This is a genomic window from Terrimonas pollutisoli, from assembly GCF_029360765.1.
Lineage (GTDB): Bacteria > Bacteroidota > Bacteroidia > Chitinophagales > Chitinophagaceae > Terrimonas_B > Terrimonas_B pollutisoli.
Window position 1 is genome coordinate 1 of sequence record NZ_JARKNA010000026.1, and the last position, 57671, is coordinate 57671.

Here is a 57671-nt window from a genome sequence, read left to right on the forward strand (position 1 = left end):
AGGCGCTATTCCTTAGAAAAATACACGCAGTGACCTTTAAAGGATTCCTGCTCAAACTGGTAATGTTTATTCTGGCTTTTACACTGAATAAGCTTACCAATTAACTAGCAACTTGAATTAATTAATAAAATAAGAAAGACAAACGGGATCAGAATTACAAGAATGATCAATCCTGTCATGGAAGCAGATTTTGGTGAAGTATGGTATAAAAGCTCACTTGTTCAGGAGATCGCAGACGGCAGTAATTTTTTTATCTAAAAAACTTGTATATGGCTGCAACCTGCGGACTCCTGAACGGACTCGTTAAACTTTCAACTTTAAATATACCGGACAATGATCAGAATGTTTTACATCCGGGTAAATTTCCGCATCCTGCAAATTCTTTTTTAGCGGATCTGTAACATTAATGTAATCTATCCGCCAGCCCTTATTATTAAGCCGGACTGTCGGGAACCGCTGGCTCCACCAGCTATAGCGGTGTGGCTCGGGATGAAATTCCCGGAAAGTATCAATCCAGCCATTGTTAAAAAACTTTGTCATCCATTCTCTTTCTTCCGGCAAAAAACCAGATGATTTCTTATTTCCTTTGGGGTCATGTATATCAATTTCTTTATGCGCAATATTGTAATCTCCGCACACAATCAATTTGGGATATTTATTTTTTAGATGGTTGAGATATACGTAGAACTCATCAAGCCAGACATATTTAAAACTTTGCCTTTCGTCACCACTGGTCCCGGAAGGAAAATAGGCATTGATCAGACGAATGTCGCCAAAATCCAATTGTATCACTCTTCCTTCGTCATCGCTTACCGTATGGCCTGTACCATATTCAATTCCGGTGGGTTTTATTTTTGTAAACACAGCTACACCGCTGTATCCTTTTTTCTGTGCACTGAACCAATAATCCTCGTAGCCTAACGAATTAAAAATAGCATGATCTACATTTTCCTTGGCGGCCTTGGTTTCCTGGATACAAATAATATCAGCCGGATCAGTCTTTAACCAATCGACAAAGCCTTTATTGATAGCTGCCCTGATTCCATTCAAATTATAACTAATGATGCGCATGAAGCTGATATGTTTTAATTGTTTCAAAGTACAGTATATTTTACTGCATATCAAAATTGCGCAATCTTGTTAAAGTAGTAGTCACTGTGTTGAAATGTTTTATTTTTAATCACACAAAGAGATGAATAATGGAGAAAGTAAAAAGAATTATTCCAGCGAAAGAACATGTCTACCTGGAAGGTCCTAAAAGCCGTGGCTATGAATTATTATTTGCCTTCAAAGTTTTCAAACAATTTATAAAAGGTTTTCGGACGTTACATTTTGTCGGGCCCTGTATTACGGTATTCGGATCGGCCCGTTTTAAAGAGGATCACCCGTACTACCAGCAGGCAGTTGAGTTGGGAAAAAGGATTGCTCAATTGGGTTTTACTACCATGACCGGCGGCGGTCCGGGTATCATGGAAGCCGCTAACCGGGGAGCTTTTGAAAATGGCGGACAGTCAGTCGGGTGCAACATACAATTACCATTTGAGCAACAGAGTAATCCTTATCTGCATAAATCGGTAACCTTTGAGCATTTCTTTATCCGAAAAGTATTGCTGATAAAATACTCGTATGCCTTTATCATTATGCCCGGTGGGTTTGGAACCATGGATGAATTTTTTGAAACGCTTACGTTGGTACAAACAAAGACATTGACACAGTTTCCCATTGTATTATTTGGTAAAGAGTATTATAAAGAGATGATGGAAGCGATGAACGAGATGGCGGCAAAAGGTACCATTTCAAAAGAGGATATGAGCCTGGTATTAATCACCGATGACTTTGAGGAGGCCATGGATCATATCCGGCATTATATCACTACCAATTATAAGGTGATGCGAAGAAAGCGGACATGGGCATTATTAGAGAAGAGATAAGAACGATATTTTCACTTAAATTTTTGTTGCATCAATGGCAAATATTAATACCATCATTTTTGACCTCGGTGGAGTACTGATAGACTGGAATCCGCGATATGTTTTTGATGAAAACTATTTTGAGTCCGGGGAAAAGCGGGATTATTTTTTTAAAAATATTTGTACCAATGACTGGAATGAGGAACAGGATGCAGGTCGTTCAATCGTTGATGCTACACAAATGCTGGTGCAGCAATTCCCTGAATGGGAGTCTTCTATCCGTGATTATTATGGCCGCTGGACAGACATGCTGAAATCGCCTATTCCTGATACGGTAGAGATATTCCGGCAATTAAAAGAAAGCGGAAAGTATAAGATCTATGCATTGACGAACTGGCAAGCCGGGCTTTTTGATATTGCCCTGGTACGGTATAGCTTTCTTCATTGGTTTGATGGCCGGGTAGTGAGTGGAGAAGAGAAGACCAGGAAACCATTTCCTGAATTTTACCAGCGGTTACTGGACCGCTACAATGTCAATCCTTCCAACGCCTTGTTTATTGATGATAACCTGAGAAATGTAAAAGCTGCAGAGGAAATGGGAATAGCAAGTATACATTTTCATTCACCGCATCAGCTATCGAAGCGACTAAAAGAATCAAATATTTTGTGAGTAGCAAGATTGTTACATAAGAAAAAGCGGGGCAATTGTCCCGCTTTTTCTTATTCTAATATTGGCCGTAACCATCTTTCCATTTCTTCGGTCGATAATCCTTTTCTTTTAACATAATCCTCAAACTGGTCACGTTGAATTTTTCCTACGCCGAAATACTGGCTTTGTGGATGACTGAAATACCAGCCACAAACTGAAGCTGCAGGATACATAGCTAATGATTCGGTCAGATGAATACCGGTAGCCTCTTCGCCGCCCAGCAACTGGAAGAGCTTGTATTTTTCGGTATGATCCGGGCAGGCAGGATAACCGGGTGCGGGACGTATACCAACATATTCCTCTTTTATCAATTGCTCATTGGTAAGACTTTCTTCGTTTTGATATCCCCAATATTCTTTTCTCACTCTTTCATGCAACAGTTCGGCAAATGCTTCAGCAAACCGATCCGTCAACGCCTGCATCATGATCTTGTTATAATCATCATGTGCGGCTTCAAACTTTTTAATATGCGGTTCAATTCCCTGCATAGTAACTGAAAAAGCGCCAATATGATCTTTCTTTCCTGTTTCTCGTGGTGCAATAAAATCGGATAAAGACAAATTGGGTTGATTCGCTGCTTTTTTAATCTGCTGACGTAATGACTCCAATTTCATTTCTGACTTTTCACTTTTGACCTCGATAGTGTCCGGTGCTGTTGCATTCGCTTCCCAAAACCCAACCACTCCCTTTGGTATCAACCATTTTTCAGCCACAATCTTATCCAATAAAAGATTGGCGTCATTATACAATTTGGTAGCCTCTTTACCTACCACTTCATCGCTTAATATTTGTGGAAATTTTCCATGCATTTCCCAGGCAATGAAAAAAGGTTGCCAGTCAATATATTTCCTGATTTCACCTAAGTCGTAGCCATCAAAAATTTTTGTGCCAATGAAAGTTGGTGTCGGTGGCGTGTAATCCGACCAATCGATTTTTGCCGGGTTAGCCTGGGCGTTTGAAAAAGTTAAGTATTCCTTGGTCGATTTTTTATTGGCAAAATCTGTTTGTAGTTTGTTATACTCAGAGCTGATATTGGTTAAAAATGCAGCTTTTTGATCATTACTTAATAATGAACCCGCCACCGTTACACTTCGCGAAGCATCGAGCACATGCACTACGCCATTATCATATTGCGGGGCAATTTTTACGGCCGTATGCATCCTTGATGTAGTAGCCCCGCCAATCAATAAAGGCTGTTTCATTCCCCTGCGCTTCATTTCATGGGCCACGTGCACCATTTCATCTAACGAAGGAGTGATCAGCCCGCTTAAACCAATAATATCTGCATTTTCTTTAATGGCTGTATCTAAAATCTTGTCGGTGGGAACCATTACACCCAGGTCAATTACATCGTAGCCATTGCAACCTAATACGACGCCGACAATATTTTTACCGATATCATGCACATCGCCCTTGACAGTTGCCAGTAAAATTTTAGCGGCACCTGCGCCTTCTTCGTTAACAGTGCCTGCAGCAATATGGGCCTGGCGGCGTTCCTCTTTTTCTGCCTCAATATACGGAGTGAGGATGGCTACACTTTTTTTCATCACCCTTGCACTCTTTACTACCTGCGGCAAAAACATTTTACCGGCGCCAAACAAATCGCCCACTACATTCATTCCGTTCATTAGGGGCCCTTCAATAACGTCAAGTGGTTTGGGATATTTCTGTCTTGCTTCTTCTGTATCAATATCGATATAGTCGGTAATGCCATTGACCAATGAATGCTTCAATCGTTCTTCCACCGCGGTTGTTCTCCAGGTTTCGTCTTTGACTGTCTCTTTTCCTTTAGCCTTTACCGTTTCTGCAAAAGCAATCAGTTTCTCCGTTGCTTCATTATTGTCATTATTTCTGTTGAGGATCACATCTTCGCATAGTTCCCTGAGTTGCGGTTCTATTTCATCATATACCACCAATTGTCCCGCATTTACAATACCCATATCCATACCTGCTTTGATGGCATGCAACAGGAACACGGAATGCATCGCTTCCCGCACATGATCATTGCCGCGGAAAGAGAATGAAAGATTGCTGACACCACCACTTACTTTTGTCAGCGGCATCAGTTTTTTTATTTCTCTTGTTGCTTCAATGAAATCAACGCCGTAATTGTTATGTTCTTCAAGGCCTGTTGCAATGGCAAAGATGTTAGGGTCGAAAATGATATCCTGCGGATCATATCCTACCTGCTCTGTCAATATTTTGTAGGCCCGGTGGCAAATTTGTACTTTCCGGTCTTTTGTATCGGCTTGCCCCTGTTCATCAAACGCCATCACGATTACGGATGCACCATAGCTTTGACAAATGATAGCTTGCTGAATAAATTTCTCCTCCCCCTCTTTCATGGAGATGGAATTCACAATACATTTTCCCTGTACGCATTTCAGCCCTGCTTCGATGATTTCGAATTTGGAACTATCAAGCATGATGGGGATCTTGGCAATATCCGGTTCGCTTTGAACGAGGTTAATAAAAGTGGTCATTGCCTGTACACCATCCAGCAACGCATCGTCCATGTTTACATCCAACACCTGTGCACCGTTCTCCACCTGTTGGCGGGCAACACTCAATGCCTCTTCGTATTTATTTTCCCTGATTAGGCGGGCAAATTTTTTGGAGCCTGTTACATTGGTTCGTTCACCGACGTTGACAAAATTGGTTTCCGGCCTTACCACCAGTGGCTCCAGTCCTGAAAGGCGTAAATAGGGTTTTATGATTGTTTTTTCTGACATAATATTTTTTTGACGGCATGTAGAAGCTGGAAAGTTGAAACTATACCAGCTCTTTCTCCACTACCGGTAACACCCTTGGCTGTAAATTTTTTACATGTTCCCCAATATGACGGATATGATCCGGCGTAGTACCGCAGCAACCGCCAACTATATTCACAAAACCTTCCTTTGCCCAGTCTTCGAGGAAATGTGCTGTTTGCTCCGGTTGTTCATCATACTCTCCCATTGCATTGGGTAAGCCGGCATTGGGATAAGCAGACACATAGCAGGAAGCGATTTGCGATAACTCTTCAATGTGCGGACGCATTTCTTTAGCACCCAGCGCACAGTTCAGTCCAACGCTCAATGGCCTGGCGTGCATGATAGAGGTGTAAAATGCTTCCAACGTCTGGCCACTCAGCGTTCTGCCGGATGCATCGGTGATGGTACCGCTGATCATCACGGGCAGCTCAGGTTTTTTAGTATCCCTGAAATATTTTTTGATAGCGAAGATGGCGGCCTTTGCATTCAACGTATCAAAAATGGTTTCGATCAGCAATGCATCCACACCTCCTTCATCTAAGCCCCTCACCTGCTCGTAATAAGAGTCCACCACTTCATCGAAGGTAACGGCACGATAGCCGGGATTATTTACATCCGGCGACAGCGATAATGTTTTATTCAGTGGCCCGATAGCCCCTGCTACAAAACGTGGCTTTGAAAGGTCTTTGGCGGTATATTCATCCGCAGCCTTCCTGGCAATTTTTGCCCCTTCCACATTCATTTCAAAAGCGTAAGGCTCCAGTTCAAAATCTGCCTGTGCAATGCGGGTGGCAGCAAACGTATTGGTTTCAATAATATCGGCGCCGGCATCAAGATATTGCTTGTGAATGTCTTCAATGATCTGCGGCTGAGTAAGGTTCAAAATATCACTGTTGTTCTTTACATCCAGGTGCCAGTCTTTGAAACGATCACCCCGATAAGTGGCTTCTGTGGGCCTATGTTTTTGAATCATAGTGCCCATCGCTCCGTCAATGATGAGGATGCGTTTTTCCAATTCTTGTCTGATGCTCATACAAACTGTTTTTAGTTCCGGGCATCCCCGGATTTGATAGAATTGCCTGTTCCCTGCTCATCAGCGATCCGCTGCGGACGCAACAAATGCCTCGTAGCATTACCAGCGCTGGCCAATCAATAATTTTTTTGAACTGCTAAAACGTTGGGAAACTAAAAAGGGAGAGTTTCTTGGCGTTTATTAGTTCAGTTGTTTATACAGGCCGTACAATAAACAAATCCACCTGTGCGGTGCAAATCTACTACACTATCACTAATAAAAAAAACGCCGGTTAAGGACATGACAAACATGTAGGAGGAGCACGAATTCCTTTAGTGGTTTACATATTTTTCAACTGGCATCCTGTTTTGAAGGCTTCTCCCTAAGGTGAGTTCATCAGCATATTCCAATTCGCCACCAAAAGCGATTCCCCTGGCAATGGTGGTGATACGAACAGAAAATGGTTGCAGCTTTTTTTGAATATAATAAATGGTCGTATCGCCCTGGATATTAGGATTGAGAGCAAAAATGAGTTCTTCGGTTTTTTCCTTTTGCACCCGGTTAACAAGGGTTTCGATATGCAGTTGGTCAGGGCCAATACCATCCAACGGCGATATGACGCCACCCAATACATGATAGGTACCATTAAATTGTTGGGTACTTTCAATCGCAATTACATCGCGGATAGACTCAACTACGCAGATAATTTCCTGTTTGCGCATCGAGTTGGCGCAAATAGAGCAGATGTCCCCATCAGCCACATTGAAACAACGGTTACAAAATTTTATTTCGCTGCGCATTTTGGCAATAGTTTCACCAAAATGTTCTACATCATTGACGGTTTGTTTGAGCAGGTGCAATACCAAACGCAAAGCGGTTTTCTTTCCAATTCCGGGAAGTTTGGCAAACTCATTAACGGCATTTTCCAATAACGAAGACGAAAATTGCATGGCTCAAAATTACAAGAATCAATGAACAGAATGGCTTACCCGCCGATTGATTTGTTTATTTAAAATCTTCGATTAGGACTGGTTGTGTTTGGCCTGTTACCACCCGGTTGGTTGCGGTTTGGATTAGGTGATTGCGGTGAACGTGGCTCAGCCGGCGGTGCCGTTACATTGATATCAAACGAATTATCTAAACCGGGTCGCACATTGATGACACGGGAGACTGGCTTTACCAATTCAGGTTGTTTTCTTTCGCCAAAAAACTTACCGGCATCCCATACTCCATTTTTATTATCATCATTTAAAATGCGCAGGCTATACTCACCGGGCACAAAAATGCTTTGACTAAATGTTGCCGAAGCCAGGGGAAATGATTTTTTAATAGCACCACTTTGCACAAATAAGAGTACGGGATTTTTGGAAAGATCCAGGTTGCGCAGGCGCAAGGTCAGTTTGCCATAATCCCTGTTTTGTTTTGTCTTGAAATCGATGGTATCCGCTTTCAACAATTGTTGACCGAGTGTATCAGTTGCAAAATCTTTTTCCAGTATCAAATGATAAGAAACATTCTCCGTCCAGTTATAATTCAGCTTGACCACCTTCATAGTGCTATCTTTTTCCCAGCTGTAATCCGTTATGGGAGTGTAAGAGCTATCTCTTGTAAAATGAACTTTTGTTGAATCAAAAATTTTTAACGGAGTTTCAAATGTAAAGATGAATTTTTCCAGCAGATCCTGCGCGGGGCCAGCCAGGTTGGTGGAAAATTTCAAACGTTTTTCGGTTGATTTTTTTCCTCCTGATCCAACGGGAGGTGATTTTGTCTTTTCCGTTTCTTTTCCGGCATAGGCGTATAATGTAACGGGCCTGGCGCTTTCACCTGTAATGACGGCTGAATCAGCAAAGGCAAATAATTGTGCAGGGTTCAGATATCTATAGCTACCACCTTCATCATTCAACGCATACACATAAAAAGTGTCGGGTGGAAGATTTTTAAAACGAAAGTTACCGCGGTTGTCCAACCGTGTAATATATCTTGGTTTTTCTTTTATCACTGCTGAATCGATATTGCTGGTATGCAACATTACTGTCAGTGTCGTATCCACTTCCCCGGTTTCGGCCATTACCACATTGCCCGCAAGCGCTAATGAATCAAAGTAAGACCCGGTCGAAAAAATATAGGTGAAGTTTTTCAATACATTGGATTCATTCACGTCTTTAATGGTATTACCGAAATTGATGGAATAGGTAGTGTTGGGTTGAAGGGTATCCCGCAGTTTTACTGTAACAGTATTCAACTTACGGGTAACTGTTGGTGTATTACCGGGAATGGGAGAGACAATCAGTTCCTGCTGGTAATTATCTGCATTGACATATTCATCAAAAACAAGGGTAATCTTATTGTCAGAAAAATTGAGGCTTGAATCCAGCGGATCAGCCCTTCGTAAAACAGGAGGGAGGCTGTCTCTTGGTCCGCCTTCGGGCGGAATGATAGTAGCACAGCCTGTCTGAACCAGGATTTGTGGGATGAAAAGGATTGACAGGATAAAAGGAAAAAATATTTTTATCAGAATTGGCTTCTTCATAAATCAGTTTGCAAACTTAAGCGGTTTGGAATCAAACATATCCTCAAAATCCGTTAAATCCGGCAGAACTATGATTTGCCCCGGGTTAGAAGGATGAAGAGAGCAAAAAACTTCCTAACAATCCATTAAATCTATTAATCTTGGTTCTCTTGTTCTTCTTCTATCTCATGCAGGGCAATAGCCAGGTTATTTGTTTTAACAAAATTGCACCAGTGGCAATCCTCTTTGCCACAGCCAGTGTAAAAATCGTGGGCCTGTATTTTTTGCCAGGTTGAACTGATTTGCGCGGTGACAGTGGTGATATCCGCAGGAGTGATCACCAGTTTTTCTTTGCGGTAGTTTTTCTTTTTATCCGGTTCGATAAAATCAAATTCAGTGCTGATCACTTTCCAATCCTTTCCCGAATAATTGTCGACCAGGATCTTGTAAAAAACGGCTTGCCGCCAGTAGTCACCACCATTGGGTTCTTTATCATGCGGTCCTTTTAATTTTGGAATGGCTTTTTCGGGATCGCCGGTTTTATAGTCAACCACAACCACTTGCTTGCCATCAAACTCCAGCTTATCCAGTTTCCCTTTCAGCGGCACGTCCCTCACTACTACATTCCGGATATTTCTTTCGATCGCTACGATCTTATTAAATTGATGGATGTATTTATCGTAGTAGTTGGTCAACACCTCATGGCCATATTCCAACCGCCTGGCAAACTGTTCGGCTGTAAAACTTTCGCGGTGACGATGCATGTACCATTCGAAGTCATTGATAAACTCCAGCCTGGAGGGAAATTGCTCTTTGCCGCTTTCCTGCATTTTACGAAACAATTGCTCCAGCGCATAGTGTACCGAAGAGCCAAATTCAGTCGCTTCATTTTTAGGAGAAGGAATACGGACAAGATTTTTAAAATAAAACTCCAGCGGACATTTTAAATAATTGTTGAGCGCCGTAACGTTCATCGAGAATTTTTCCAACAATCGTTCTATGAACTCTTTTTCCAACCTTTCAATTTCCGGTGACGTTTCTTTGAATTGCAGGGAGGAGAAAGTGAAAATATCTTCATCGTTTAAGGTTACCGGTTGTGTTTTCAATTCGGGATGAAGATCCTGGATTTCAGCAATAAACATCGACGGTTCCAACTCTTTACCATCGTTTTTGTATTTGCTGAAAGAGATAAATAGATGTTGTTCTGCTCTTGTTAGTGCTACGTAAAAGAGGCGACGCAATTCTTCCTCGTCCTTGCTCTGTGGCTGGGAGCTAAACATGGTATCAGGTAAGCTATAGCCGCCACCAGGTTTGCGTTTCTTTTCCCATGATGAGGCGTTACAGCCTGCAAAGAATACATATTCAAACTCGAGACCTTTCGATCCGTGTGCTGTTAACAGGTTAACGCCTTTATCACTACCGCTCACCTGAGTTAACGGTAAAGCGATATTTTCTTTTTCCATCAGGTCGATGATATTGACCAATTGTTGCAGGCTGAGCAGCGGTTGGCGATGTGTTTCTTCTTTTACAAAATCAAATAAAGCGGTAATGACCTGCATTAACCATAGTTTATCCCCGCTTTGCATAATATGAGCCAGCACACCGGCCTGACGAATGATCTTTTCGAAAAGAACCTGCAGCGTTACGTTCGGCACCTCCTTTATTAATTGCTCGATTACAAGACTGGCGTTTTTTAACCCCTCGTGTATGGATACGCTGAAAAGATCTTTTGGCGGTGTACTGATCTTTTCCGTCAATAGCTGGCGCATCGACGTTTTGTTTTGCCCGAATTTTTTATCGGCCACTTCAATGCTCAATTTCGCTACCTCAATAGCGGGGATACTGAACCAGTCAAAATGTAAAATTTCAAAAAGCATTTCATCGCCGCCATAGGGCACATCATGTTCAGCCGCGAGATAGCGAAGTAATAAGATTATTTTTTGAGCTAAAGGAATTTCAAGAATGTTTAGCTTGCGTTTACTATAGACGGGAATATTCAGCAGCTGGCAATATTTTGTCAGCTCTTCGCCATATTTATTTTCTTTATAGATGACGCCGATTTTTCCGGGCGGTATCCCATTTTGTACCAGTTCCTGTAATTGCAGGGTAATAGCAATCATTTCCTGCTGCTGGTTTTCATACTCCCGGATGAGCGGTGGATGTGTGAAATGATTGATACGAAGATTGGACGAAAGGAGATCTTTGCTCAGGCCGGGCAATTGTTTTACCAGTCTTTCCTGGTTGCGGCCAATCAATGTTTTCGAGATGTCGAGTATGGGTTGCGTTGATCGGTAGTTATTGGTGAGCACCACTGTTAGAAGGCTATCCTTATAGCTGTCGGCAAACCCAATCATGTTTTCAACGTTAGCGCCCTGGAAACGATAAATGCTCTGGTCATCATCGCCTACAACAAATACGTTGGGCTTATCCCAATAATTGATCAGTAATTCAACAATCCGGTTTTGCGTACCACTGGTATCCTGGAACTCATCTACCAATATGTATTGATATTTTTCCTGGTAATTGGCGAGCAGGTTTTTATTTTCCTCGAAAGCCCTGATTACCCAATTGATCATATCATCAAAATCATAACGATTCTTTTTGCGCATCATTTGCTGGAAGCCATCAAACTCATTCACCGCCGCCCGGAGTTTTTCCATTTTTTCTTTTTGCTCTTCGATCTTGTCTTTTTTCAGATCGCCGGGTTGAAACTCCTTGTATTTTCTTTTATAAACAAACTCATCCCGGGTGAGAATATCGGCCAGGTATTTATCAATGCTTGCGTTGACGAACTCAGGCGTCCAGCCTTCCCTCTTCATCGTACTGAAAAGTGATTGCAGGTTATTGATCTCGAAATATACATCACCACGATAGCGTTTCAACGGGTGGTTTTTTGGAAAGGAATCGATGAGTTGTTTAAATAATTCAATTCGCTCCAATTCCGAAATGGGATCCAACGCCGTTTTTTCAAACAGGGAAAGATTTTCCTGGATCACATCATTACAAAAAGCATGGAACGTATAAATATTTACTTTATACGCATCCGGCCCGATAAATTGCAGCAACCTTTTTCGCATGGCCACCACACCTGCATCGGTATAGGTAAGGCAAAGAATATTTTCCGGTAGCGCATCTGTTTCCAATAATATTTTGCCAATGCGGCTTGCCAGTATTTGTGTTTTACCGGTGCCGGGCCCCGCAATAACCATTACAGGTCCTTCAATCGTTTCCACAGCTAATTTTTGCTGTTCGTTCAGCTTTGCAAACTCTTCCGCAAACTTTTTCTCCAGTCTTTCTTTATTCAGCGACATGATAAAATTTTGATAGCCGTATTTGTAAGTTTGTTGAAACGCATCATCTGCTTCAATCCTTGAAGCGGATGAACCAGCCATCCTGCAAATTTACAGGTGATCAGGGCACTGGCAGCCATAAAAAAAGGAGATAAAGTTTATCTCCTTGCCTGTTGAAATTTATTAGTTACTTGATTTTGGCTCGCTTATTTAATTCCTCTCCCGGCATTCGGCCAATCTGATTGTAATCCCGATTCGGAGAACCCACGATTTACTTTCAGGACAATAAAACTTCAGCCGGAATATTCAGTTCACGATGAAACAGTTTGGCTAATTCCAAAGTCAGGGTTTCTGTTTGTTTAAAAGAGCGGAAACATATCCCTTCGTGCCTACTTTTCCTACGTGGTCTTTATTTTTTAGTCCTTTTTCAAGCATTTTTAGCTTAATGACCGCTATCGGATCCGGAACTGGAACGGGGTAATGAGCATCCTCATACTGTTTTATCAACAACAAGGCTACCTGCAATTTTTCTCCTTTCGGAGTACTAGGTTTCACCTTTTTGTCAAAAAGTTCATCCACCCAGTCAAGATATTGCTGGTATTGCTTTTTTGTTTTAATTATTTTTAGTTCCATTCTTTTGGCGGTTTTAAAGTCCCCTTCGGGGGATTTAGGGGGCCTTGATCTTCGCCCTTTTATTTAATTCCTCTCTCGGCATCACAATCATCCTGCCGACCGGCTTACCATTCCGGTAAGTAATCACCTTCATGGCGCCCGCATCTTTGGGAACAGTGAGTGGCGCAATGTATTTTGGATAAAACTGATCAGGAAATGAATTGTCAAAACTATAATGTATATCCAGGCCGTCTACTTCAGTACTCATTTTTACGATCACCGTGCTGCTGTCTTTTTTGCTGACCTCAAAAATGGGATCGTACATGCTGGGCGCATACTTGGTTTGTGATTCATCAAAACGTTCAAAATGTTTTTCCACTCTTGACACAAAGCCATTCCAGTTTCTTTCTGTTTTGGGTGACCACAAGATCTCACTCACAGCAAAAGCCCTGGGCCAGGTCATATATTGCGCATGCCGCATATTATAGACTTGCTCTGTCCACAGGTTTGCCTGTCCACCTTTGATCAAAGCAGGATTAGCACCTTCGGGTAAGGGTTCAAACTGGTAGGTTTTCTTTAAACGTATCGATGAATAAACCGGGGGTTCGATAATGGCATCACCCTGCATCAGGTCGATGTAGACAAAGTCATTAGGACTCATCACCACTTCATGACCCAGCTTTGCAGCTTCCACACCGCCCTGTGCACCCCGCCAGCTCATTACCGCAGCACCCGGGGCGAGGCCGCCTTGCAAAATCTCATCCCAGCCGATCATTTTCTTTCCTTTTGATTCGATGATCTTCCCCATTCTTTTTACAAAATAGCTTTGTACTTCGTCCAGGTTCTTCAGTTTTTCTTTTTTCATCAGTGCTTTGATGGGTTCACTCTTTTCCCAAAAATTGCGGGCCGTTTCATCACCACCCATATGGATGTATTCAAATGGAAATAGCTGTGCTACTTCCGTAAACACCTTATCCATAAATCCATAAACTTTTTCATTGGCGGGACAAAGCGAGTTGTCGATCAAACCATAAAAATGACCACTGGGAGGCCAAACCATAAATGGCTCACCGGAATTCACTTCATACTTACCCGGCGTGCAGGTTGTCAATTCGGGATAAGCTGCGATAGCAGCCAAACTATGACCGGGAACATCCACTTCCGGGAGAATATCTACAAAACGATCTTTTGCGTATTGAACGATCTCCTTGATGTCTTCATGTGTATAAAAACCACCATAGGTCTTTGGTTCATTGGGTTCTGGCTTGGAGAATGTGTTAAACCTTCCCGTCTTATCAACTCTCCATGCACCAACTGATGTAAGCCTGGGCAAACTTTTTATTTCGATGCGCCAGCCCTGGTCGTCCGTAAGATGCCAGTGCAGCAGGTTGAATTTATATTTCACCATATCATCGATAAACTGCTTTACCTGTTCCTTGGTAAAAAAGTGCCGGGATACATCCAGCATTAAACCCCGCCAGCCAAAGCGTGGATGATCGGTGATCTGTACGGCAGGAATTTCCCATTTTTCTTTCTGCACTCTTTTTGTGCTTTCAATTTCTTTTGGTAATAATTGAAATAATGTTTGCAATCCATAAAATAAGCCGGCAGGTTCTGCTGCTTCCAATACTACATGTGTTGTTTTTACATCCAATGTATAACCTTCTTTAGGTATCGACTTGCCTGTTGACAATACTAAATTGATTCCTGTGGCCTGTGCATTTTCATTTTCACTTAGTTCAATTTTGCGGCCAGTCACCAGGCCGATTTTTTCAGCAAGCCGGGTTCCTATTTTTTTTACTTCAGGATTTTTTCCAACGTACACTGTCAGCGGATCAGGCAAAACAAAAGAACCTGTTTGCTTTACGAGAGACACCGGTTGAGGAATCAAAGCAATATCACCACTACCCGGTTGTGAATTGGCGACAAAGCAACTGTAAGCCAATAAGAACAGAAAGATTTTTTTCATATGTTTATTTGTTATTGCTTTTTAGCCATATGGAATTGATGAGTTCATTTGTTATTTTATTTTGGCCTCATCGAACTTTGTTTCGCCAAATAATCATCTACTGTTGGGGACGAGCATCGTCATGGCCATTTCATCATTCGTTATTTTTTGAAATAGTTTACAAGATAACTATTTGATCATAAAGAACAGGTTACAAAAAATATGTATGTATGGAGTGTTGTAAATAAAATTTTTCTTTGAATTCCCCCCTGGCCTGGCTTTGATTTATCCTGCTCCTGGTATATATTTGAGCGTTCCACCGTTTAAACCTCTGGCCAACATGTCCTACGGAAATGCAGCTATTTTTCTCCTCTTTATTTTTTCCCGGTCGCTTCCTTCCCCTGCGCAGCTAAACACCGTCTATTCCTTTCAGCAGGATGATAAAATTTTAAAGAATAATTACTACGAACAATCAGCAAAAAAGAAAACAATTTTTTTAGGGAATATTCAGAAAGAATATGCGGCCGATTATAAAAAAATTTATGAAGAGCAGTTTAAGGAAATAGCTTCATTGTGGCAAAGCGACCGTTCAGTTACATCCCCGGTTGAACACCAGTATTTACAATCCATAGTACAAAAAATAATTACTGTCAATCCTGAATTAAAGGGTACAGATGCCCGTATCATTTTTTCCCGTGACTATTGGCCCAATGCTTATAGCATGGGAGATGGCACGATAGCGATCAATGCCGGCCTGCTGATTTTTTTAGATAACGAGGCTGAATTGGTATTTGTGCTTTGCCATGAGCTGGCACATTATTACCTGCAACATACACCGCTTGCGATCAGGAAATATGTCGAAACAGTCAATAGCGAATCCTTTCAAAAGGAATTAAAGCGAATAGCAAAGACGGAGTTTGGAGTTAACCGGCAATTGGAACAGTTGGCAAAATCGTTTGCTTTTAGAAGCCGCCAGCATAGCCGGGAAAATGAAGCCGCAGCCGATAGGATGGCTTTTAGCTTTATGAAAAAAACAGGTTATGATTGCGGAGCTATAAAATCATCTCTCGAGCTATTGGATAAGGTGGATGATTCATTAATCTATAAACCACTTGACCTGCAGCAAATTTTTAATTTCCCTGCATACCCGTTCAAAAAAAAGTGGATACAGAAACAGTCCTCAATTTTTAGCCAGTTGGATGATAGCAAGACGACGGATACGCAAAAGGAAAGGGATTCGTTAAAAACGCATCCTGATTGTGCTAAACGGATTGCATTACTTAGCGACTCACTAGCAGCTTATACCGGCGGCCAAAAATTTCTTATCAATGAAACATTGTTCAAGAAACTAAAGAAAGATTTTTTCTGTGAAATGGCAGAGCAGTGTTACCGGGACAAGAACCTGAGCCGCAACTTATACTACAGCTTATTGTTGTTGCAGTCGCCGGAAAATAACGGGCTGGCTGTTTATTCGGTAGCAAGATGTCTCAACACCTTGTACGAAAATCAAAAAGAACACAAGCTCGGTTCAACAATCGACACGGAAAACAAAGCTTACCGGGAAGAGTATAATGTATTACTGCGGATGCTCGACCAGCTTCGATTGGATGAGATAGCCAGCCTTAACTACAATTTTTGCAAGCAATACGCTTCGCAAATAAAAACAGATAAAGGCTTTGAAGAGGAAATGCGAAAGGCACAAAACCTTATAAAGTAAAATTAAATCTATAACCAAACAACGACAAATGAGAAAACTAGTATTAGCGGCCGGACTTTTGCTGGCTGTCATGAACCTGAAAGCCCAGAAACTTTCGATTGAGAATGTGCACAAGGTACATCTCCGCAATTCCGACGCCATCAAAGAAGGCAGTGAAGTAAAGGGATATTATTTTTTTTATGTCAGTGATAAAATTGACAGAAAAACGAATGAATACACTTTGCAGATCACTGATAACAACCTGACCAAACTCAAGGACATTAAATTCCAGGATTCAAAACATGTCACCGTGCTGGAGTCATCTTTCAACGGCACTGATATCATCTTCTTAATTTATAATGATGATGCAAGAACCTTCGAATACCAGGTATATGGCGCCGATGGAAAAAAGAAGTACACTTACAATCGCCAGCTCACCAAAAAAGAGGAGCGGTATTTGGAGATGAGCTACCTGGCTAATGATGATGATGAGCGTAACTACAAAGGCTTGTACCCGATCGAAGGCAAAGGTTTTATCTCCAATATGCCAAGCCGCGAAGACAAAGACTATACCTTCCAGGTAGATTTCTTTTCAACAGAAAAAAGAAAGCAATGGACCTATACGCCAACAATGGGTGGCAAAAAATTCATTGGTGATTACCTCGGTTGTAATAATGGTGTCGTATATTTTGAAGTGCTGAAATTTGGCAGCCTGATGGATAGTAAGCCGGAATCTTCTATTGTAGGATTAAGCCTGGAGAGCGGTAAGCAGGTATTTGAAAAATCGACAGATGAGGGCAAATACAAGTTTTATCCTGCAAGTATGTCCTTGCTGAGCGATGGAAGGGCCGTGTTATTCGGCGAGTACTTCAACCCCAACGGTAACTTGATAAAAGATAAGTCGCTTGGCTTTGCCTTTTTAGGGATTGATGAAAAAGGCGCCATCACCAGTGAAAAATATTGTTCCTGGGATCTTGACCTGGGCAAGCATTTGAATGTGACAGCCAAAGGAAAAATAGATGAAATCGGGTTTATGTACCTGCATAATATCTTTCAAACAGCCGATGGAAATGTTTTTGCGATCGGTGAGGGTTATAAGAAAGTGGCCAGTGCATTGGGAATTGCCTCGAAAGTATTATCCATGGGAAGAAGCTCCGGAATTAGTACAGTGAAAGCAAAGGTTACCGACATGGTATTGATACGTTTTGACAAAGATTTTAACGTAAAAGATGCGAAAATCTATGACAAGAATGCTAATACCCAGGAGCTGCCCGGTGGGATGGAGTTTGTCAGTACGCCTATGATCGGCAAACTGCTGAAGTATACCTATGGAGAGTTTGATTATGCTTACTCACAAATCAATAAGGAAAACACTTCCTTTACCATTTGCTACAGCGACTATGTAAGAGGTAAAGATTACAAAGGAGGTACATTCAATTCCATTAGCTACAACGAAGGAAAGATTACAACCGATAAGATCAATACAAAGTCTGATGCCAGCAGTTCATCAGTAATGCCGGGCAAACAAGGCCAGGTATTGATTCTTGATTATTATAAAAAAGCAAAGAGACTGGATGCGCATTTTGAAAAGCTGAACTAGGAGTTTAAAGAGAAAAAGAGATAAAGAGACGGTCCGCCAATTGGCGAACCGTCTCTTTATTTTTGGCGAAACAGAGAAGGTTTCGAATGGCACCAAATAAAAAGAGGATGCCAAAATGAAGACATCCTCTTTTAACTCTTTCTCTCTTGATCTCTTAGCCTGGCATTCTTGAGATATATTTTTCAATTTGTTTGATCTGGTCAACGATCTGCGGCGTGGTTGGTTTCAGGGCCTTTGTTTTCCGGAAAAAATCCTTGGCGGCACGAAACTCTCTTTTGTTCATCATGATGCTGCACATTTGCAGGTAGGCGGCTGCTTCGTTTTCTTTATCCGGTAAACCTTTACGAATGGCGGAACGAATATAACTCTCCGCTTGTCTCAAATCATTTTTCTGCATGGCCAGCATTCCCATTTGCAACAGGCTGGCGCCTTCGGCTTCTTTCATGGGCATTCCCAGGTCAAGTCCTTTTTTCATCATTTTTTCAGCGCCGTCAAAATCCTGTTTCATCATAGCGATATTACCCTTCAGTGTATAATAAACAGAACGGATGGGTTTATACAGCAAATTGGGGAATTGAATGGAATTCAACACTTTTTCAGCCCCGTCCATATCGCCACTTTCCATATGCGACTGGATCAGGCGCAGCGGCCCGAAGAAGAAATGACCTAAAATCAGGATGAGGCCGATAAAGTAGAGCGGAAATGCAGGCCAGAAGCCGGCAGCATAATTGACGTAACCGCCCAACACTCCCAAACCAAGGCCAATCCAGAGGCGGTATTTTATCAATAAGTTATAAAACTTCATCTTTTTTAGTTAAGGCGGCAAAGGTAATGGACTGCCGGGAAAGAGAGAAATGAGAATGGTCAGGAGTTCGGAGTCAGGAGTCAATAGTTCGGAGTTCTGCCTGAAGCTGGAAACTTTGTTGAGCTTGTGAAATTTTATTTTGCTTTTTCTCTTTTGTTCTTGTCTCAAGGCTCCGGACTCCAGACTCCCGACTCTCACTCTTAGCTTTCTTCATCATAAAAAATCTTGTAATACTTCTTCCCCGTCATTTCATCCACACCTTTTTCGATCAGGTCACGCCGGCCATGAATATAGATATGAAAATTCTTATCCAGTTTTAAAACGCTTTTAAAAACCCGTTGCTGTTTTTTCACCGCGGCGAGGTGAATATCAAATTCATCTTCGATCTCAAATTGGCGGGAGGCTTCGAAGTTGCGTTTGTAATCCATAAAGCTGTTTACGACTTCGGGGTGATGGATCACTTCTTCTGTAAACTCCTGCAGGTTAAACTGCTCTTTGGTTTTGAAATAATCCATCGACCGGTTCAGCAGTTCCAACTGGTCGCTTTTGCTGACCTCGAATTTTTCAGTGTATTCGTTGGTGACAAAACTTTTGCAAAGGCTCAGGTATTTATCGGTGTGATGATAGCTGTCTGAAACAGGGCTTACCTGTAAAAAATCAGTAACCCAATATTGCGCATCCTGTTGTTTGTTGGTATTATCAACTACGCATACTTTGAAACCTTCAGCGGTATCAGTTTTAAACACCAGGCAACCTTTGTCCAGCTTGTTGATATTGATGCCTTCTTCCTGTGTCAGCTCCCAATCTTTTTCCCGCGGAAACAGTTTCAAAAATGTTTCCTTGGTTTCTGATTTGAAAATCCCGATAGCCTGTATGGTTTCTTTTTCAAATGGCACTTCGTCAAACAGGGCCACGTACAATTCGCCTTCCTTTACCTTGCTATGGGTGGATTTGCTGTAAAGAAATTGAGCCAGCAGAGCCGATTGTTCAATAAAGCTTTCCGGGTTTTCAAATAACCGGCTTATATATGTATAAACTTCGTTTAGCGAAAGATCGCTGAGATGGGTGAACTGGTACAGCTCATTTTCATTGAATGGTTTTAAGAAATAGCTGGTCAGCAGCCGGGTGACTATTTCATCATCGATCGTGAGTAGTTTATCAGAAAGTTGCAGCTCTTCACCCCGGCTGGGATTACCTATTTTATGAATGATCACTTTTTGTAATGCAACGCCGTCAATGCCCGTCATGCTTTTTTAATTAAGGCGGCGAAGATATGGCTAAGAGAAAAAAGAGAAAAAGTGGAAGTCTCTGTTTTCAAAATAGTCTTTGCGCCAGTGAAAAACCCGGGCCATAAAAAGTTTAAAGCAAAGAGGCTGGAATACTATACAGAAATTATCATTCTTTGGCATCATTGATCTCGATCCAGTAACCGTCCGGGTCTTTGAACCAGATCTGTTTGACGCCATCCACCCGCACCTGGATGCTTTTTTTCTGACCGGCCCAGTTCTCGTATTCAATATTGTGTTTGGCGAGGGATTTGGTAAACTCGTCCACCGACGCCACGGAAAAACAGAGGTGTGCATTCTTATTATGTACCGATGGGGCGGCGGCGCCGCTGATGACATGCAAATGACTCAATGGGCCAATGCTGAACCAGGTATGTTTGCCATCATGAAACGGTTCAGGAATAGTATCCAGTCCGATAATATCCCGGTAAAATGCCGTGCTTACCTGCAGGTCCACCACGTAAATAGCGATATGATTGAGACGGGCTTTGGCTTTGTTGGACTGTGCTGCCGAGTCAGCCGGGTTATAAAAAAATGCCATGAATGCCAGGGTATATATTAGAAATTGCTTTTTCATATGCCTGTTTAATTGGGCGAGAAAGATAGCACAATTAGCGCAGTAAATGTTGTAAGGAATTGGCCCGCCGCAATTGGGCCGAATATATTATTTTTGCCGCCCTGCTTGTTGAAAGCAAATGGTCCCGTAGTTCAATGGATAGAATACCTGCCTGCCGGCAGGCAGGGAAGTTTCCTAAACTTTTGATATAGGTTCGGAAGTGGCCAAATCAAAAGCAGAAGCGATATGATAACAGTATATGCCATTTTTAGTGAGGCGAATGGTGACATTTATGTGGGAATAACAAAAGATGCGGAGAAGCGACTAAAAGAGCATAACGCAGGAAAAAATAGGTACACGAAAGGCCTTAGGCCATGGAAAAATTTATATAGAGAATTGCAGCCGGATTATGAAGCTGCACGAAAAAGAGAAAAATATTTGAAATCAGGAGTTGGTAAAGAATTCCTGAAATCGCTGGTCCCGTAGTTCAATGGATAGAATAGAAGTTTCCTAAACTTTTGATACAGGTTCGATTCCTGTCGGGACTACTTTAAATAAATACAATTATCCATCGTATATCTTTGACCTCCACGAGGTTTAAAAACCTTGATTTTCATAGGGAACAATAAAAATCATCTTCATTGCACCGCAACAGGTTCATAAAAACTCTCCCACCTATTTTGTAGCTTTAATTCCGATTCTACCCTCCTGATTACTTCCCATTATTTACTCGTTCGTACTGGTGTAAAAAGCAAAAAAAATTATTTATGCAAGAAGAGTCAACCGCCACCCTTTTTTCGGTACCTGAAACAAATGGAATGATCATTTCGTCGCCCGAGCCCGGCTCCGTACAGGAAGCCCTCTTGTTTAAAAAAATACAGGAGCAATTCAAGGACCAGTTTGAAAAAGCATTCCCCGATAAGCTGGCGCCGAAGACAGTGATCATTATTCCTTCCCTAACCCTCGACCAGGAAATTCTGTCGAAGGTAAAAGGAGTGGTGCACTATGAAGAACGCCTGCTTTGCCTGCTGATGCTGCTGCGCATGCCTCGTACGCATGTCGTGTATGTCACCAGTACCACTATCGATCCCGCTATTATCGATTATTATTTGCATTTGCTTCCCGGTATCACCGGTTATCATGCTTTGCAACGGCTCACTTTATTGAGTTGTTATGATGCCTCATCCAAATCACTGACTGAAAAAATTCTCGAGCGGCCAAGGTTGATCGAACGGATAAAAAAGAGTATCCCGGAAGGTCATGCTGCACATATGGCTTGCTTTAATGTCACACATCATGAACGCAGCCTCGCCGTGCAATTGAATATTCCCATCTTTGGCTGCGACCCCGATCTGCTGAGCCTGGGCAGCAAAAGCAGCAGCCGTAAAATCTTCCGGGAGTGCGGGCTTCCTGTTCCGCCCGGTTTTGAAGATTTGTATACGACGGAAGATATCATTGGTGCATTGGCTACCTTAAAATCACAAAATCCAGCCCTGCGAAAAGCGGTGGTGAAAATAAACGATGGTTTTTCCGGCGAAGGCAATGGCATTTTTTCATTTGAAAATGCAGGGGAGCAATCCGATTGGAAACAATGGATAAACGAACAATTGAGCCAGCGACTGAAAATGGTAGCGGATGATCTGAGTTGTGATGCCTTCTTTAGCAAGTTCCGTGAGATGGGCGGCATTGTCGAAGCATTTGTAGAGGGGAATATAAAAGAATCTCCCTCGGTACAATGCCGGATCGACCCGGATGGTGTTTGCCGGGTGGTGTCTACCCATGATCAGTTACTCGGTGGCGAAAGCGGCCAGGTTTTTCTCGGCGCCTATTTTCCGGCACAACCAGCTTATGCTGTTGAGATCGGACGAATGGGAAAAAAAGTTGCAGAGGCTTTGCAGGCAAGAGGTGTGTTGGGACGATTTGCCGTTGATTTTATTTCGGTGCAGGAAGGTGATGAATGGAAACATTATGCTATCGAGATCAACCTGCGTAAAGGCGGCACCACGCATCCGCTACTGATGCTGCAGTTTCTAACCGATGGAGCCTACGATCCCGAAAAGGGATTGTATTATACCGCCAGCGGACAGGCCCGCTATTATTTCAGTTCAGATAATTTAAAAAGCGAACGATATATCGGGCTTACGCCACACGACCTGATCGATATTGCTATGATGAACGATTTGAACTATGACGGCACTCACCAGGAGGGGGTAATTTTTCACCTGATCGGCGCCCTGTCGCAGTTCGGCAAATTAGGGGTCATTTGTATCGGCAGTACAGCTGAACGGGCAAAAATGTATTATGACCAGATTGTGGCTGTGCTGGATAAAGAAGGAAGACATCCGCAGCTTGCACACTAAGCTTTTTTTTGCTTTCAATAATAACGCATTGAACAAATGAACCGTTAACTGGTTACTGGTGATAAGCCGACGTTGTTTTTGTCGTATTTTTTTGCCATTCCGATAGCCATCGGAACACGGATATAAGATGTTTTCATTGAATCCGTGGCAATTATTTAGCCTCCATTCCTGGTTGACATAATACTAGTTAAAAATTTTCTTGCAGGTTTGACTATTATCATTCCTACCGGGAAGGGTACATCCCAAATTTTAACGGTGTTACTTTTGTGTTCTATTTGAAGCGCTATGTTTCTATTGTGCCTATCTGGTTTGTTAGGGCCAAGTTCACATAAGGGCAACACGTGGGAGAAAAAAATTTCGAATGCATTTATCCGGAATTAATCGGCCGATAAAGAGCTACTATGTAGTAATTTTAAGGCTGGGTTCGTTTCTTACAAATTGAAATAGCTAGTGCCGGCCAATATGACAATATCATCGGGTTCACAAGAGACAAAATCCTCCGCTGCCGTTCCTATGCGACTAATCAGCGGAGGAAAAGAGTATTTTGATTTGTTACTGCAATTGATCGACCAGGCTGTTGAAAGCATTCATCTCCAAACTTATATTTTTAATGATGACGAAACGGGTGTGTTGGTAGCAAATGCACTGAAGAAAGCCAGCCATCGAAACGTGCAGGTGTACCTGTTGACAGATGGTTATGCTTCGCAGGCATTACACCGCAGGTTTATCGGTGAATTAAAAGAGGCGGGCATTCATTTCCGGTTTTTTGAACCCATTTTTAGAAGTCGTCGTTTTTATTTTGGCCGGCGAATGCATCATAAACTGGTGGTTGTGGATGCAAAATATGCGATGGTTGGCGGCATCAACATTGCCGACCGGTATAATGATTTTCCTGATAAAAAGGCCTGGCTGGATTTTGCCCTCTATGCAGAAGGCGATATAGCCAGGGAGCTTTGCCTGCTTTGCTGGAAAACCTGGTACGGGTACCCATCCATAATGGCGAAGACACCCTGTGAAAGGCCGGCCAATCTGCCGGCTGCAAATGGTGACGTGGAAATTGTGATGCGGCGTAATGATTGGGTGAGAGGAAAAAACCAGGTGTCAAAAACCTATCTTCAAATGCTGCACAATGCTGAATCCGGCGTCATCATTCTCTGCAGCTATTTTTTACCCGGCAAAGTCATCCGGCGAAATATAGTACAGGCAATTAAACGCGGCGTCAGTGTAAAAGTGATCGCTGCCGGCTCTTCCGATGTCATGCTGGCCAAGCATGCTGAACGATGGCTATACGATTGGTTGCTTCGGAACGGTGTTGAGTTATACGAATACCAGCAGAATGTGCTGCATGGTAAATTGGCTGTGTGTGATGATAAATGGATGACCATTGGCTCCTACAACATTAATGATATCAGTGCTTATGCCAGTATCGAACTAAACCTCGATGTACATCACACCGGTTTTGCAAAAGAAGTAAGGCAAAAGCTTGAAAAAATCATTAGCGAAGAGTGCATTCCCATTACAACCGAATATCACAGCCGAACAAAAAATATTTTCATTCAATTTGTTCGTTGGATCTCTTACCAGTTTATCAGGGTAGTATTTCGCCTGTTCACTTTTTATTTTAAAAGACTCAGTTAAGCGCCTGCTGGTAGCCGGATAAAGGGATTTATGCTGTGCCGTTTGCAAGTTCCGGGTAATGAATCGCATGGCACTGCGTTGCGCTGCTTCGTGAGAGCCGGCAAACAAATAATTTTTTCTTACGAAGGCTACGGGGCGTATGCTATTTTCTACAGGATTGTTATCAGTATTTAAATTTCCATCGGTGGTGTAAATCATTAGTTCATTCCATCTTTCGATGCTACCAGCACCCATCTTACAAGAAAAAACAGGGTGGCAGTAAAATAAACAAAATGACAGCCACCAGCCAAAACATTCCATAGATCTTTGATATATCCTGGCTCAATTGATTTACTGCGACAATATTAAATGCTTTAACAAAGCCAGAAAGATGAATCAACCCGTGAATAACTATCAGGCGTAAGAATAATTTCACAGAAATATTTTTTGCCTGAAATTTTTTTAAAATTTTTTTTCCACTCTTTGCTTAATGCCGGTTATCATTCCCCTTTGCATAATGCAATGTGCCCAACTGAGCCAAACTTTTTCCAGCATCCACTTAAAGCTCCAGCTTTTGGGCATTTTGAATTGTTGTCTTGTAATGATTCTTGAAGTATTGGCATTTATTGAATCAACATATACACCCATCATCCACTCCGCATCTTTTCCTTTCCATACAAATGCTTTATTGGGTTCAATAATTGTTACGATCCATCCGGGCATATTCTTTTTTTCCGCAGCCTGGCAAACGCCTTCGTAGTAGCCGGGTTTTGTGTCCTGCCATTCAGGATGAATGCGGTCAGCATTGCGAAGTTTGCAGCCAAACATATTTTCCATCCATGTATAGGAGTAGAAACCGGCTTTATGTACGCCCATTTGTACAACCCATGGCCAGATCCCGGAAGGCGGAGCATTTACTGTAACCGCTAATGTATTCTTATACTCTTTGTTTGCGACCAGTTCATCGCCGGGCAACCTGCGGCTAAACTCTTCTTTCGTGGACCCCCATCGCAACAGCCACGGAAGAATAAGCAAATTGTATATAACTATGATAACTAAAAAAGTTATTACAGTTCGAAGAAATCTTCTTTTCCAGCGCTGACGGGCTATTGCCATATAGCTTTTGAATTATTATTAATCCACAAGTAATCGTTTTCGCGGTTACGGAGAATAAAATACAGAGCAGCAGAGGCAATGAATGAAAAAGGAAAAGCCGAACCCACACCTAATGGTGCGATAGCAAGCAGGAAAATAATAGCGCCAATGGCACCAGTTTTCAAAATCCATCCTTTCAGCAGCATAGAAACAGCAATTAATGCCTGGCAAGTGGCTATGAAACCTACAGCTTCCGTAATATGGTTGCTAAACCATCCATGAATGAATTGTTTGTATACATTCAGAAAAGTAAGATCAGCATACTCAATATAAAACTGTGGATTGTAAAGGGCAGTAGTCCAGTTTGCCCAACTTGCCCATGCAAATAATAAAAAGAATAATAGCCTGGCTAGCCGTGATCGTTTCCATGCCGCCCATAGTAGCAACAACGCCACAGCGTTTGATATGCTATACATCAGCAAATAGGTTGTATCCTCTAACCCTTTCATAATGCAGGTATTTCTATTTTTAACTTCTTCATTTCTTCTTTCAGCTTTCCTGGTATATCCCGGCAGCCGCAATTTTTATAATGCTCAAGATGCCACTCAATACGTTGTTGCACAGAAGGATTGTTTGGCATCGGATGTTTCTCATGCCACGAAGCATTGATCCAGGATGGTTTCGATTTCATAAAAAAATTTATTCTAAAAGTTACCTTTTCTGCGAACGTTGAAAAATGACTGATGTCAGGCACCAGGATGAGAAACGACAGGGGAAAGAGACCTTTAATTTCGATTCTGCCATGCAAGAATAAAAATAGCGGGAAACAACTTACATATCGGTCCAGATGAGTGTAAAAGACTCAGCTAAGCCTCATCTCTGTGAAGTATTAATCCCCGCCGTTAGTAACAGTTTGAGCAATTTTCCATTTTACCCGGCCATAGCCGGCTATTCATGTAGTGACATTACAGGTATGTGTGTATGCAGCACTAATTGTTTGGAATGACTGTGATGGAATATTTTACTAAAGAGACTATGCCTTTTGGGAATTATTATCAGCAGGTCAAGCTTGTTTTCTTCTGCAAAATCAGCGACACCTTTTTCAACCTCCGGTGCATTCAGAAAGTCGTATTGCGGATGCAGGTCGCCCAGCATTTCCTGTAACAGGCCTGATTCTTCTACTGTTTCCGCACTAAACTTTTCCTGTGGCTTGTCGCTTACATGTAGTATATGCAATTCAGCGCTGAATTCTTTCACCAATTCTTTTATATCCTGCACTCTTACAGAATCTACTACTTCCCTGAAATCACAGGCCAACCCTACTTTGCGAATATTGGTAAACTTCGCTGTTGGTGGCACAATGATCAATGGCCAGTGTAAATCTTTTACAGCTGCTATTGTCTTACCGCCAAACAGGAATCGCTCAAAGGCACTGGCAGTTTCTGCGCCCATTACCACTGCAAATGGTTTTACCGCGTCTGCGTAGAGTGTCAATTCGTTTATTACATAGCCGGGTCTTGTTTCGGTGTGAATGATCACCCGTTCATGCAGCCGGTTTAACAGGGTTTCTTTTAACTTTTGTATTTCTGTATCAGCTGCTGTAGCCAGTGTTTCCACATCATAGGTGGGTATCGGCACCTCGATAGCCGATGTAGGAATGGTATATACGTGAAATAGGGTTAAGTGGGCGCCCAGCATATTGGCCATATCAGCAGCATAATTAACAGCGTTCAATGAGTTGGCTGAAAAATCAGTTGGGGCGATAATCGTTTTCATCTGTTTATTTTTTATGGCCTGCCTGTCGGCAGACAGGTTTTTGGTCAGCACTTGTCCCGAACTGGCTTCGGGATCGAACCTCGCAAATAATCATTCCACTGTGTGAGAAAACATTATCATGATCGGGTTCATAAAAATTATTTTATATGGCTATTTGTTATGCGCAATAAATAGCGGAAGTTTCAGGTCTCTCATCAATACATCAGCCATGCTTGCCCTGAACCAACGGGAGACGGTGCTTCGCCGGTAAGCGCCCAGGATCACCAGGGAATTTTCTTTTTGCTTTTTCAGATAATTTACGATCGCTATTTCGGGCAAGCCTTTGAAAACAGAATAGGTGGCATGGGGGAAGCGGCGATTCATAAACTCCTTCATCAATTTTTTATCCGGCACGACACGGGTTTGATTCCCGCCTTTTACGGATATGACTTCGGTCGGTATTTGTTTTAAAGAAGGCAGCATATAGCTGAACATTTTGATGGCATATACCGATGTAGGTTCGCCGTCATAAAGCAGGATGAGTTTCTCAATAGGTTTAAACTTTTGAGGTACGATCAAAACGGGGCATTGTACATGCGAAAGCAGGTCACGGATAAACTCACTGGGAATTTTTTCGGTATAAGCAGTTAAGGTTTCACTGCTGTTGACGATTAACAGGTCAGCATAGATACTTTCATGTAATAATTCATGTATAGCCGTGTCACGGTCATGATGCACCGAGTAGTTCATCCCGGCCTGGCGACAGGCATTTTCAAACCGGCTGACAGCGGCGGCCCTGGTCGCCTCGTCTTTTTCTTCCAGTTTTTTTTGTTTGACTTCAGGAGTACTTTCTTTCGTTACCAGGTCATAAATCTTATAACTATGGCGTAAATAATCATCCAGGAAAACACCAACGAGGTGGGCACTGCTTTGTTTGGCGAGAAGGATAGCATAATCCATTACGCTTTCTGAAAACCGGAGACCATCAAAGGCAGCTATAAATTTTTTCATGGCCTTTTGTTTTATGATTGAGTCGGGGTGGATCGATCTTTTAAAACTATGAAGGACAGAAGGCCTGTGCTATGATTCTGATTAGATAGGGTAATGATTATGATCAAAAACGACCGGAAAGAAGAAATATATTATTTACAAAGTTACTATTTGGCTTTGCTGAGAATGCCATATTTTATACAACAATATCCGCCATATGGCCATTCCCGGTTGTTCTTATTATCCGGAAATTTGTCCCGGTTTCAGTTTTGAAATTTAAAAATTAAAAGATACTACAATGGAAAATAGAATACTGGGTCTGCACCACATCACAGCTATCGCAGGCGACGCACAACGGAACTATGCATTTTATACCAAAATATTCGGAGCCAGGTTGGTGAAGAAAACGGTCAACTTTGACGATCCGGGCACGTATCACTTTTATTATGGCGATGAAGTGGGCACTCCGGGCTCTATTCTTACCTTTTTTCCCTGGGAAGGGGTCAGGCCGGGTCGTATAGGCACAGGTATGGCAACAGAAGTTGGTTACTCCATACCTGGCAATAGCTTTGACTTTTGGAAAAAAAGATTCGACGAGTTTAAAATAAAACACCAGGAAATTGGTGAAAGATTTGGCGAAAAATATTTGCAATTCGCGGATCCCGATGGACTGCTGATCAACCTGGTGGTTCCAACGAAGGAAGATACCCGCAAGCCCTGGGTTACTAAGGAAGTAAACGAAGGTGCAGCGGCAAAAGGTTTTCATAGTGTGGTTCTTTCATTAAAAAGTATTGACAAGACGGCCAGGGTGTTGACTGACATATTTGGTTATACTCAATTTAGCCAGGATGGAAATCGTTTTCGCTTTGTTACAGATGCTATCGATACGGCTAATTTTGTAGACCTTGAAGAGTTGAAAGAAGGGCAACCGGGATTAAATGCAGCAGGTACCAATCACCACGTCGCATTCCGTGTAAAGGATGAAGAGGTGCTGATGAACTTTCGGGAAAAAGTTTTGAGCGCCGGCCTCAACATCACGGAGAAAATTGACCGCAATTATTTTTATTCATTGTATTTCCGTGAGCCCGGTGGTGTATTATTTGAAATTGCTACCGATAATCCTGGGTTTGCGGTAGATGAACCGGTCAGTGAATTAGGAACACATCTTAAATTGCCGGCACAATATGAGCCCAGCCGTAAACAGATAGAAGAAGTTTTACCTGTTCTTCATTAATAAAATAATAATATGGAAGAGATTCAATTAAAGCTGAACGAAAAAAAACATGGTGGTTTTTACATTGTTGATGGGGATGAACAATTGGGGGAAATGGAGATAAGTGTTGCCGGCGATAAATTAACCGTGTATCATACAGAAGTGTCGCCAGAGCTGGAAGGAAAAGGTTTTGCCAAAAAGTTATTGGCCACAATGGTTGATTATGCGAGAAAACAGGCTTTGAAAGTAGTGCCGCTTTGTCCTTATGTAAATGCCCAGTTCAAACGTCATCCTGATGAATATGCCGATATCTGGAGCAGATGATAACGCGACAGGGCCAAATTGAGAAAAAGCTGCCGCCGGTAACCATACAGATTGATAACAATAGATAGCAATGCATAAAAAGAATATTATTTCAGCAGGAAAAAAATTAGAAGAGGGAAACAAAGTTTTGATCATGCTGCACGGCCGGGGCGGAACTGCGGAAGATATTTTATCCATCGCCGGTTATTTGCATGCAAAACATTTTACTTTATTGGCGCCGCAAGCCACTAATCATACCTGGTATCCGTATTCATTCCTCGCGCCACCAAAGGAAAATGAGCCCTGGCTTTCTTCAGCACTTGACTTGTTGAAAGAACTGGTAGATGATTTATACAGCAAAAACATTTTTGCTGAAAATATTTATTTCGCAGGTTTTTCACAAGGGGCTTGTTTGACACTGGAGTTCGTTACCAGGAATGCCAATCGTTATGGAGGTATAGTCGCATTTACCGGTGGTTTGATCGGTGATAAAATCTATCCCGAAAACTATAAGGGACATTTTAATGGAACATCTATTTTTATTGGCAGCAGCAATCCAGATCCGCATGTGCCGGTTGAAAGAGTGTACGCCACTACGAATATCCTGAAATCAATGGGCGCCGATGTAACAGAAAAAATCTACAACAATATGGGCCACACCATTAACCAGGACGAAATAGAAACAGCCAATAAGATCATTTTTAAAGATTAATTATTCAGCGATGTTTAATATAGTAAGGATCTACAGCGATGAACGCGGCGACAGTCATTTTGAAGATATACATATACCATTGAAAGATGCCGGCGATATTGGACTGTTATCGGATAGTTACCCGGCTAAGAATATCATTTTTCGTGAAGTATTGCCCAGCTACGATTACGATTTTCATACTGCACCACAACGGCAATACATCATCCTGCTCGATGGACAAATTCAAATCGAAACATCAGTGGGAGATATTCGGCAGTTTGGCGCCGGTGATGTGTTGCTGGTGGAAGACATTACCGGGAAAGGGCACCGGACAAAAAATATTGTTCCGGCAAAACGGCGCTCCATTTTTATTACGATCTAGGATAGCAGGATTATTTTTTCTTTTCCCTCGAACATCGCTTTTTTTAGTTATTCATTATAAATAATATCCGGGTTAGAAGAGAGCTTAACTTTAGTGTAGAAAATTTTGCACACCAGGTTTGTTTAAAGACTAAACCCAACAAGAATATCTCAGCCACGACCATGTTTTGCGAGTTTTTCTATAATGGCAGAAGATTTGGAATAAGGCAATAGGATTATTATGCATGATTGTTATAGAAACATAACAGGTATTGGAATGACTTTATCTTTCCTGTTCATTCAATGCAGTTCCGATACCCAACCGACGATTGTAAAAAGTCCGCCGGGTTATAATATGAAAACTGCTATCCAGGTAAAATTGCCACTTGAACTGGATGAGATTTCCGGTGTTGCATACTATCCTGTTGACAGTTCCATATTTGCCATCAATGATGAAAAAGGGTGGTTGTATAAAATAAAAAAAGGAAGGGAAATACAACGATGGAAATTTTCGTCAGGCGCCGATTTTGAAGATGTGGTTTTGCTGGACAGCATTTTTTATGTGTTGCAAAGCAACGGCAATATTATGCGGCTGACCTTCTCCGAACAAAACACAGTCAATGTCCAGCAGTTTTATTTTGATAAGACGGGTCAGGGTAAAAGCGAATTTGAAATACTTTATTATGACCCCGGAAAGCGAAAGATGATCCTCATTTGCAAAGATTGTGAATCGGACAAGAAAAAATCATTGACCACTTTTTCATTTGATCCGACTTCAGGTCAATACAGTGATTCGTCGTTCCAGATTGATGTGACAAAAATTGCGGCTGCGATCGGTGAAGAAAAAATTCGCTTCAAGCCTTCAGCAGCATCTATTAATCCAAAGACGGGAGAGCTGTTTATCATATCTGCGATAAACAAACTGCTGGTGGTGGCTGATACTAATGGCCAATTCAAACAGGCTTATAAGATTGATCCCGCTATATTCAAGCAGCCAGAGGGTTTGAGTTTTACACCGGCAGGCGACCTGATTATTTCTAATGAAGCCGGGGATGCAGGCCTTGCCGACATACTTTTTTTCACCTATCAAAACAAAAAGGGATGAGATATTGGTTAGTATTTGCATTAGTGATAAGTTTTCTGTCAGCAAGTTCGCAGGCAGATTCGGTGCAAACACGGGTGATATTGGTAGGTGATGCAGGTGCACTGGTAAAGGGTCAGGCTTCCGTATTAGATGCCATAAAAAAAACGGTAAAACTGGATAAGAAAACTGTCCTGGTTTACCTCGGCGATAACCTGTATGATGCAGGATTACCCAGTGAAACGTTCAACCGTTATTCCGATATAAAAGCTGCGCTGGATTCCCAAATCAATCTGATAAAAGGCACACAAGCCAAAGCCTATATGATTCCCGGCAATCATGATTGGGAAAATGGCGGTGTAAGAGGCTATGAAGCTATTCTTCGCCAGCAGTTATACGTTGACCAGTATGGTGGTGGCAAGGTTGAATTTTATCCAAAAGGAGGATGTCCCGGACCGGTTGAAGTGGAGATATCGGATGATGTAGTATTAGTGATCATGGACAGCCAGTGGTGGATACATTCAAATGATAAGCCCGGTATTGAATCAGATTGCGAATTCAAAACTGAAGATGAAGTGATCGGTGAATTGGAAGATATCCTGAATAAGAATTATAAAAAACTTATTTTACTGGCTACGCATCATCCATTCAAGAGCAATGGGCCACATGGAGGATATTTTACATTCAAACAACATTTGTTTCCTTTTACAGAAATGAGGTCAAACCTGTACGTTCCACTACCTGTACTAGGTTCGGCTTATCCAATTGCCCGCAGCATTTTTGGTACGCCACAGGATATCAAACACCCGGCCTATACTAATATGATCAACCGCATCATGGCATCGGTAAAAAACCATCCGCATGTAATCATGGTAGCCGGGCATGAGCATGCTTTACAGTTTCTAAAAGACAGTAGTTATAATTATATCGTCAGTGGAAGTGGTTGTAAAACGCAGCGGGTATCGCCGGGACGAAAAGCTGAATTCATAGCCCGTTCGCTTGGCTTTGTTACACTGGATGTATTAAAGAATAAAAATGTAAGAGCCAATTTTTATACGGTAGATAAACAGCATGTTGATTCTATTAAACTGGCCTATTCAAACCGGATTCTTGATTATAGTAAACTACCTCCTTTACCTAACAACGATTCCGTTACTACTGCGACCTATGTTTACAGCGATTTTGTGCAGTCTCCTGCCAGCGAACAATATAAAAATCCCAAACTGGGGCAAAAAGTTTTTAATGGCAACAATTACAGGAAAGAATGGTCGACAAGGGTTTTGTTTAAAGTTTTTAATATTAATAAAGAGAAAGGGGGGTTTAAAATCGATGGCGTAGGCGGTGGCAAACAAACAAAGTCGTTGAAATTAATAGATAAAAAAGGAGTAGAGTGGACACTGCGTACCATTGACAAAGACCCTGAAAAAGCAATACCGGAAAACTTCCGGCAAAGTTTTGCCTCCAATATTATCCAGGATATGATCTCGGCAGCGCATCCCTACGCACCACTCGTCGTTCCAACCTTAGCAGATACAACCGGCATTTTAGTATCAGCTCCTGAGTTCTTCTTTGTGCCCGACGATCCTTCGCTTGGTTATTACAAGCCTCTTTTTGCCAACAAAATTTGTTTGCTGGAAAAAAAAGATGCTAATGAAAAAGGTGATAGCAAGAGTTCGCTGCAGTTGTTTAATAAAATGCGGGAGGATAATGATCATACGGTAGACGAACAAGCTGTGTTGCGGGCAAGACTATTGGATATGCTGATTGCCGATTGGGATCGTCATTTTGATCAATGGAGATGGGCAACCCGTGATACGGGCCAGGGAAAATTATACATACCTATTCCACGTGACAGAGACCAGGCCTTTTTTTATTCAGATGGTCTTATAGTCAAATATGCGGCGAGGCGCCGGCTTCCTTTTTTGAAGGGGTTGCAATACAAGATTCCCGACATCAATCACCTGAATACGGTAGCAAAAGATTTTGACAGGATTTTCCTGAATAATATCGATGAAAATATCTGGACCAGGGTAGTGACGGATTTTACAAGCAAACTCACCGATCAAAAGATTGAGCAAGCTGTGCATAAAATGCCACCTGAAATATATGCGATTAGCGGAAAGGAGATTGTTGACAAGTTAATAAGCCGGAAAAAATTACTAAAGGAGCGATCATTAAAATATTACAAATTTTTATCCCAGGAGGTTGATATATTGGGTAGCAATGAAAATGAAAAATTTAGCTTAAGTGCAGTAAACGATAGTATAAAACTTACTGTCTTTTCCTATCGCAAGCAGGCAGATACAAATTTTGTGATGTATCAACGGGTTTTTGATCAAAAAGTAACAAGGGAAATCAGGCTATATGGTTTTAATGGGGAAGATAAGTTTGAAGTAGACAGCAACCTGCATTCTACGATACGCATCAGAATGATCGGTGGACGTGGCAATGACTCGTTTTTCATAAAAAGCCGGCTCAAAACATTTGTGTACGACAATACCATAGACAGTAATTTTCTTTCCTCTGTTCGTGGTACAAAAAAATATATTAATGAGGATCCCAACATCAATGAATTCCGGATCAGGCACTTTAATTATCCTTTCCGCCGTTTTCCCCGATTGTTGTTAGGCCTTAATGGCGATGATGGGCTTTTAGTTGGAACCGGTTTTTGGTTTCGTAATTATGGTTTCAGGAAGACACCTTTCGCCAGTGAGAATAAGCTGATGACTTTATTTGCCCTTACAAGAAAGGCGTTCCAGGTAAAATACAATTACGAAAAGATACAAGCATTAGGTACTTTCGATTTACTTGGTGCTGCGCAGATCAGCAACCCGGTATTAGATAATTTCTTTGGCTTTGGCAATAGCAGCGTCAGGGATAAGTCATTGCCTAAAAAATTCTATCGCGTCCGTTACAAATTTGTTTCTGCAGACCTGCTGTTCCGGAAAACTTATTTTAACAAGCTAAGTATTATTGCGGGACCTACAGTTTTTCATTATTGGAACCGTTATGAAAATAATGAAGATTATATCCTGGGTAAACCGGGAGATGTGGGATTGGATTCCGCTGAAGTATATAATGTAAAAACCTATGCAGGCTTCAAAGCCGCTGTCATATTAGACAATTTGAATGATGAGCTTTTCCCGACAAGAGGCATTCGTTTCGTCAATAAATTGACTTACCTGCAGCCGCTGAATAAAAACAGCGAAACGGTAAATAAGATCGAATCGGATATGGTGATCTACGCAAGTCTTAAAATTCCGGCAAGGGTGGTAGGTGTTATCAAGGCTGGTGCGGGACATATCTTTAACAAGAAAATTGAATATTTCCAGGCATTAACATTAGGGCAAAATAATGTATTGCGTGGTTTTCGGAAAAATCGTTTTGCCGGTCATTCGTTGGCTTATGGCAGCCTGGAGTTGCGCATTAAATTGTTTGACAGCAAATCTTATATCTTTCCCGGCCAGGTAGGCCTTGTAGCATTTAATGATGTTGGCCGGGTTTGGTACAAAGGCGAGGATAGTAAACGCTGGCATTATGTGGCGGGAGGCGGGTTTTATTACAATCCCTTTAACGTGGTAATCCTTTCTTTTACCGCCGGCTATTCAAAGGAAGAAAGTGTATTGAATTTCTCACTGGGGTCTAAATTTAATCTGACGTTTTAGGAATGCATTGCCTGGAGAACATATCGTTTATGTCAATTAAAAAATTAAGGCAGAAATGAAAAATAATGACCGACAAATTGTAAAGCAAGCTGAAGAAAAGGTGACAGCCATTTATGATTCAGTGCCACACGAAAACCTGTTGTACCATAACCTTGAGCATACAAAAGAGATAGTAGCCAGGGCAAACGAAATTGCTGCCCACTACGAGTTGACGGATAAAGATATCATTGTATTGAATGTGGCTGCCTGGTTTCATGATATTGGCCATCTCTTTTCACCTCCGGCAGATCATGAACTAAAAAGCGTGGAGATGATGAAAGAGTGGACGGCAGATAAAGCAGAATACAGCGATTATACCGGTGATATAGAGCAAACCATTCTTGCAACAAAACTGAGCACAGAACCAAGGAGCCTGGTGCAGGAAATCATAAAGGATGCAGACACGTATCACTTTGGCACAGCACAGTTTAAAAAAAATGATAAGCTGCTAAAGAAAGAAATGATCCTGCGAAAAATGGGTTCAGTAACTGCGGACTGGAGAAAAAATACACTGATGCTATTGGAAGCACATAAGTTTTATACGGCTTATTGCAAAGACCTGCTGGATAAAAAAAAACAGGTAAATATTGAAAACCTGAAAAGAAAAATAGAAGAAAAGAACCAGCTTAATACAGGTGATGCAATCTTACCGGAAGGAGACAAAAGGAATAAGAAAAAAGATAACATGCCTAAGCAAAGCGGATTTATTACCAAAGGTATTCAAACCATGTTGCGGCTGACTTCCGAAAATCATATGCGCCTTAGCGAAATGGCCGATAATAAAGCCAATATTTTGATCAGTGTAAATGCCATTATCATATCAGTGATTTTATCAGTATTGATCAGAAAAATTGAAGTGGACAAACATTTGGCGATCCCTACCATGATATTCCTGGCCACTTCGCTGGTAACAATCGTTATTTCTATCCTGGCTACCAGGCCCAAGATTACCAATGGAAATTTTACAAGAGAAGACATTGTCAACAGGAAAGCCAACTTGTTGTTTTTTGGTAATTTTTTCAAAAGTGAACTGGAAGAGTATCGCTGGGGAATGAGCACCATGATGAAAGATCATAATTATCTATATGGCGTACTGGTAGATGATATTTATTACCTCGGTAAAGTGTTGGGTAGAAAATACCGGCTGGTAAGGCTTGCTTATGGCGTATTCATGGTTGGTATTATTGTGTCAGCTTTCGCTTTTATCATTGCCATCACCGTCAACCCGACGGCTCCGGCTACCACAATAATAGAAGGTAGCGGATCTCCGTTTTAAACAAAGTCGTACTCTATGTATCATAACAGGGATATTAGCTGGTTAGGGTTTAATCACCGGGTGTTGCAGGAAGCTGCCGACACATCTGTCCCGCTGCTGGAACGGGTAAAATTCTTATCCATTTTTTCCAGTAATATGGATGAATTTTTCCGGGTGCGTTATCCTATTATTTCGTTGTATTCGCAGTTAAAAAATAAAACGCTGCATAAGATTGATCCCTCAGTTGATAAAAAACTTTATGAAAGAGTCCAGGAAGTTATTTCATCGCAGCTGGAGGAATATGGCAGTATTGTAAACGGACAAATATTGCCGGAGTTGGAAGCAAACGGAATAATTTTATACTATAATCGTTCTTTGCCGTCGGGCTATGTTTCGCAAATCCGTGAATTATTCTTTTCAAGAATCCTTGCTTTCATTCAACCCGTTTTTATCGAGTCCTTCCAACGGAATTTTTTCCCGGGAAATAATAAGATCTATTTTTTTGCATTGCTGAAAAAAGAAGGCAGGGATGCTTTAGCACATGCCGTTATCAATATTCCGGCTGATAAACTACCCCGGTTTTTTCAACCGGAGGTGGATGGTAAAGAACAGCATATCGTTTTTCTCGATGATATAATCCGTGAAAATTTAAACTGCATTTTTCCGGGCTTCGCTATCCATGGCTGTTATAGTTTCAAAATAACCCGTGATTCCGAGCTTTATCTTGATGAAGAAGGGATTGAAAAAGATATCCTGAAAAAAATTGAAAAGCAATTGGCCAAAAGGGACCTGGGTAGCCCAACACGACTGTTATACGAAGCCGGTATGCCATTAAGCGTTCAAAAATTTTTAGCAGAGCTGACGGGATTAAAACAAGATGATTTGTATGAGGGTGGCCGTTACCATAATTTAAGTGATCTGTCTTCATTGCCTGTAAAGAGAAAAGACCTGGAATATGCCTCATGGTCCTTTTTAAAACCTATCGGGCTTGAATACTGCGGCGACATCTTCAGGCAGATAGAAGCAAAAGACCTGCTCCTCCACTTTCCGTACGAGAGTTATAATCCTGTGCTGGCCTTCTTCAACCAGGCGGCTATTGATCCCGATGTTCAATCTATATCTGTCACCTTATACCGGGTAGCAGCCGAGTCACATATTGTAAATGCTTTGATCAGTGCCGCAAAGAATAAAAAGAAGGTGCAGGTGTTTGTAGAGCTGAAGGCCAGGTTTGATGAAGCCAACAATATCAAGTGGAGCAAGGCCATGGTGGATGCAGGCGTAAAGATCATTTACAGCATTCCCAGAATAAAAGTGCATTCAAAAATTGCTTTGGTAAAAAGAAAAACAGCTGATGGTGTAAACGGGTATGGCTATATAGGCACCGGCAATTTCAATGAAACCACGGCACGATTTTATACCGATCATGCCCTGTTTACTACCCGGCAGGAAGTCATTAAAGATCTGTCACATCTTTTTAATATCCTGGGGGAAGAAAAAGGCCCACAAAAAAATGCGTCCGGGGAGTTTCATCATTTGTTGGTGTCACAATACAATATGGTCAATGTTTTTGAAAAAGAGATTAACGAACAAATAAAAAGAAAGGAAAAGGGCAAAGAAGCTCTGATAAGGATCAAGGTAAATAACCTTGAAGATACTTACATGATCGACCTGCTGTACAAAGCTGCTAAAGCAGGTGTGGATGTACACCTGTTGGTAAGAGGTATTTGTTGCATCGTTCCGGGTAGAGAAAATTTGAGTGAGACCATCCGGGTCAAGCGAATTATTGACAGGTTTTTGGAACATAGCAGGATATTCATTTTTGGAACAGGCGACGATACAAAAATTTACATCGGTTCTGCTGACTGGATGACAAGAAACCTGCAACACCGCATCGAAGTTTGTATACCAATACCGGATAGTATATTAAAAGATGATCTTATTAATTATTTCGGAATACAATGGAGTGATACGGTAAAAGCCGTGTCACTTGACGAGGAGCTGCGATCGTTTAAAACGAACGATCTGGAACAGGCGGGACAGCCTGGCCCACAGGAGAAAATATACAGGTATCTAAAAAGTCGCTCATGAGCTGGTTACAAAACACGTTGCAGCTTTCATCGCGGGTAGCGAGATATCGCCTTCGGCGAATTGTTGTAATAAGTGTTGCCTGGACAGTGATTGATCTTATTCTCTATTACCGGAATATTACCTCCGGGACCAATATTGACTATGCATATCATGAAACTACCTTTTGGGCTTATGTTCTCCGGTTTAGTTTTACGTTGATCGTAAGCTTTATTATATCAGGATTGATGTTGCGTGGGCTAAAACATGTGTTCAGAAATTTCTCATTGCTGGCAGGGTGGCTGATCAAAGGAACCATTTTATTGATTATTACTTTTGCAGCCACCATACTTCTTTTTTTTCTCCATTACATGCTTATTAAAGGCCTCAGTTACCAGGAAACAACCACACAGTTTCTCGATTATTTTTTTTATACCCGGCTGATGACTGAGAGCCTCTTATTTTGGCTGGTAATGCTGATGTCGGCATTGATCCTTGTAGAGATCGATCAGAAATATTCGCCGGGAGTTTTTTGGGAAATAGTAACAGGTAAATATTTAAAACCAAGAAATGAAAAAAGAATAATCATGTTTCTTGACCTCAAAGATTCTACTCCTATCTCCGAAATGCTGGGTCATGAAAAATATTTTCTTTTCATCAGAGATTTCATTTACTATATTTCAAATGCTGTACTGCAATATAACGGTATGATATATCAGTATGTAGGTGATGAAATGGTGGTGACCTGGCCTTACAGGAAAAGAAACATTTTGCAATCCGTCAATGCAGTCATCGAATCAAGAAAGGCCATTCAGCGCAAATCGAATTATTTTAAAAGGAAGTATGGAGTAATCCCGGAGTTCAGAGTGGGGCTTCACGCCGGAGATGTGACCATTGGCGAAATCGGCGTCATAAAAAAAGATATTGCAATCAGTGGCGAAGCCATGAATATCGCCGCCCGTATCCGTAGTGCCTGTAATGATCTCAATCATAAATTCCTTGTTTCCAAAGAATATTTTGATACGGGCATTTTGAAATCATGGCAGGGAGAGGATTTAGGGGAAATTTCACTCAAAGGTGTGGACGAATCTGTGCAATTATATGCCCTTAAAATCTAAGGTATCATTGTTGCATAAGTAATAATGAACGGTTGTGATGCTGGGCAATTTTAGGCTGGCCACTTCGTTCAATTATTTACTTTTTTTATGGGGAAACTGGTTTATTTTAAGGCTAAAGACACAATTTGTATTATAATCTTCGTGTTAGGGCTGCAAAATGTGCTGAAATCCCAAACATTTATCGTAACAGATTCACCAGCTGTGAAAGGGACTACGGTTGCTGTTCCCGGCAAAGAGTATAAACGATCAGGTTTTCACAACTTTTTTTGGGGAAGTCATTATCGAAAAGAGTGGAGCACACCCATCCGTGTGGAAAATTTTTACCTCGACACGGCCCGGGGCGGGTTAGTTCCGGTTAAAGAAGGAGGTGGGAGGCAATCAAAATCGTTACGCTTAAAAGATAAAAATGATAAGGAGTATGTACTTCGCAGTGTCAACAAAGATTTTGGAAGAGGCTTGCCTGACAACCTGCAGGGTACTTTAATCAGCCATATTGCAAAAGACCAGGTTTCATTTGGTCATCCGTATGCGGCCTACACTATTACACCAATGATAGAGGCAGCCGGTATTTACCACACAATACCCGATATTGTTTTTGTACCAAGACAAAATTCGCTGGGTGAATTCAATGACGGGTTTGGCGACCAACTGTATCTGTTCGAGGAAAGGCCGGATGAGAACCAGCAGGATGCTCCCAATTTTGGCAACGCCAAAAATGTGATAGGAAGTGAAAAGCTAATGGAAAAAATTTATGGTGATAACGACAATCATGTTGACCAGGTGGCATTTGTAAGAGCAAGACTCTTTGATATATTTATCGGTGATTGGGGCCGGCATCCGGATAACTGGCGATGGGCCGAATTTGAAAAAGAGAAACAAATCATTTATAAACCTGTACCCCGGGACAGGGACCAGGCTTATACAAAAATCGATGGGCTTATTCCCGATATGGCGGGTTTAATACCCAAGTTTCGTCATGTGCAGGGATTCGGGCATTCCATTAGGAATATAGGAGCATGGAATTTTCCCGGGCGGCCATTAGACAAACTTTTTTTAAACGAGTTGAAAAGAGAAACCTGGATCGAACAGGCAAAGTATTTACAACAGGTGCTGACCGATCAATTGATTGAAAACAGTATTCGCCTGATGCCACCGGAATTATTTGCCATCTCTGGCTGGGAAATAATTGGCAAGTTAAAGTCCAGGAGAGATGACCTGGAAAAATATGCGAACGATTATTATGATTATCTCGCAAAAAAAGTAACGATTAATGGATCAGATAAAACAGAGTTTATTCAAATCAATGCCCTGCCGGGTAATGATGTTGCAGTAGATGTGTTTAAGATAAACAAAGAAGGTGAAAAAGCTGAACAACCTTATTATTCCCGCACTTTCAATTCCAGGGAAACAAAAGAAATAAGAATTTACAGTTTAAAAAAGGAAGACATCATCCAGGTAACAGGAAGCGAAAAAAGCCAGGTAAAAGTAAGAGTGATCGATCCGGAAGGCAATGACTCTATCATAAAACCTGTTGACGATGGATACGGTGTAAAATTTTATCGCGGTAAAAAATATGAATACGATACCGCATGGCGGAAAAAAATGGATATTTCCCTACTTCCTTTTGTTACGCCGATACCTTACCGCGTTTTCAACGAAGATCCGCTTGACCTGTTTCCAAGAACTGGTATAAAGGTTAGCGCAGGCTTTACATATATTCCTAAGCCATGGAAAAAACCGGAATACCAAACCAGTCATTCCATCAATGCATTGTATGGCTTTATGCGTACCGCATTTAATATGGCTTATGTAGGTCGATTCGGAAGAGCGTTTGGAAAATCGGACATGCTGGTAAAGCTAAGGTTGGATGAGCCGGCCGTTGAGAACTATTTCGGTACCGGCAACAATACCATCATCGCTAATAAAACAAGAAATTATTACCGGACATTTAGCCAACGGGTATATGGTGCTATCGGCCTTGAAAGAAATTTTGAACGCATACATCATGCGGAAGTTTCACTGGTATATCAATCGATAAAGTATGACAAAACTGCTACCCGCTATATCGGCGAACATGACTTTATTGATCCATCTATTTTTACCCGCAAGCAATTCGCAGGAGTGGAAGCAGTTTATAACTATGATCAAACCAATGGCTCTGTTTATCCTACTCATGGTGTGGTGCTAAACGTAGCCGGGGGATTTCTTCGCAACCTTAGCGATACAGGATCTGCTTTTGCTAAAATAAACTCCTGGGCAGTAGCATTTTTACCGCTGAGTAAGAAATTTACCGTGGCGCTGAGAGCGGGCGGTGGAACCGTGTTTGGTGATCCTGATTTTTATCATTTAAACAGGATCGGCGGACAGACAGAAGTGAGAGGCTACCTGCGGGAACGTTTTTATGGAAAGGGAATAGCTTATAATAATGTGGAACTAAGATGGCTGACAGGCGTCAAAAATTTTTTCTACAGTGGCAGTTTGGGTCTGTTTGGATTTCATGATATAGGCAGAGTATGGATGCCGGGAGAAAAATCTAATCAATGGCACAATGGCTATGGCGCCGGTATTATCATCATGCCGCTTGACAGGGTTGCACTATGCGGCAGTTATGGTTTTACAAGAGAGGGCAACAATATTCACGTGAGAGCAGAGATCAATTTCAGGTAAGAAGAAATGCCCGCTGATTAGCGGGCATTTCTTCTTACATATTCATTATTATTTATGCTTCACTTCGCCGGTTTCACCATCCACTTTTGTCTTTGAGTCACCCTCCTTGATCTTTAAATCACCATCTTTTTCCATTTTCTCTTTATAGTCGCCTTCTTTTATTTTGTATTCGCCATCTTTGTCCACTTTCACTTCCGCATAGGTGTATTTACCGTCAGCTTCTATCACATGCCCATTGATCACCTGGCCTGTTGATCCGAGTATAGTATCATTTGTTTCCTTATTCACATAAATGTAAACGGGTTCCTTTGTTTCAGCATCTACCAGGCGCCCGGTTTTCTCATCTTTTACCAAGTCCACTGACTTCCCTGTGTTTAAATCATAATAGGCAGATTTTGTTTGATCCTTACAACTACTTAAAGCTATCAAGGCTACGGTTGAGACTAAGAGTGTTTTTTTCATTGGTTTAATTTTTTAGTTTTTACAAAAATTGACATTGGTGTGAACTGTCAACCACTAAGAATTTATAAATGAATACGAAGTATTCTATCCCTGTTATTTCAATTGATGTGCCAACGAAGCATTCATTATAGATGATTATAAGCCCGGCGAATACAAAAAGAAGATCTGGTTATATGTAGAAATTATTCCCGGAAGGAGGGTTTGCATTGGGGGGTAGAGGAGAATTATGTATTTATTTGGCTATCTATTCATTAAAATTACCCTAAGCTGTTTTTTTACTTCTGTTTTAGGTGCTGATCTGTTAAAATCATATATCTTTTCAGTTTAATGAAACGCCAAACATTGTCCAACATATGAACCAAAACAAAAAGTATCTTTTCCCTTTTATCCTGGTAACGAGCTTGTTTTTCTTCTGGGGTTTTGTTCACAATCTTGATCCCATACTAATTCCACACCTTAGACGGGCTTTTAGTTTAAATACCTTACAGGCATCGCTTGTAGATTCAGCAGTTTTTATCGCTTATTTTTTAATGGCTATTCCCGCGGGGCTCATTATGAAAAAATATGGCTATAAAACGGGTATTCTCATCGGCCTGGCTTTTTTTGCTGTTGGCTGTTTCTTATTCGTTCCCGCAGCTAATACAATGAAGTATGCTTTTTTCCTCGGAGCCTTATTTATAGTTGCATGCGGTTTAACCATTTTGGAGACGGCTGCTAACCCCTATGCAACCATTTTGGGTCCCCCCGAAACTTCTACCCAGCGATTGAATTTCGCCCAATCTTTTAATGGGCTGGCCGCTTTCCTGGCGCCAATTGCAGGCGGGCATTTCATACTTGCCGATAATCCATTAAGCGACGCTGAGATGACTGCCATGACAGAACAGGCCCGTAATACTTATTTGCTGGCGGAAACATCAACGGTAAAGCTTCCCTACATCATCCTGGGAGTAGCCATATTGGTGGTAGCGGCAATTTTTTATTTTACCAGACTGCCTGATATAAAAGAGGCAGATGAAAAAGAGAAAGAAGGTTTTTTTCATGCTTTCAGGCACAAACACCTGACATGGGCGGTTATCGCTCAGTTTTTTTATGTGGGAGCGCAGGTTTGTATACTTAGCTTTCTTATTTTATTCGCCACCAAAGCGGCTGGTGTAAATGAAAAAGAAGCCTCCTACTATTCCGGTGCAGCCGGCCTGGCATTTATGGTCGGACGATTTGCTGGGACCTTCCTGATGAAATTTATTGAGCCACCTAAATTGCTGGCGATCTATTCCGTCATTTGTATGTTGCTGTCTCTGGTTACAATTTTCGGTTCGGGAATAATAACATTGTATGCTGTCATTGGTATTTCATTTTTTATGTCGATTATGTTCCCGACCATTTTTGCATTGGGGATACAGGACCTGGGAGCAGATACCAAATCGGGATCAAGTCTCATCATAATGGCCATCGTAGGAGGCGCAGCCTTACCGCCGCTACTTGGATTTATCGCCGACAAGACTCATAACATCCAATACGGTTACGTTGTGCCATTGATTTGTTTTGCAGTAGTGTTATTCTTTGGGCTCAAAGGATATAAACATAGTGAAAAAGCCGTTGAGGTTTTATATTAGTTTAAACGAATAAATAGGATTATGCAATGAGTGGCGGGCAGGTTCATCACATTAGGCAATAAAAAATAAACAAATGAAACGTTATTGTTTAGCCCTTGATTTGGTCAATGATGAAAAACTCATTGCGGAATATGAAAAATACCATGAGAATGTGTGGCCGGAAATCAAAAAAAGTATTAATGATGCCGGCATTGTCCAAATGGAAATTTATCGCTTCACAAACCGGTTGTTTATGATCGTTGAGGCGACAGATGAATTTAATTTTGCTAATAAAGGAGCGGCGGATGCGGCTAACCCAAAGGTGCAGGAGTGGGAAGCGCTGATGTGGAAATACCAGCAAGCCATACCCGGCACTAAACCCGGTGAAAAATGGGTTTTGATGAACAAAATTTTTGACCTGGCAGTCAACTAAATGAACTCAGATTATGTTTGATTTAAAGAATAAAACAGCCATTGTTACCGGAGGCGGTAGTGGTATCGGAAGAGCGATAGCTAAATTATTTGCGAAGCAGGGAGCAAAAGTTTTTATCCTTGACTACGACGAGGCGGGTGCTAATAATGTGATTGGAGAAATTAGCGCAATAGCAGGAGCTGCCCACGCCTTTAAGTGCGATGTGAGTGATCAACAACAGGTAAAGGATATTATAGCCACAATACATGCTGAAACAAACAGCATAGACATTCTTGTCAACAATGCCGGTGTTGCACATGTGGGTAATGTAGAAAACACCAGCGAGCAGGACATCACCCGGCTTTTCAGTATCAATGTAAAGGGAGTGTATAATCTTTTACATTCCACCGTGCCGTTGATGAAAGAAAAAGGTGGTGCTATTGTTAACCTTGCGTCGGTTGCATCGGCGGTAGGCATTCCTGATAGGTTTGCTTATTCGATGACAAAAGGAGCTGTTGTTGGAATGACCCTGTCAACAGCGAAAGATTATATCAATTACAAAATCCGGTGCAATTGCATTTCACCTGCCCGTGTGCATACACCGTTTGTGGATGGTTTTTTGGCAAAAAATTATCCGGGAAAAGAACAAGAGATGTTTGATAAGTTGTCTAAAACACAGCCCATAGGCCGAATGGCAAACCCGGATGAGATTGCTTATCTCGTTTTGTATTTGTGCAGTGATGAAGCATCGTTCATTACGGGCTGTGATTACCCGATTGATGGCGGATTTATAAAATTGAATAACTAAAGCCCCCCAACCCCCTCCCAGGGGAGGGGCTTTGCAAGGCACAGACCCGGATAGTTGATTGGTAGTTTTGAAATGAAAGAGTTGTTTAAAAAAATAATTGAGTTAAACTGTATTAATTAAACTTTAAAAATAAAAAAAGATTTTCCGCCAAGCCTGGGCTGTGTACAGCAAGTCCTCTATAGGAGGGGATTTAGGGGAGGCTGAAGGTCGGGAGGGGGCATATGAAACTAATAAGATTTGGCGAAGCCGGCAATGAAAAACCAGGTGTGTGCATTAATGATGAACATTTCGATGTGTCGGGTTTTATACAGGACTATGATGAACGTTTTTTTGCCAATGGCGGACTTCCGCACCTGGCGTGGATGGTAGAGCAGAACAAAAACATTTTGCGAAAAGTGCCGTCAAATATCAGGTTGGGTTCGCCGGTAGCAAGACCGTCCAAGATTGTTTGTATCGGCTTAAACTATGCAGATCATGCAAATGAAACCGGAGCTGCTATTCCGCCGGAGCCGGTCATTTTTATGAAGTCAACCACATCACTGACAGGGCCTTTTGACAATATTGTTATTCCAAGAAATTCAGCAAAAACCGACTGGGAAGTTGAACTGGCAATTGTTATCAGTAAAAAAGCGAGTTATGTTGATGAGTCGGAAGCCATGGACTATGTAGCCGGCTACTGCCTGCATAATGATGTAAGCGAAAGAGAATTTCAGCTGGAAAGAAATGGTACATGGGATAAGGGGAAAGGTTGTGACACATTTGCGCCGTTGGGCCCCTGGTTGGTAACAAAAGATGAAGTTGAAAATGTAGATGCGCTGAAGCTTTGGTTGAAAGTAAATGATAAAATGATGCAGGATGGAACCACGGCCAATTTCATTTTTAAAATTCCTTTCGTGGTATCCTATATCAGCCGGTTTATGACGTTGTTGCCCGGCGATGTTATCTCCACCGGAACACCGGCAGGTGTCGGCTTAGGATTTAATCCACAGATCTACCTGAAACCCGGTGATGTGGTAGAACTCGGGATTGACGGATTAGGAACATCGAAACAAACCTGTATAGCCTATACCCCCAACCCCTAAACGGGAGTTAAGAAACTTTACTCTTGTTTGGAAATTTGTATAAAGCTCCTGTCAAATAAGCTTCGGAATGTCACAACGAATATTATATAGCGCTTTGAGTATTGATGAAAGTAGCGGGGATTTTGAAAGCCCTCCACCGGTAGGCGGAGATGGGGGTGTCATTATCGATACCCATGTGCATTTTTGGAAATACGATAAGGTAAGGGACACCTGGATGGACAATACAAAAACACTGCAGCAGGATTACCTGCCGGAAACGATAGCCGGTACCCTGAACCGGAATGGAGTCAATGGATGCGTTGCTGTGCAGGCCGATCAATCTGAGCTGGAAACACATTTTTTGGTTGAGCTGGCCAAAACACACCCGCTCATTAAAGGTGTGGTGGGATGGGTAGATCTGCAAAATGAAAAGGTTGAAGAAAGGCTGCAGTATTTTTCTCAGTATAAAAGCATTAAAGGCTGGAGACATATAGTGCAGGGGGAACCTGATGATTTTTTATTAAGGCCTGCTTTTCAAAAAGGAGTAAAAGCTCTGCAACCTTACAATTACACGTATGATGTATTGATCTATCCACGCCAATTGAAAGCAGCGGTCGAATTTGTAGAAAAATTTCCCGATCAGAAACTGGTCATCGATCATTGCGCTAAACCAGAAATAGCGAGCAAAAAAATAGACGAATGGGCAGCCTTGATGAAAGAGATAGCGGGCAACCAGCATGTTTATTGCAAATTGTCGGGATTATTTACGGAGGCCAAATGGAAGCAGTGGAGCCCGGGAGATTTTTATCCTTATCTCGACACAGTGTTTGATTGTTTTGGAGTTGACAGGTTAATGTTTGGAAGCGATTGGCCGGTGATGTTGCTTTCGGGCATGTATGTCCAATGGAAAAGCTTATTGCTAAAATATATGGAAGATTATAAGTCTGAAGACAAGGAAAAAGTATTTGGTGGAAATGCTTCCTGGTTCTATAATGTATGAGTTTTAAAATACTACGGGTACACGGATTTTATTTACACATCTGTAAAGTAAACTAGAAATAAAGCGGATGGTTTTTTTGAAAATAGTTGCGGATTCACAAACATTTTTCCGTGAATCCGTGGCAAAAAAATAAAATATGGATTTGCAAATAAAAGACAAGATCATTATTGTCACAGGTGGCGCCAAGGGCATTGGTGAAGGCATTGTAAAGGCATTGGCGAAAGAAGGAGCCATTCCTGTTATTATCGGGCGCAGTGAAAAAGATAACCTGGATGCTATAGACCGTATTGTAGAAGAAGGTGGAGTGGCGTACGAGGTCACTGCCGAACTTTCCATTCCGCAGGAATGTGAAAAGGCCGTGCAGGAAGTCATAAGGCAATTTGGAAGGATTGATGGAGTGGTAAACAATGCAGGGGTAAATGACGGAGTAGGATTGGAGAATGGCAACTACGACAGATTTATGCAAAGCCTTCATAGCAATCTTGTTCATTACTACCTGGTAGTGCATCATGCTTTGCCGGAATTAAAAAAATCAAAAGGCTCAATTGTCAATATTAGTTCGAAGACTGCAGAAACAGGACAGGGTAATACCTCGGCCTATGCGGCTGCTAATGGAGGACGGAATGCATTGACAAGAGAGTGGGCTGTTGAACTATTAAAATACGGCATTCGTGTGAATGCAGTAGTTGTAGCGGAGTGCTACACACCACTGTATGATAAATGGATCAAAACATTGCCCAACCCTGAAGAAAAATTAAGAGAGATCACTTCTAAAATCCCCCTGGAAAACAGGATGACAACGGCTGAAGAGATTGCCAACATGGTGGCTTTTCTTTTAAGTGAACGGTCAAGCCATACTACCGGCCAGATCATTCATGTTGACGGTGGCTATGTACATCTTGACAGGGCTTTGGCCAACAGTTAGTAGTGAACGTTGCGTGATAAAGTCAAGTACATACAAAAATATTTTTTGATGAAACCAAGAGTTTTAAAAATTCATCCCGACGACAATGTGCTGGTTGCCTTGCAAGACCTGGCAAAGGGCGAAAACATTTTATACGAAGGAGAAGAATATATTTTGCAGGAAGATATCGGCGCCAAACATAAATTTTTTATGCAGGATATGCATACTGGTGACAAGGTCATCATGTATGGCGTGTTGGTTGGAAAGATTCAATTCGATGTTGCAAAAGGAAGCCGCATGAATACGGACAACACCAAACATGCTGCTGATCCGTTTGCATATCGGTCTTTTCATTATCAATGGCAGGCGCCCGATGTTTCAAAATTTAAAGGCAGAACTTTCAACGGATATCATCGCAGCGATGGCAGGGTTGGAACAGCCAATTACTGGCTTTTTATCCCAACGGTTTTTTGCGAAAACAGGAACCTGGATGTAATACGTGAAGCCTTGCACAATGAGTTAGGCTATAATGTCACTGATAAATACAAGCAGTATTCGCATCATCTTTTGGAAGCTTATAAAAAGGGAGAGGATATCAATAGTGTGAACTTTAGCCCTACAGTAAGCAAACAGGACAGGGTTTTTAAAAATATTGATGGTATTAAATTTTTAAATCACCAGGGTGGTTGCGGCGGTACACGACAGGATGCGGCGGTGTTGAGCAACTTATTAGCAGCTTATGCTGATCATCCCAATGTAGCGGGTATTACTTTGCTGAGTTTGGGCTGTCAGCATTTACAGGTGAAGCAATTTTTGGAAGATGTAAAAAAGCGAAATCAAAATTTTGACAAACCGCTTTTAATTTTTGAACAACAGCAATCACAGAGCGAAGAGCAACTGATCGCAGATGCCATTCGTAAGACGTTTGCAGGGTTGATTGAAGCCAACAAGATGGAGCGAAAACCTGCAACACTGGATAAGCTGACGGTTGGTGTGAAATGCGGGGGTAGTGATGGCTTCAGTGGTATTTCGGCTAATCCTGCTGTTGGTTATTGCAGTGACCTTTTAGTAGCATTGGGTGGGAAGGTTTTGCTGGCTGAGTTTCCGGAATTGTGCGGGGCCGAACAAGACCTGATCGATAGGACCAAAGAAGAAGTGACGGCCCGGAAGTTCATGCATTTAATGGAAACATATAATGAAGCGGCGCACAAGGTCGGTTCTGGGTTTCATATGAATCCATCGCCGGGTAATATCAAAGATGGACTGATCACCGATGCCATTAAAAGTACAGGTGCTGCAAAAAAAGGAGGCACTTCCCCGGTTGAAGACGTACTGGATTATACGGAACCGGCTACAAAGCCAGGTCTCAGCCTTGTTTGTACACCAGGCAATGACGTGGAAGCTACGACGGGTAAAACAGCGGCCGGCGCAACGCTGATCTTATTCACAACAGGGTTAGGCACACCAACCGGCAATCCGATTTGTCCAACTATTAAAGTGGCGACGAATTCGTCGCTGGCAAAACGCATGGCCGATATCATCGATATCAATACAGGCCCCATCATTGAAGGAGAAAAAACCATCGAAGAAATGGGTGAAGATATTTTAGAATATTGTATTAAAGCCGCCAGTGGTGAAGTAACTCCCAAAGCGGTACTGCTAAACCAGGATGATTTTATACCGTGGAAACGGGGGGTGTCGTTGTAAAAGCCCCCCTGTCCCCCTAAAGGGGAACTTAGATCGGAGAGCTTTATAATATCTTGGAGTTAATTACTGAAAAAGAAAGGGATAATCGCAATGATTATCCCTTTAAGTTTATGAAATCTATTTTACATCAGCTAATCGTAAGAAATCGTCGAAAAGCAAGGGCTGTGGTCTGCAAGTCTCCCCTTTGGGGGGAGATTTAGAGGGGGCTATATCAGCTCCACACTCCTCTTCACAAACTCAGTCAGTTCTGCACCATTCAACATCCCTTGAGAAAGAAGAGCCAGGTCGAAAGCTTGTTTTGCCATCCTGTTTTGTTCGTCAGCATTTTCTGTTTGGGCAATGCGATTGATCAACGGGTGATTACCATTCACCGTTACTTTATAACTATCCGGCATTGATCCATAGAAACCCATACCACCGCCCATTTGCGCCATATCTTTCATCCGGCGCATAAATTCATCCATGGTTACGGTCACCGGCAATTCATTCGGGCTTAGGCTTTCAACTGACACCGACATACCTGGCTTTTGAATATTTTTTTCAAACACCGATTTTACGGCTGTTGTTTGTTCTTCCGTCAGGATAGAAGGAATGCTGTCGTCTTTTTTTATCAACGCATCGATAGTATCAGAATCGACTCGCTTGATCTGTGTTTTTTCCAGCTTGTGCTCAACCTGGCTGATGAAATGATTGTCAAGCGGAGAATTCATCAGCAATACATCATAGCTTTTTGCTTCAGCTGATTGAATAAAGGCATCCTGTTTTGCGGGATCGGTTGTGTACAGGTAAACAATATTTTCATCCTTATCGGTTTGCAATGGCTTTACCTTTTCTTTGTACTCATCCAGCGTATAATATTCCTTTTTGGTATTGGTGAGCAGGGCAAAGCTTTTTGCTTTATCATAGAATTTTTCTTCGGTGATCATGCCGTATTTCACAAACAACCCGATATCTTCCCATTTTTCTTCATACACTTTGCGGTCTTTTTTGAAAAGATCGGCGAGTTTATCCGCTACTTTTTTAGTGATATAGGTATTGATCTTTTTTACATTGGCGTCGGCCTGTAAAAAACTGCGTGATACATTCAAAGGAATATCCGGTGAGTCGATCACACCATGCAACAACATCAAAAACTCGGGGACAATATCTTTTACCTCATCTGTGATAAATACCTGGCGGGAGAACAATTTTATTTTGTTTGGCTTTAATTCTATTTCTTTTTTCACTTTTGGGAAGTAAAGCACACCAGTCAAATGAAAGGGATAGTCTACGTTCAAATGAATCCAGAATAACGGATCATCGGAGAAAGGGTAGAGCTCTTTATAAAAATCAAGATAATCCTCGTCTTTTAACTCCGATGGTGACTTGGTCCAGATAGGATGTGTGTTATTAATGATATTATCTACCTCAACCGATTTATATTTTGGTTTGCCTTCTGCATCTTCCCCATCAGGCTCCGAATTGGTTTTGGTACCAAACTTTATCGGTACGGGCAGGAATGAACAATATTTTTTCAAAATGCCTTCCAGCTTGTATTTATCCAAAAACTCTTCTGATTCGCTATTGATATGCAGAATGACGTCAGTACCCCGTTTGGTACGGCTTCCTTCACTCAATTCAAATTCGGTAGTGCCATCGCAAACCCAGCAGGCTGGCTCAGCTCCATCCTGGTATGATAGCGTTTGTATCTCCACTTTCTCTGCCACCATAAAAGCTGAATAAAAGCCCATCCCAAACTTACCGATGAGCTCATTGGCATCCTTTGCTTCTTTGAATTTTTCTACAAATTCTTCGGCGCCGGAAAAAGCGATCTGGTTGATATATTTTTTGATCTCATCGGCGGTCATGCCCAATCCATCATCACTGATGGTGATCGTCTTCTTTTCTTTGTCAAAAGCGATTTCCACCTGCAGATCACCCAATTCGCCTTTGTACTGGCCAAGGGATGAAAGCCTTTTTATTTTTTGCGATGCGTCAACAGCATTGGAAACCAGCTCACGAAGAAATATTTCGTGGTCCGAGTACAGGAATTTTTTAATGATAGGAAATATGTTCTCGGTATGAATCGAGATAGTGCCTTTTTCTTGTGTCATAACTGAAATGTTTTGAAAAATTCAGGTTGCCTTTAGCAAGTCCTGTTCCAATTGGAAGGTTTTGGACAAACTGGCAGCCCGGAAGCCCTTCGGCTATCAATAATGAAGGGCAAAATTAAGGTTATCCCTTTTCCCGGATCATTTTGCTGATATTCTCCATCATTTCTATCTGAACTTTTTGAATTTCAAGCAGACGTTTATTATGATACAGCAGCATATGATCGATTTTTTCGTGCAGTAACCGGATCTCCACTTCAGCTTTTAAATTCACCTTGTAATCATGCTCGGCCCGTTTACGGTCCTTGGCCTCCTGCCTGTTTTGGCTCATCATAATGATGGGTGCCTGGATAGCCGCGATACAGGATAAAATAAGGTTGAGTAGAATAAAGGGGTAGGGGTCAAAACCCCTGTTGCGAAACCACCAGATATTTACGGCAATCCATGTCAATAAAAAGCTGAAGAAAATAATAATGAAGGTCCAACTGCCGCCAAATGACGCAACCCGGTCGGCCAGTTTTTCACCTGCCGTCAATTTTTTATCTTTTTTTAATTGAAGACTGCTGGCCAGGATAGTTTTATGTCCGACAGCTTTAATTACTGAATTTTCTACCTCGGTTAACTCGCCTAGTTCTTCCAGCAGTAATTGCTCAATATATTTCCTGCGAAATTCATTCAGCTGGAGATCCGTCAAATTCGCCTTGTCTTCAACGCTTGCAGTCTGCTGCCGGAGATATTCATCGAAAGAATTGATAACGGAAGGTTTCATGATGCCAGGTTTAGCACATTAAGCGATTTGAGCTGCAATAAATTAAATAAAAAAACGGAGACCGGCTCCCGCATGCTTTACACATAAATTCTTTCGATGGCGTCTTTATATTTTTCAGAGATCACCTTTCGCTTCATGGATAGCTTGGGCGTCATTTCCCCGGTATCAATGCTCCATTCATTGGGCAGCAGTTCAAATTTTTTTATCTGCTCTACATGATTGAAGTATTTGTTGAAAGATTCAATGATGTCTTTATACAATGCTTGTATTTTTTCATTGCGCAGCAATTCTTCGTTGCTGGCATCCGGGATATTGTTATGGCGGGCCCATTCACGCAGGTTGGGGAAAGAAGGAATGATGAGCGCCCCTACAAATTTTCTTTCGGGCCCTACTACCATCACCTGCTCGATAAAAGGTGATTCTTTCAATTTATTTTCAATCGATAACGGGGCTACATATTTGCCACCGCTTGTTTTAAACAATTCTTTTTTGCGATCAGTTATTTTCAAATACTTCTCATTGACCAACATGCCAATGTCACCTGTATGAAACCAACCATCAGTTATTACTTCGGCAGTGAGGTCAGGCCGTTTGTAGTAACCCACCATAATATTAGGTCCTTTGCAAAGTATTTCTCCATCTTCCGCAATCTTTACTTCAACGCCATCAATCAAAGGGCCCGTGGTGCCAAACATCCTGTCTTTTTCCTGGAAGCGATTAACGGAAATTACGGGTGATGTTTCCGTAAGACCATAACCTTCCATGATCACAATTTTTGCAGCGGTAAAGATCCGGATCAGGCGAACCTGGCAAGCCGCTCCGCCGGTAATGACGCAGCGGATATTATTACCCAACGCTTCCCGCCATTTGCTAAAAATAAGTTTGTTGGCCAGTTTGAGTTGCATAGTATACCAAAAGCCCTGGTTGGCATTGATCTCAAATTTTTCAGCAAGGCCATGCGCCCAGAAAAATAATTTCTTTTTGACACCAGTCAGTTCATTCCCCTTCAGCATAATCTTGTCATACACTTTTTCCAGCAGGCGGGGAACGGTGGTGAACATATCGGGTTTCACTTCTTTCAGGTTGTCACCAATGGTTTCCAAACTTTCAGCATAGTAAATGGAAGTACCCCGGAACATATAGAGGTAGCTTACCATTTTTTCAAAAATGTGATTCAACGGCAAAAAACTTAACGCCTTCATATTTTCACCCGGCGGAAAGCAGGGCAGGCAGGCAAGGACATTGGATAAAATATTCCGGTGACTCAACATTACTCCCTTTGGCGTACCCGTGGTGCCGGATGTATATAGAATGGTAGCTACATCTTCATAAGCTATTTTTTCTGAAATGGATTTTATTTGCTCAATCAATTCGGGTGTGGCTTTGTCGGTTACTTCCTTCCAGTATTTTGCATTGGGAGCATGTTCAAACGTATAAATTTCCCGCAGGCTGGGAATGCGGCCTTTCAGGCTCAGTACTTTTAAAAAAAGGTCCTCATCATTGACAAAAGCAATTTTTACCTGTGCATCTTTTAAGATAAACTCCAGCTCATTCACATTGATTGTGGGATAAATCGGAACAAGGATAGCACCTATTTGCTGCACAGCCAGGTCAAGCATCAGCCATTCGGGCCGGTTTTTACAAAGTATAGCTACTTTATCACGACCTTCTACCGTCATATCATTGGCCGAAATACCCAGGCCTAGTAACCCGGCACTCAGGTTATTTACAATACCTGCTACTTCTTTGGTACCATATTTTTTCCATTGTCCGCTCTCTTTACCAGCGAGCATCACGTCCAGTGGCTGCCGCTCTAAATGCCAGGCGAGGCAATCAAATAATCTCCGGGGTTCGTTCATAATGCAATCATTAAAGGGTAATCAGTTTCCACAGTTAAAAACTGTTATTAAAATAAACAAATTAGTCAAAATATCATAAAAAGCCCCGATCTCAATAAGATCAGGGCTTTGTTCTATTAAGGAAGTGGTTAGTTTAAATGACAGCCGATAAATACTACTATTCACTCAATGTCGTTTACTTGAGGAAACCAGAATTGAAAATTGGGCATTAAAAATTGGATATTGAACATTTCTTTAGCACGAATAAATGTTCAATGCTCAACGCTCAATTTTCAATGTTCAATAAAAAGAACTTTAGTAAACGACATTGACTCACCATTCACTAATTCACCTGGTAATACTGTCCCGCAGGCATTTTGAAAATTCTGTTTCGCTGAAATTGGTTGAAAGCTTCGTATTGATCCGCATGTGTTTTAGACCAGGTATCATAGGTGGCCAGGTTTTCGGAAGCACCAAACAGCCATTGATTGTACGCTTCAAACATTCCTGCTTTCAATAACTGTTGCTGGTAATCAAAGAGACGGAGTGGAAATTTGGTCGCATTATTTTGGTACCAATCCAAAATAAACCGGGTGCGGATCATGGTCAGTGTTTCGGTAGTAATACCTTTATTGGCAAGCGATGACTGCTTACTCATGGTTTGTAAAAAAGCTTTGGCGAACTCACTTTTATTTTTTTCTTCACCTTTCATCAGGTCAGCTTCAGCAAACAGTTTCTCTTTATATGCTTTTAATATCAGTGCCTTCATCGCCAGTCCTCTTTCAGACAGGCTTTCCATGTTTACATATATCTCGCCATAGATCAGGCTCCACACTTTATCTTTTGTATAGAAGTAATACAGCGCAGCATTGTAATAATTGCCGCTGTAGGAGGGGTCAGCTTGTATACCTTTTTCCCATTGATTGATAGCGGAATAATCTTTAGCAGCAAAAAGTAACTCACCATATTCGCTATACAACGGCCCGCTTTTTGGAAATTTTTTCAATCCTTTCTTATAAACCTTATCACATTCTTTTACTTCTTCCAGCGCTTTGTACACATTGCCTGCTAATTGAAAGCAAACTACGTCAGCGTCATCACGGTCAACCAGTGTTTTCACCTTATCCAATGCTTTGCTATAATCTCTTTTGAGGTAATAGCTCATCACCAGGTCCTTCTGCAGCTCAAGATTGTTTTTATCCTGTTGCAATGCACGGCTCAAAACAATAATGGCATTGTCAAAATCGCCGGATCGCATAAATGTCTTTGCTGTTTCGTGTAATGTTTTCGCATCTTCCGTTTGTGCAAAAACAACTCCAGCTGAAAGTGAAAGAATAAATAGAAAAAGTACTTTCTTCATCTGTTATTATTTATAACTCAATCTGCAAAGTAAACAAATTGAAATAGTGATACAGCCGCCATTACAAGATTAACAATTTCGATTTCACCGGAACATTTCAAGAAGCAGTCTCTCCGTAAGTCCCTTTAGGGATTTAGGGTATGCGTCAATAACCCATCCCTCAATTTCGGTTCAAACCAGGTGCTCTTGGGCGGCATTACATTTCCACTGTCTGCGATGTCAAACAACTGCTGGATCGTAACGGGATAAAGACTGAATGCAATTCTCATTTCACCGCTGTCTACTCTTTTTTCCAATTCTTTTAAGCCTCTTATTCCACCCACAAAATCAATCCGCTTATCGGTTCGCTGGTCTTTTATGTCCAGTAGTTTATCTAAAATATTATTAGATAAAATAGTTACATCCAATACGCCAATAGGATCTTCTGAATAAGTGTCTTTGCGGGAGGTAAGGATGTACCACTGTTTATCCAAATACATGCCGAACTCGTGTAGCTGGCCCGGCTTTACAGCTTCAGCACTTTGCGTAATGGTGAAATCATCCTGCAAGGCGCTAATAAAATCATCTGCATCCATGCCATTCAGGTCTTTTATCAAACGGTTGTAGTCTAAAATGGCCAACTCACTGGCAGGAAAGATGGTGGTCAAAAAATATTTCGCCGCTTCATTTCCCGGCAAGGCTGTACTTACTTTAGCGGCAGAAGCGGCAC

46 protein-coding genes, 1 tRNA gene and 2 pseudogenes (1 of these 49 running past the window's edge) are annotated in these 57671 nt (G+C 41.7%); 26 read left to right on the top strand and 23 right to left on the bottom strand.

The features are described from left to right. Positions 1-104: pseudogene (locus tag P2W73_RS26655) on the top strand (IS982 family transposase); the annotation flags it as partial. Between the two features lie 199 nt (positions 105-303). Here P2W73_RS26655 and P2W73_RS24450 read toward each other — a convergent pair. Then, a complete protein-coding gene (locus P2W73_RS24450) occupies positions 304-1098 on the bottom strand; it encodes an exodeoxyribonuclease III (protein ID WP_276504733.1) in 795 nt (264 codons plus the stop codon). 101 nt (positions 1099-1199) lie between these two features. Between P2W73_RS24450 and P2W73_RS24455 the strand changes: the two genes are divergently transcribed. Beyond that, positions 1200-1931 (top strand): LOG family protein, encoded by a 732-nt coding sequence (locus P2W73_RS24455; RefSeq protein WP_276504734.1) that lies wholly within the window; start codon positions 1200-1202, stop codon positions 1929-1931. Between the two features lie 34 nt (positions 1932-1965). Beyond that, positions 1966-2580, top strand: coding sequence for an HAD family hydrolase (locus tag P2W73_RS24460; RefSeq protein ID WP_276504735.1), 615 nt, complete (start codon positions 1966-1968; stop codon positions 2578-2580). Positions 2581-2630: 50 nt separating this feature from the next. Here P2W73_RS24460 and metH read toward each other — a convergent pair whose 3' ends face one another. The 7 genes from metH to P2W73_RS24495 form a co-directional block, all read right to left on the bottom strand. Further along, the gene (gene metH / locus P2W73_RS24465) at positions 2631-5351 is read right to left on the bottom strand and encodes a methionine synthase (RefSeq protein ID WP_276504736.1); all 2721 of its coding nucleotides are present in this window, start codon (positions 5349-5351) and stop codon (positions 2631-2633) included. Positions 5352-5391: 40 nt separating this feature from the next. Continuing rightward, complete coding sequence (locus P2W73_RS24470; RefSeq protein WP_276504737.1) at positions 5392-6405, bottom strand: homocysteine S-methyltransferase family protein; 1014 nt, start codon at positions 6403-6405, stop codon at positions 5392-5394. A 311-nt stretch (positions 6406-6716) separates the two neighbouring features. Then, the gene (recR, locus tag P2W73_RS24475; RefSeq protein ID WP_276504738.1) at positions 6717-7334 is read right to left on the bottom strand and encodes a recombination mediator RecR; all 618 of its coding nucleotides are present in this window, start codon (positions 7332-7334) and stop codon (positions 6717-6719) included. A 59-nt stretch (positions 7335-7393) separates the two neighbouring features. After that, positions 7394-8914: an Ig-like domain-containing domain gene (locus P2W73_RS24480; RefSeq protein WP_276504739.1), complete on the bottom strand. Its 1521-nt coding sequence runs from the start codon at positions 8912-8914 to the stop codon at positions 7394-7396. Between the two features lie 134 nt (positions 8915-9048). After that, complete coding sequence (locus tag P2W73_RS24485; protein WP_276504740.1) at positions 9049-12285, bottom strand: ATP-dependent helicase; 3237 nt, start codon at positions 12283-12285, stop codon at positions 9049-9051. 240 nt (positions 12286-12525) lie between these two features. Then, complete coding sequence (locus tag P2W73_RS24490; protein WP_276504741.1) at positions 12526-12816, bottom strand: helix-turn-helix domain-containing protein; 291 nt, start codon at positions 12814-12816, stop codon at positions 12526-12528. A 34-nt stretch (positions 12817-12850) separates the two neighbouring features. Further along, positions 12851-14764 carry a beta-N-acetylhexosaminidase gene (locus P2W73_RS24495; protein ID WP_276504742.1) on the bottom strand — a complete coding sequence of 638 codons (1914 nt, stop codon included), beginning with the start codon at positions 14762-14764 and terminating at the stop codon, positions 12851-12853. A 319-nt stretch (positions 14765-15083) separates the two neighbouring features. Here P2W73_RS24495 and P2W73_RS24500 point away from each other — a divergent pair, with 319 nt between their 5' ends. Beyond that, positions 15084-16460, top strand: a complete 1377-nt coding sequence (locus P2W73_RS24500) for a M48 family metallopeptidase (RefSeq protein WP_276504743.1) — start codon at positions 15084-15086, stop codon at positions 16458-16460. Between the two features lie 28 nt (positions 16461-16488). Next, positions 16489-18039, top strand: coding sequence for a DUF6770 family protein (locus P2W73_RS24505; protein WP_276504744.1), 1551 nt, complete (start codon positions 16489-16491; stop codon positions 18037-18039). Between the two features lie 154 nt (positions 18040-18193). Here P2W73_RS24505 and P2W73_RS24510 read toward each other — a convergent pair whose 3' ends face one another. The 3 genes from P2W73_RS24510 to P2W73_RS24520 all read right to left on the bottom strand — a co-directional run bounded on the left by P2W73_RS24510 (position 18194) and on the right by P2W73_RS24520 (position 20707). Continuing rightward, positions 18194-18844, bottom strand: coding sequence for a tetratricopeptide repeat protein (locus tag P2W73_RS24510; RefSeq protein WP_276504745.1), 651 nt, complete (start codon positions 18842-18844; stop codon positions 18194-18196). 200 nt (positions 18845-19044) lie between these two features. After that, positions 19045-20091, bottom strand: a complete 1047-nt coding sequence (locus tag P2W73_RS24515; protein WP_276504746.1) for a nucleoid-associated protein — start codon at positions 20089-20091, stop codon at positions 19045-19047. Positions 20092-20239: 148 nt separating this feature from the next. After that, a complete protein-coding gene (locus P2W73_RS24520; protein WP_276504747.1) occupies positions 20240-20707 on the bottom strand; it encodes a VOC family protein in 468 nt (155 codons plus the stop codon). Between the two features lie 225 nt (positions 20708-20932). Between P2W73_RS24520 and P2W73_RS24525 the strand changes: the two genes are divergently transcribed. From P2W73_RS24525 to P2W73_RS24540, 4 genes are all read left to right on the top strand, one after another. After that, positions 20933-21172 carry a GIY-YIG nuclease family protein gene (locus tag P2W73_RS24525; protein WP_276504748.1) on the top strand — a complete coding sequence of 80 codons (240 nt, stop codon included), beginning with the start codon at positions 20933-20935 and terminating at the stop codon, positions 21170-21172. Beyond that, positions 21163-21234, top strand: a tRNA-Arg gene (locus P2W73_RS24530). The genes P2W73_RS24525 and P2W73_RS24530 overlap by 10 nt, the downstream gene beginning before the upstream one ends. 219 nt (positions 21235-21453) lie before the next feature. After that, positions 21454-23046 carry a peptide ligase PGM1-related protein gene (locus P2W73_RS24535; RefSeq protein ID WP_276504749.1) on the top strand — a complete coding sequence of 531 codons (1593 nt, stop codon included), beginning with the start codon at positions 21454-21456 and terminating at the stop codon, positions 23044-23046. Between the two features lie 513 nt (positions 23047-23559). Further along, on the top strand, positions 23560-24684 hold the full coding sequence (locus P2W73_RS24540) for a phospholipase D-like domain-containing protein (protein WP_276504750.1): 1125 nt from the start codon (positions 23560-23562) through the stop codon (positions 24682-24684). A gap of 23 nt (positions 24685-24707) precedes the next feature. Here the strand turns inward: P2W73_RS24540 and P2W73_RS26660 are convergent. The 6 genes and pseudogenes from P2W73_RS26660 to P2W73_RS24570 form a co-directional block, all read right to left on the bottom strand. Continuing rightward, positions 24708-24897: pseudogene (locus P2W73_RS26660) on the bottom strand (IS66 family transposase); the annotation flags it as partial. Positions 24898-25125: 228 nt separating this feature from the next. Then, a complete protein-coding gene (locus P2W73_RS24550; protein ID WP_276504751.1) occupies positions 25126-25779 on the bottom strand; it encodes a hypothetical protein in 654 nt (217 codons plus the stop codon). Further along, entirely contained in the window at positions 25770-26267 is a 498-nt protein-coding gene (locus P2W73_RS24555; protein WP_276504752.1) for a hypothetical protein, read from the bottom strand. The genes P2W73_RS24550 and P2W73_RS24555 overlap by 10 nt, the downstream gene beginning before the upstream one ends. Next, positions 26264-26449 carry a hypothetical protein gene (locus P2W73_RS24560; RefSeq protein WP_276504753.1) on the bottom strand — a complete coding sequence of 62 codons (186 nt, stop codon included), beginning with the start codon at positions 26447-26449 and terminating at the stop codon, positions 26264-26266. Before P2W73_RS24560 ends, P2W73_RS24555 begins: the two co-directional genes overlap by 4 nt. Before the next feature lie 257 nt (positions 26450-26706). Next, positions 26707-27534: a universal stress protein gene (locus P2W73_RS24565; RefSeq protein WP_276504754.1), complete on the bottom strand. Its 828-nt coding sequence runs from the start codon at positions 27532-27534 to the stop codon at positions 26707-26709. Positions 27535-27684: 150 nt separating this feature from the next. Further along, positions 27685-28524 (bottom strand): universal stress protein, encoded by an 840-nt coding sequence (locus P2W73_RS24570; RefSeq protein ID WP_276504755.1) that lies wholly within the window; start codon positions 28522-28524, stop codon positions 27685-27687. Between the two features lie 277 nt (positions 28525-28801). Here P2W73_RS24570 and P2W73_RS24575 point away from each other — a divergent pair, with 277 nt between their 5' ends. From P2W73_RS24575 to P2W73_RS24620, 10 genes are all read left to right on the top strand, one after another. Continuing rightward, the gene (locus P2W73_RS24575; RefSeq protein ID WP_276504756.1) at positions 28802-29737 is read left to right on the top strand and encodes a ring-cleaving dioxygenase; all 936 of its coding nucleotides are present in this window, start codon (positions 28802-28804) and stop codon (positions 29735-29737) included. 12 nt (positions 29738-29749) lie between these two features. Further along, on the top strand, positions 29750-30040 hold the full coding sequence (locus tag P2W73_RS24580) for a GNAT family N-acetyltransferase (protein ID WP_276504757.1): 291 nt from the start codon (positions 29750-29752) through the stop codon (positions 30038-30040). A gap of 70 nt (positions 30041-30110) precedes the next feature. Next, positions 30111-30731, top strand: coding sequence for an alpha/beta hydrolase (locus P2W73_RS24585; protein ID WP_276504758.1), 621 nt, complete (start codon positions 30111-30113; stop codon positions 30729-30731). A 10-nt stretch (positions 30732-30741) separates the two neighbouring features. Continuing rightward, positions 30742-31092 carry a cupin domain-containing protein gene (locus P2W73_RS24590; RefSeq protein ID WP_276504759.1) on the top strand — a complete coding sequence of 117 codons (351 nt, stop codon included), beginning with the start codon at positions 30742-30744 and terminating at the stop codon, positions 31090-31092. 255 nt (positions 31093-31347) lie between these two features. Further along, positions 31348-32175, top strand: a complete 828-nt coding sequence (locus tag P2W73_RS24595) for an SdiA-regulated domain-containing protein (RefSeq protein ID WP_276504760.1) — start codon at positions 31348-31350, stop codon at positions 32173-32175. Next, a complete protein-coding gene (locus tag P2W73_RS24600) occupies positions 32172-35816 on the top strand; it encodes a BamA/TamA family outer membrane protein (RefSeq protein WP_276504761.1) in 3645 nt (1214 codons plus the stop codon). The genes P2W73_RS24595 and P2W73_RS24600 overlap by 4 nt, the downstream gene beginning before the upstream one ends. Positions 35817-35871: 55 nt before the next feature. Further along, on the top strand, positions 35872-37131 hold the full coding sequence (locus tag P2W73_RS24605) for a Pycsar system effector family protein (RefSeq protein WP_276504762.1): 1260 nt from the start codon (positions 35872-35874) through the stop codon (positions 37129-37131). A 15-nt stretch (positions 37132-37146) separates the two neighbouring features. Next, on the top strand, positions 37147-39198 hold the full coding sequence (ppk1, locus tag P2W73_RS24610; protein ID WP_276504763.1) for a polyphosphate kinase 1: 2052 nt from the start codon (positions 37147-37149) through the stop codon (positions 39196-39198). Then, positions 39195-40292: an adenylate/guanylate cyclase domain-containing protein gene (locus P2W73_RS24615; RefSeq protein ID WP_276504764.1), complete on the top strand. Its 1098-nt coding sequence runs from the start codon at positions 39195-39197 to the stop codon at positions 40290-40292. The genes ppk1 and P2W73_RS24615 overlap by 4 nt, the downstream gene beginning before the upstream one ends. A gap of 159 nt (positions 40293-40451) precedes the next feature. Next, entirely contained in the window at positions 40452-42959 is a 2508-nt protein-coding gene (locus tag P2W73_RS24620) for a BamA/TamA family outer membrane protein (RefSeq protein ID WP_276504765.1), read from the top strand. Between the two features lie 48 nt (positions 42960-43007). Here P2W73_RS24620 and P2W73_RS24625 read toward each other — a convergent pair whose 3' ends face one another. Beyond that, entirely contained in the window at positions 43008-43421 is a 414-nt protein-coding gene (locus tag P2W73_RS24625) for a hypothetical protein (RefSeq protein WP_276504766.1), read from the bottom strand. Between the two features lie 353 nt (positions 43422-43774). On the opposite strand from P2W73_RS24625, the gene fucP reads away from it, so the two are divergent. The 7 genes from fucP (at position 43775) to P2W73_RS24660 (ending at position 50905) form a co-directional block, all read left to right on the top strand. Continuing rightward, the gene (fucP, locus tag P2W73_RS24630) at positions 43775-45034 is read left to right on the top strand and encodes an L-fucose:H+ symporter permease (RefSeq protein WP_276504767.1); all 1260 of its coding nucleotides are present in this window, start codon (positions 43775-43777) and stop codon (positions 45032-45034) included. A 73-nt stretch (positions 45035-45107) separates the two neighbouring features. Next, positions 45108-45446, top strand: coding sequence for an L-rhamnose mutarotase (locus P2W73_RS24635; RefSeq protein WP_276504768.1), 339 nt, complete (start codon positions 45108-45110; stop codon positions 45444-45446). A 13-nt stretch (positions 45447-45459) separates the two neighbouring features. Then, the gene (locus P2W73_RS24640) at positions 45460-46233 is read left to right on the top strand and encodes an SDR family NAD(P)-dependent oxidoreductase (protein ID WP_276504769.1); all 774 of its coding nucleotides are present in this window, start codon (positions 45460-45462) and stop codon (positions 46231-46233) included. Positions 46234-46454: 221 nt separating this feature from the next. Continuing rightward, positions 46455-47315 carry a fumarylacetoacetate hydrolase family protein gene (locus P2W73_RS24645; protein WP_276504770.1) on the top strand — a complete coding sequence of 287 codons (861 nt, stop codon included), beginning with the start codon at positions 46455-46457 and terminating at the stop codon, positions 47313-47315. A 67-nt stretch (positions 47316-47382) separates the two neighbouring features. Beyond that, positions 47383-48294, top strand: a complete 912-nt coding sequence (locus P2W73_RS24650; protein WP_276504771.1) for an amidohydrolase family protein — start codon at positions 47383-47385, stop codon at positions 48292-48294. A 136-nt stretch (positions 48295-48430) separates the two neighbouring features. Continuing rightward, a complete protein-coding gene (locus tag P2W73_RS24655) occupies positions 48431-49219 on the top strand; it encodes an L-fucose dehydrogenase (protein WP_276504772.1) in 789 nt (262 codons plus the stop codon). Between the two features lie 48 nt (positions 49220-49267). Beyond that, positions 49268-50905, top strand: a complete 1638-nt coding sequence (locus tag P2W73_RS24660; protein ID WP_276504773.1) for a UxaA family hydrolase — start codon at positions 49268-49270, stop codon at positions 50903-50905. A 206-nt stretch (positions 50906-51111) separates the two neighbouring features. On the opposite strand, the gene htpG is transcribed toward P2W73_RS24660, so the two are convergent. The 5 genes from htpG to P2W73_RS24685 form a co-directional block, all read right to left on the bottom strand. Next, the gene (gene htpG, locus P2W73_RS24665) at positions 51112-52998 is read right to left on the bottom strand and encodes a molecular chaperone HtpG (RefSeq protein ID WP_276504774.1); all 1887 of its coding nucleotides are present in this window, start codon (positions 52996-52998) and stop codon (positions 51112-51114) included. 121 nt (positions 52999-53119) lie between these two features. Continuing rightward, a complete protein-coding gene (locus P2W73_RS24670) occupies positions 53120-53764 on the bottom strand; it encodes a DUF1003 domain-containing protein (RefSeq protein WP_276504775.1) in 645 nt (214 codons plus the stop codon). Between the two features lie 77 nt (positions 53765-53841). Further along, positions 53842-55623 carry an AMP-dependent synthetase/ligase gene (locus P2W73_RS24675; RefSeq protein ID WP_276504776.1) on the bottom strand — a complete coding sequence of 594 codons (1782 nt, stop codon included), beginning with the start codon at positions 55621-55623 and terminating at the stop codon, positions 53842-53844. Positions 55624-55945: 322 nt separating this feature from the next. Further along, the gene (locus P2W73_RS24680) at positions 55946-56962 is read right to left on the bottom strand and encodes a tetratricopeptide repeat protein (protein ID WP_276504777.1); all 1017 of its coding nucleotides are present in this window, start codon (positions 56960-56962) and stop codon (positions 55946-55948) included. A 125-nt stretch (positions 56963-57087) separates the two neighbouring features. Next, positions 57088-57671: the final stretch of a DUF1015 domain-containing protein gene (locus tag P2W73_RS24685; RefSeq protein WP_276504778.1), read on the bottom strand. 643 nt of this gene lie beyond the right edge of the window; 584 of the gene's 1227 nt are visible here — the last part of the coding sequence; the start codon falls outside the window, past its right edge; it ends in the stop codon at positions 57088-57090.

What these genes read in the sequence shown, in the direction of transcription:
- P2W73_RS24535 (WP_276504749.1), top strand. Translation starts at nt 21,454, where the DNA reads ATGCAAGAAGAGTCAACCGCCACCCTTTTTTCGGTACCTGAAACAAAT.
- P2W73_RS24500 (WP_276504743.1), top strand. Translation starts at nt 15,084, where the DNA reads ATGTCCTACGGAAATGCAGCTATTTTTCTCCTCTTTATTTTTTCCCGG.
- P2W73_RS24565 (WP_276504754.1), bottom strand. Translation starts at nt 27,534, where the DNA reads ATGAAAACGATTATCGCCCCAACTGATTTTTCAGCCAACTCATTGAAC.
- P2W73_RS24645 (WP_276504770.1), top strand. Translation starts at nt 46,455, where the DNA reads ATGAAACTAATAAGATTTGGCGAAGCCGGCAATGAAAAACCAGGTGTG.
- P2W73_RS24510 (WP_276504745.1), bottom strand. Translation starts at nt 18,844, where the DNA reads ATGAAGTTTTATAACTTATTGATAAAATACCGCCTCTGGATTGGCCTT.
- P2W73_RS24550 (WP_276504751.1), bottom strand. Translation starts at nt 25,779, where the DNA reads ATGGCAATAGCCCGTCAGCGCTGGAAAAGAAGATTTCTTCGAACTGTA.
- P2W73_RS24655 (WP_276504772.1), top strand. Translation starts at nt 48,431, where the DNA reads ATGGATTTGCAAATAAAAGACAAGATCATTATTGTCACAGGTGGCGCC.
- P2W73_RS24650 (WP_276504771.1), top strand. Translation starts at nt 47,383, where the DNA reads ATGTCACAACGAATATTATATAGCGCTTTGAGTATTGATGAAAGTAGC.
- P2W73_RS24670 (WP_276504775.1), bottom strand. Translation starts at nt 53,764, where the DNA reads ATGAAACCTTCCGTTATCAATTCTTTCGATGAATATCTCCGGCAGCAG.
- P2W73_RS24575 (WP_276504756.1), top strand. Translation starts at nt 28,802, where the DNA reads ATGGAAAATAGAATACTGGGTCTGCACCACATCACAGCTATCGCAGGC.
- P2W73_RS24525 (WP_276504748.1), top strand. Translation starts at nt 20,933, where the DNA reads ATGATAACAGTATATGCCATTTTTAGTGAGGCGAATGGTGACATTTAT.
- P2W73_RS24505 (WP_276504744.1), top strand. Translation starts at nt 16,489, where the DNA reads ATGAGAAAACTAGTATTAGCGGCCGGACTTTTGCTGGCTGTCATGAAC.
- P2W73_RS24625 (WP_276504766.1), bottom strand. Translation starts at nt 43,421, where the DNA reads ATGAAAAAAACACTCTTAGTCTCAACCGTAGCCTTGATAGCTTTAAGT.
- P2W73_RS24555 (WP_276504752.1), bottom strand. Translation starts at nt 26,267, where the DNA reads ATGAAAGGGTTAGAGGATACAACCTATTTGCTGATGTATAGCATATCA.
- P2W73_RS24605 (WP_276504762.1), top strand. Translation starts at nt 35,872, where the DNA reads ATGAAAAATAATGACCGACAAATTGTAAAGCAAGCTGAAGAAAAGGTG.
- P2W73_RS24585 (WP_276504758.1), top strand. Translation starts at nt 30,111, where the DNA reads ATGCATAAAAAGAATATTATTTCAGCAGGAAAAAAATTAGAAGAGGGA.
- P2W73_RS24580 (WP_276504757.1), top strand. Translation starts at nt 29,750, where the DNA reads ATGGAAGAGATTCAATTAAAGCTGAACGAAAAAAAACATGGTGGTTTT.
- fucP (WP_276504767.1), top strand. Translation starts at nt 43,775, where the DNA reads ATGAACCAAAACAAAAAGTATCTTTTCCCTTTTATCCTGGTAACGAGC.
- P2W73_RS24460 (WP_276504735.1), top strand. Translation starts at nt 1,966, where the DNA reads ATGGCAAATATTAATACCATCATTTTTGACCTCGGTGGAGTACTGATA.
- recR (WP_276504738.1), bottom strand. Translation starts at nt 7,334, where the DNA reads ATGCAATTTTCGTCTTCGTTATTGGAAAATGCCGTTAATGAGTTTGCC.
- P2W73_RS24495 (WP_276504742.1), bottom strand. Translation starts at nt 14,764, where the DNA reads ATGAAAAAAATCTTTCTGTTCTTATTGGCTTACAGTTGCTTTGTCGCC.
- P2W73_RS24560 (WP_276504753.1), bottom strand. Translation starts at nt 26,449, where the DNA reads ATGAAATCGAAACCATCCTGGATCAATGCTTCGTGGCATGAGAAACAT.
- P2W73_RS24595 (WP_276504760.1), top strand. Translation starts at nt 31,348, where the DNA reads ATGACTTTATCTTTCCTGTTCATTCAATGCAGTTCCGATACCCAACCG.
- P2W73_RS24600 (WP_276504761.1), top strand. Translation starts at nt 32,172, where the DNA reads ATGAGATATTGGTTAGTATTTGCATTAGTGATAAGTTTTCTGTCAGCA.
- metH (WP_276504736.1), bottom strand. Translation starts at nt 5,351, where the DNA reads ATGTCAGAAAAAACAATCATAAAACCCTATTTACGCCTTTCAGGACTG.
- P2W73_RS24455 (WP_276504734.1), top strand. Translation starts at nt 1,200, where the DNA reads ATGGAGAAAGTAAAAAGAATTATTCCAGCGAAAGAACATGTCTACCTG.
- htpG (WP_276504774.1), bottom strand. Translation starts at nt 52,998, where the DNA reads ATGACACAAGAAAAAGGCACTATCTCGATTCATACCGAGAACATATTT.
- P2W73_RS24515 (WP_276504746.1), bottom strand. Translation starts at nt 20,091, where the DNA reads ATGACGGGCATTGACGGCGTTGCATTACAAAAAGTGATCATTCATAAA.
- P2W73_RS24485 (WP_276504740.1), bottom strand. Translation starts at nt 12,285, where the DNA reads ATGGCTGGTTCATCCGCTTCAAGGATTGAAGCAGATGATGCGTTTCAA.
- P2W73_RS24540 (WP_276504750.1), top strand. Translation starts at nt 23,560, where the DNA reads ATGCGACTAATCAGCGGAGGAAAAGAGTATTTTGATTTGTTACTGCAA.
- P2W73_RS24680 (WP_276504777.1), bottom strand. Translation starts at nt 56,962, where the DNA reads ATGAAGAAAGTACTTTTTCTATTTATTCTTTCACTTTCAGCTGGAGTT.
- P2W73_RS24520 (WP_276504747.1), bottom strand. Translation starts at nt 20,707, where the DNA reads ATGAAAAAGCAATTTCTAATATATACCCTGGCATTCATGGCATTTTTT.
- P2W73_RS24490 (WP_276504741.1), bottom strand. Translation starts at nt 12,816, where the DNA reads ATGGAACTAAAAATAATTAAAACAAAAAAGCAATACCAGCAATATCTT.
- P2W73_RS24635 (WP_276504768.1), top strand. Translation starts at nt 45,108, where the DNA reads ATGAAACGTTATTGTTTAGCCCTTGATTTGGTCAATGATGAAAAACTC.
- P2W73_RS24570 (WP_276504755.1), bottom strand. Translation starts at nt 28,524, where the DNA reads ATGAAAAAATTTATAGCTGCCTTTGATGGTCTCCGGTTTTCAGAAAGC.
- P2W73_RS24590 (WP_276504759.1), top strand. Translation starts at nt 30,742, where the DNA reads ATGTTTAATATAGTAAGGATCTACAGCGATGAACGCGGCGACAGTCAT.
- P2W73_RS24480 (WP_276504739.1), bottom strand. Translation starts at nt 8,914, where the DNA reads ATGAAGAAGCCAATTCTGATAAAAATATTTTTTCCTTTTATCCTGTCA.
- P2W73_RS24660 (WP_276504773.1), top strand. Translation starts at nt 49,268, where the DNA reads ATGAAACCAAGAGTTTTAAAAATTCATCCCGACGACAATGTGCTGGTT.
- P2W73_RS24615 (WP_276504764.1), top strand. Translation starts at nt 39,195, where the DNA reads ATGAGCTGGTTACAAAACACGTTGCAGCTTTCATCGCGGGTAGCGAGA.
- P2W73_RS24470 (WP_276504737.1), bottom strand. Translation starts at nt 6,405, where the DNA reads ATGAGCATCAGACAAGAATTGGAAAAACGCATCCTCATCATTGACGGA.
- P2W73_RS24640 (WP_276504769.1), top strand. Translation starts at nt 45,460, where the DNA reads ATGTTTGATTTAAAGAATAAAACAGCCATTGTTACCGGAGGCGGTAGT.
- ppk1 (WP_276504763.1), top strand. Translation starts at nt 37,147, where the DNA reads ATGTATCATAACAGGGATATTAGCTGGTTAGGGTTTAATCACCGGGTG.
- P2W73_RS24675 (WP_276504776.1), bottom strand. Translation starts at nt 55,623, where the DNA reads ATGAACGAACCCCGGAGATTATTTGATTGCCTCGCCTGGCATTTAGAG.